Genomic DNA, 57,671 nt, shown 5'->3' with positions numbered 1-57,671 from the left:
TTATGGTGTTATACTTCATCGCCCTGCTGGTGATGGACGGAAAGAAATCGTGGAAGGATTACATGGTAAATATCAGCTCCTTTGCGGTATTTTCCCTTCTGGCAGGCGGTCTGGCCGCGGTGGTGCTTCTTCCTGAGATTTATGCGCTTCAGATGACCGCGTCCGGGGATTTTAACTTTCCGAAGACGGTGACTTCGTATTTCCCCATCTTCGACATGGTGGCGAGGCATCTGCCGGATGTGGAGACGGAGATCGGTTTGGATCACTGGCCGAATATCTACTGCGGCGTGGCGGTTCTGATGCTGTTTCTGCTGTACCTTGTAAACCGGAACATCAGACGGCGGGAAAAAGTGGTGTACTGCGGACTGCTGCTGTTCTTTTTTGCCAGCTTTTCATTTAATGTGCTTAATTTTATTTGGCATGGATTCCATTATCCCAACAGCCTTCCGTGCCGCCAGTCCTTCATCTATATTTTCCTGATGCTTCTGATGTGTTATCAGGCGTACAGCCATTTGAAGGAAACGCCCTGGAAGCATGTGGTGCTGGCCTTTTTCGCGGCGATCGCATTTGTGCTGATGGCCCAGAAGCTGATTACGGATGAGGCGTACCATTTTTCCGTGTTCTATGTGGCGATTCTCTTCCTTTCGGCCTATGCGGGGCTGATCTGCCTGTATCAGAAGGGGGCGAGCCGGAATGTCGTGATTCTTCTGGCCCTGGGCGTCGTTTCAGTGGAAGCGGCGGTCAATACGACGGTAACCAGCGTCACCACGACCAGCAGAACCAGCTACGTAAAGGATAATGACGCCAGCGTAAGTCTGACGGAGGGGATTACCGATCCCACATTTTACCGGGTGGAAAAGGTCAGCAGGAAGACGAAAAATGACGGCGCATGGATGAATTTCCCGTCCGTATCCCTGTTCTCGTCAACGGCCAATGCCGACTTATCGAAGTTCTTTAAAAAGCTGGGATGTGAGAGCTCCACCAATGCATACAGTATCACCGGCAGTACTCCGCTGGTAGATTCGCTGTTTTCCGTGAAATACGCACTGTATTCCGAGACACCGGCGGATACCGGCCTTCTGACACCTCTGGAGGTGGAGGACCATACGTATCTCTACCGCAATGAATATACACTGCCGTTAGGCGTTATGGTGCCTTACGATCTGGAGGACAACTGGCAGCTGGACATCACCAATCCCGCGGACGTGCAGAACGATCTGGCTGTGGTGCTGGGAGCAGACCCTGTGCTGGAGGAAGTGCCGAGCGAGATTCTCGGAACCAGCTTTACCTTTACACCGGAAGTATCGGGCGACTATTACGTTTACGTGAGCAACAAAAAGGTAGAAAAGGTAAGCGCCCTGATGGGGGAAAATACGAAGAGCTTTGACAACGTGAACCGCGGATACATGCTGGAGCTGGGCTGGATTACTGCCGGCGAGGAAGTGACTCTCCGCAACGACGACAACGAGCAGGATCTGGTAGCCGTGGCGTACCGTTTTATCCCGGAAGGACTGGAATCGGTCTATCACGTGCTTAACAGAAATTCCATGGAACTGACAAAGAAAACCGATACAGAGATTACCGGAAGAATCGACACCGAAAAGGCAGGGCTTCTCTATTTAAGTATCCCCTATGACAAGGGATGGTCCATATACGTGGATGGTGAGGAGACAGAACCATATAAGCTGTTCGACACCTTTTTAAGCGTACGGCTCAATGCCGGAACGCATATTGTGGAATTGTGCTATATGCCGCAGGGCTTAAAGACAGGCGGTATGGTCACGGCGGGAAGCGCCGCAGTGCTGCTTCTCATCGCAGGAATCACCGCAGGCCGCAGAAAGAAACCGGTCATGCGCAGAAGAATAAAATGCTAAGGAGAAATGTGATATGAAATTATGGGGCGGACGCTTCACAAAAGAGACGAACCAACTGGTACACAATTTCAATGCCTCCCTTTCCTTTGACCAGAAGTTTTACCATCAGGACATCGAAGGAAGCATAGCCCATGTAAAAATGCTGGCGAAGCAGGGGATTCTGACAACAGAAGACAGAGATACGATCATAGAGGGACTGGAGGGAATCCGCAGGGATTTAGAGAGCGGGGCGCTGGTATTTACGGCGGAGCATGAGGATATCCATTCCTTTGTGGAAGCCGTCTTAACCGAGCGAATCGGTGATGCGGGAAAACGCCTTCACACAGGAAGAAGCCGCAACGACCAGGTGGCCCTGGACATGAAGCTGTACACGAGAGATGAGATCGATGAGTTAGATGGTCTGGTGAAAGCTCTTCTGGAAGAGCTGTTAAAGCTGATGGAGGAGAATCTGGACACCTATATGCCCGGGTTTACTCATTTACAGAAAGCCCAGCCTATCACGCTGGCCCACCATATGGGGGCTTACTTTGAGATGTTTTACCGCGACCGTACCCGCCTTTCAGATATCAGAAAACGGATGAACTACTGTCCGCTGGGATCCGGCGCGCTGGCAGGCACCACCTACCCGCTGGACCGGGAGTATACGGCTGAACTTCTGGGATTCGAGGGTCCTGCGTTAAACAGCATGGATTCCGTGGCGGATCGTGATTATGTCATCGAGCTTTTAAGCGCGCTGTCGACCATTTCCATGCATTTGAGCCGGTTCTGTGAGGAGATTATCATCTGGAACACGAACGAGTACCAGTTCGTGGAGATCGACGATTCCTACAGCACAGGAAGCAGCATCATGCCCCAGAAGAAGAATCCGGATATCGCGGAGCTGATCCGTGGTAAGACGGGCCGTGTCTATGGGGCTCTCGTGTCGATCCTGACGACGATGAAGGGGCTTCCGCTGGCCTATAACAAGGACATGCAGGAAGACAAGGAGATGACATTTGATGCCATCGATACGGTAAAAGGCTGTCTTGCACTCTTTACCGGAATGATCTCTACCATGACCTTTAAGAAGGACGCGATGGAAGCGAGTGCGAAGAATGGCTTTACCAATGCGACAGATGCCGCGGATTACCTGGTAAACCACGGCGTGGCCTTCCGCGACGCCCATGGAATCGTGGGACAGCTGGTACTGTACTGTATCGGGAAGGGGATCGCTCTGGATGAGATGTCCCTGGAAGAATTTCAGGCGATCAGCCCCGTGTTTGAGGAAGATATTTATGACGCCATCAGCATGGAGACCTGCGTGAAAAAGCGTATGACCATCGGCGCACCTGGCCAGGAGGCCATGAAGAGGGTTATAGAAGCGTGCAGAGAGAGGCTGTGAACGTCATAGTAACAACCATATTCTGGAAATATTCTCAGAAAAACTATTGCATTCCTCTAAAGGGGAAGGTTTATACTAAAGTATATTAGATGTTTATACGTGAGGGTAAATCAAAATCTGATCAGAGGAGGCTGTATGGTTTGCTATGGGGGTAAAGCAAAGCACAAAAAAATTATATTCGATCGGTGAAGTCAGCCGGATCTGCAACGTATCGAAAAAAGCACTTCGTTTTTATGACCAGATCGGAGTGATCTCTCCGGACATGGTAAGCGAGGAGAATAATTACCGTTATTACAGTGAGGAGACGCTGCTTCTGGTTCCGGTGGTCAAGTATTATAAGCAGATGGGGTTCAGTCTGGAGCAGATGCAGAATCTGGTGGAAGGCAGTACATATCAATGTCTGGAGCGAAGCTTTCTAAGCAAAAGTGAGGAGCTGCAGAACGAGCGGCAGGAGCTTTTATACCGGTATACCGCCGTGAAGGACTGGTATGAGCTCGTCCGTGAGGCAGAGCTTGTTTCTCAGCGCAAAGAACACGACGTGACGATCAAATATGTGAATTCCACCGTGTACTGCAGTAAAGAGCAGGACTTTTCGTACAATTACATGGAATCCATCATCAATATTCCGTGGGTAAATTATCTGGAAAGCATCCATAATGAGATTACCGGTCCGGTTATTTTAAATTTCCCGTCGTTCCGTGAAAAGCGGGCTGGGACTTGTAAACGGGCCAGAATTATGCAGATGCCGCTTCGCCCTCTGGTAAAGGAGGCGGAGCTTAAGACGCTGGGAGGCACCATGATGGCTTCGGTCTATCACGTCGGATCGCTGGACACAATCGGCCGGGAATATGAGAAGATCGAGGAGTGGGCGCTGAAGAAAGGATATCTCTGCGGTGAGGAGTCTTTTGAACGGTATGTGGTGGATTACTGGACCACGCGGGTAGCATCGGAGTTTGTGACGGAAGTGCTGGTACCGGTTACCAGGATGGAAGAGTGCAGATAATTTGAGAAGCTCGATGGGGAACGAAAAATATTTGTGAAAATTGAATAAGAGGATGCTGAAACCTTCCCCTTGAGGGGAAGGTTTCAGAGAGACAACCATAGCTTCACAGGAATATGGTTGTCTTTTTTTATGCAAATATTCAGCTCACGTCAGTTTACGGGTATTGTTATTGTTTTAACATTACCCTAAGGGGAAGGTGTATTATGCACTTTTACCTGTAATATGCAAAATAATATTTAGAAAAACAAATAAAAATGTTTATAATATAAAAATTATTTAGATTTATCCCGATAAAAAAGAGGCTTGACATTCCACATAGGGGGAGGGGATATACTAAATGCATATAAAAAAGATGGATTAAAGAGAAAAATTAGATATTGTATCTAATTTTGGAATCCAGAAGGAGGAACTTTCATGAAGTACGATGCATTGGGAATGATTGAAACAAAAGGGCTGGTAGGATCGATCGAAGCGGCAGACGCCATGGTAAAGGCTGCCAATGTCACTTTAATCGGCAAGGAGCACGTAGGAGGAGGTCTCGTTACCGTTATGGTGAGAGGTGATGTGGGAGCAGTAAAGGCTGCGACGGATGCGGGAGCGGCAGCGGCACAGCGCGTAGGCGAGCTGGTATCCGTCCACGTCATTCCCCGCCCCCATGCAGAGGTGGAGTGCATCCTTCCTGTCTGCAGAAAACCTGAATAGGAGGAGGTCGCGCAGGTGAGATATTACGGAGAAGAGGCACTGGGACTGGTGGAGACCATTGGTCTGACACCCGCGCTGGAAGCAGCGGATAAGATGTTAAAGGCAGCAGACGTGGAACTCATTTCCTACGAAAACGTAGGTTCCACCCTTGTCACCATCATGGTCAAGGGAGATGTGGCGGCGGTGCGGTCTTCGGTGGAAGCCGGGGCAGCGGCGGCAGCAGCCATCGGGAAGCTGACGGCTAAGAATGTAATGCCGAGACCGATTCAGGGAGTAGGCGATATTGTATCCGTACACGATGTTGATGCGTAAAAACAGAAAATCGGCAGGAAGGAAGAAAGTATATGGAAAGATATGAAGCCATTGGTTCCATTGAAACATTTGGCCTGGTATTTGTTCTGGAAGCCGCGGATGCGATGTGCAAGGCGGCCGATGTGGAACTGATCGGATATGAGAATGTAGCTTCCGGATACATATCCGTGCTGGTGCGCGGCGATGTGGGAGCATGTAAGACAGCGGTAGAGGCCGGAGTAAAGGCCGTGGAAGCCATGGGAGCCGAGGTTTACAGCTCCGTTGTAATCCCGCGGCCCCACCCGGATCTGGAGAAGATCATCACACGTTACTCCTTAAAGAATCTTCTGCCGGCGGAGTAAGGAAAGGAAGCGTAGACAATGCGTTTTGTTGATAAAGACCTGCTCTCTGTCCAGGAAGCCAGAATCCTGATGGAAAATGCAGGCGAAGCGAGAAAAGTCCTGGCTGGTTTTGAACAGGAAAGGCTGGACCGCATTGTAGTACATATGGCGCAGGCGGCGGAAAAACACGCCAGAGAGCTGGCGGTTATGTCCTGCGAGGAGACAGAATATGGAAACTGGCAGGACAAATACAGAAAGAACCGGTATATCTGTAAATACCTGCCAGCCGAACTGAAGAATGCGCGCTGTGTGGGAATCATATCGGAGGACCGGGAAAAGAAAGTGATGAAGGTTGGCGTTCCTCTGGGAATTATCGCGGCGCTGACCCCTGCTGAGAATCCGGTATCAACGGCCGTCTATCAGGCGCTGATCGCGGTAAAATCAGGCAATGCCATCGTCTTTGCACCTCATGAGCGGGCCGTTAAGACAACGGCAAGAGCGCTTGATATTCTGATGGAAGCGGCTGCTGAGGCAGGACTCCCGGACGGCGCGCTCTCGTATCTGGGCACGGTAACCAGGCAGGGAACGGAAGCGCTGATCGGCCATCCGGCCGTGTCGCTGGTGATCAGTACCGGTGTTCCGGAGATGACAGAGGCCGTGAAGGCCGCGGGAAAACCGTTTATCTATGGAGGCACCGTGGGATCTCCCGCGTTTATCGAGAGGACGGCCGATATTCCAAAGGCGGTGAAAGCCATTGTGGCCAGCCGGAGCTTCGACTGCGGAATCGTGCCGGCGGCGGAACAGTATATCGTTGCAGACAGCTGTATCGCCGGTGAGGCGAAACGGGAATTCCAGAGGAACGGCGCCTACTTTATGTCGGGAGAGGAAGAGAAACGGCTGATTGGGCTGCTTTGTCCTGATAACGGCAGCCAGGATCCTGAGCTGGTTGGAAAACCGGCCCGGGAGCTGGCCCGGAGAGCCGGATTTTCCGTCCCGGATGCCGTGAAGGTGCTGGTATCCGAACAGAAATATATATCAGACAGAAATCCTTATGCCAGAGCGCTGCTGTGTCCGGTTCTGGTGTATTACATAGAAAATGACTGGATTCACGCCTGTGAAAAATGCATCGAGCTGCTGGCGAATGAGAGCCACGGACACACACTGGTGATTCATTCGAAGGCTGAAGACGTCATCCGCCAGTTTGCCCTGAAGAAACCGGTTGCCAGGATGCTGGTGAACACCCCGGCTGTATTCGGGAGCATGGGGGTGACGACGAATCTGTTTCCGGCCATGACGCTGGGGAGCATAACGGCGGGAGTCGGAATCACCTCGGACAGCGTCTCCCCCATGAATCTGATCTACATCAGGAATGTGGGATACGGAGTGCGGGAGATCGAAGACCGGATGGCAGGCGGCGTCCTTAAGAATGAAGCAGAGAACGGCCTGGATGACGACCTGGAGCGGGCGATGAAGAAGCTTCTGGAGTGGATGGCCGAAGAAAACTAAGCAGGAAAGAGGGGTAACACAAATTGGATATTCGTGAGTTTACAGATAAATTTACAGATGCGACCAGAAATATGTCGCCGGAACAGCGGGCTGCGCTGGTGAAGATGCTGGAATCCGTTTCCGGTGATCTGCCGAAGAGCGCTCCGAAAAAAAGCGGAGTATACAGCGGGGAAGGCACAGCGGTTCCGGATGGGATCACAGAGCGCCTTCAGCTTTTGAAGGAAAATTACTTGAAACAGGTACCTTCCATTACGACTTACCGCGCGAGAGCCATCACAAAGATCGCGAAAGAGAATCCGGGCATGCCGAAGATTCTTCTCCGCGCTAAATGTTTCCGTTACTGCTGCGAGACGGCGCCGCTGGTCATCCAGGACCATGAGCTGATCGTCGGAGCACCGTGCGGAGCGCCGAGAGCAGGTGCATTTTCACCGGATATCGCCTGGAGATGGATGGAGGACGAGATCGATACCATCGGGACCCGTGCCCAGGACCCGTTCTACATTTCAGAGGAAGACAAGAAAATCATGAGAGAGGAGCTGTTCCCGTTCTGGAAGGGCAAATCTGTGGATGAGTACTGCGAGGACCAGTACAGGGAAGCCGGCGTATGGGAGCTTTCCGGCGAGTCCTTCGTTTCAGACTGTTCCTACCATGCGTTAAACGGCGGCGGGGATTCCAACCCCGGATACGACGTAATCCTGATGAAAAAGGGGATGCTGGATATCCAGAGAGAGGCAAAGGAGCATTTGGAGCAGCTGGATTATGAGAATCCCGATGACATCGAGAAGATCTATTTCTATAAATCCATCATCGATACCACCGAAGGCGTTATGATTTACGCAAAGCGTCTGTCTGAATACGCGGCGGAGCTGGCTGCAAAAGAGGCGGATCCAAAGAGGAAAGCAGAGCTCTTAAAGATATCCGAGGTCAACGCCCGGGTACCGGCTCATAAGCCGGAAACCTTCTGGGAGGCGATTCAGGCGGTATGGACCATCGAATCCCTTCTGGTAGTAGAGGAAAATCAGACCGGTATGTCCATCGGCCGCGTGGATCAGTATATGTACCCGTTCTACAAGGGCGATATCGAATCCGGCCGGTTAAATGATTTTCAGGCCTTCGAGCTTGCCGGCTGTATGCTGATTAAGATGTCCGAAATGATGTGGATCACCAGCGAGGGCGGTTCCAAGTTCTTCGCCGGATACCAGCCGTTCGTCAATATGTGTGTAGGCGGCGTGACGAGAGACGGACGCGACGCGACCAATGACCTGACGTATCTGCTGATGGACGCTGTCCGCCACGTGAAGATTTACCAGCCTTCCCTGGCCTGCCGGATCCACAACAAGTCCCCTAAGAAATATATGAAAAAGATTGTGGACGTGATCCGCTCCGGCATGGGCTTCCCGGCCTGCCACTTCGACGACGCCCACATCAAGATGATGCTGGCAAAGGGCGTGAGCATCGAGGATGCCAGAGACTACTGTCTGATGGGCTGTGTGGAGCCGCAGAAATCGGGCCGTCTCTATCAGTGGACCTCCACCGCATATACCCAGTGGCCGGTCTGCATCGAACTGGTGTTAAACCATGGCGTTCCGCTCTGGTACGGCAAACAGGTCTGCCCGGACATGGGAGATTTGAGCCGGTTTAAGACCTTTGAGGAATTTGACGCAGCCGTAAAGGAAGAGATTAAATACGTGACAAAATGGACCGACGTGGCTACGGTGATTTCCCAGAGAGTCCATAAGGAACTGGCTCCGAAGCCGCTGATGTCGATCATGTACGAGGGCTGTATGGAGAAAGGAAAAGACGTTTCCTCCGGCGGTGCGATGTACAATTACGGCCCGGGTGTCGTATGGTCGGGTCTCGCCACCTACACCGACTCCATGGCTGCCATCAAAAAGCTGGTATTTGACGATAAGAAGTACACACTGGAGCAGCTAAACGAAGCGTTAAAAGCGGATTTCGTTGGATACGACCAGATCAAAGCAGACTGCTTAAACGCTCCGAAGTACGGCAATGATGATGATTACGCAGATCTCATCGCAGCGGATTTAGTTGATTTTACGGAGGCAGAGCACAGAAAATACAAGACGCTGTATTCCCATTTAAGCCACGGCACGCTGTCCATCTCCAATAACACACCGTTTGGGCAGATGACAGGGGCTTCGGCCAACGGCCGGGGCGCATGGCTCCCGTTATCCGACGGCATCAGCCCAACCCAGGGCGCGGACTACAAGGGGCCGACGGCTATCATTAAGTCGGTGTCCAAGATGGCAAACGACAGCATGAACATCGGTCTGGTACATAACTTTAAGATCATGGCAGGCCTCTTAGACACTCCGGAAGGGGAAGAGAGCCTGATCACCCTGCTCCGTACCGCCAGCATTTTCGGAAACGGCGAGATGCAGTTTAACTATCTGGATAACAATACGCTCCTGGAAGCTCAGAAGCATCCGGAGAAATACCGTGACTTAATCGTCCGGGTAGCCGGATACAGCGCCTTTTTCGTGGAACTCTGCAAGGATGTTCAGGATGAGATTATCAGCAGAACCATGCTGACCCATTTATAAAAGAACCGGAAATTGGAGATGAATGACGATGAATCAGACACATGCAGGTTCGATTGAACGCAAGGCTCTGATATTTAATATTCAGAAGTATAACATGTACGACGGACCGGGCATCCGCACCATCGTGTTTTTTAAGGGCTGTCCGCTGCGCTGCAAATGGTGTTCCAATCCGGAGGGAATGGACCGGAGTTTTCAGGTCATGTTTAAGAAACGATCCTGTGTGGACTGCGGGGCGTGTGCGGCTGCCTGCCCCGCGGGGATTCACGTGATCTCCCCGGAGACCGGCAAACACGAAATCTTAAGAGACCGGGACTGTACCGGATGCAGAAAATGCATGGAGGCATGTCCCCGGGAGGCGCTGACGATCTCCGGTGAGGTCAGGACCATCTCGGAGCTGTTAAAGATTATTTCCGAGGATGAGGCCTTCTACGAGCAGTCGGGGGGCGGCGTGACGCTGGGCGGCGGAGAGGTGACTTCCCAGCCGGAGGCGGCTTTAAATCTGCTGATGGCCTGTAAGCAGGAGGGAATCAACACCGCCATCGAGACCTGCGGCTTTGCGAAGACGGAGACCATCCTAAAGATTGCGGAGTATGTGGACTTATTTCTGTTCGATATCAAGCATATGGACCCGGAGCGCCACAATGAGCTGGCTGGTGTAAACAATGAACTGATCCTGGAAAACTTAAAGGAGCTTCTGCACCGGCGTTACAACGTCAAGGTAAGAATGCCCATGTTAAAGGGGATTAACGACAGCAGGGAAGAGATCGACCAGGTAATCCGGTTTTTGATGCCGTTTCGGGATTATAAGAACTTTAAGGGAATTGACCTGCTCCCATACCACAAGATGGGGGTAAACAAATACAATCAGCTGGACCGGCCCTATCCCATCGACGGAGATCCCAGCTTAAGCGACGGGGATTTATCGCGGATCGAGGGCTGGCTGAAAGAGTATCAGTTCCCTGTCACTGTGGTAAGACACTGAAAGGAGAGCCATGGAGGGAAAGGAACTTACCGGCGTTAGCCGGGTGATCGAGGAATCCGTACCCGGCAAACAGGTCACGATCGCCCATGTGATTGCATCACCGGTGCCGGAGGTGTATGAATGCCTTGGAATTGACGCAGCGGGAGCCATCGGTATCCTGACGCTCTCCCCATTTGAGACGGCTGTTATCGCTGCGGATATCGCGGCCAAGGCGGCCGACGTGGAGGTTGGATTTTTAGACCGCTTCACGGGATCGGTAGTCATAGCCGGAGATGTCCAGAGCGTGGAGACGGCTCTTGCCTCCGTCTGCCGGACGCTTAAGACCGTGCTTGGCTTTGCCGTGACACCGGTGACGAGAACATGAGAACGAAGAGAATTATGGTAATAGGGGCTGGCGGGAGCGGAAAAACGACTCTGGCCCATGCACTGAACGGCGATCACTCTCCGGTAAAGCGGACGCCCTGTCTGGTCTACGGGGCACGGACGATCGATGCTCCCGCCGCCTACTTGGAATCTCCCTGGATGGTACAGCACCTGATTGCGGAGGCCCAGAATGCATCTCATGTTCTGATGCTGGTGGATCAGACAAAGACGAGGGAGGTATATTCCCCCGGTTTTGCCCTGGCCTTCCGTGCTCCGGTCATCGGAGTCATAACAAAGGCGGGAAAGAGCCGGGAGCAGCTGGAACGGTGTGAAAAGGAACTGTTAAAGGCCGGGGTTCAGCCTCCGTTTTACCGGGTGGTATTTCCCTCCGGGGAGGGGCTTGATGAACTGGAGAGACGGCTGAACAGCTATTAAAATTCAGGAGAAAGGAGGCGGGAATAAAATGAAACAGTTTATTATGAAAACAAAAGTGTATCTCGGGGAAGCTTCTCTGGAAACGCTCCGGGATATGGGAATAAAAAAGGCGTTTGTGATCTGCGATCCGTTTATGAAAAGTTCTCATAAAGTGGATATGGTGACGGAGCTATTGGAGGAAGCGGGAGCAGAATTCACGGTTTTCGCCGAGGTTGTGCCGGATCCCACCATTGCGGTGGTGTCTAAAGCCATCGAACAGATGCTGGTATGCAGACCGGACGCTGTGATTGCGCTGGGCGGCGGCTCAGCCATCGATACGGCAAAGGCGGCAGGCCTGCTTTACTCCGGCATGAGCCAGACGGAGCGGCCGGAACTGATTGCGATTCCGACGACGAGCGGAACGGGAAGCGAGGTTACCTCCTTTGCTGTGATCTCGGACCCGGAAAAACAGGCGAAATATCCGCTGGTGGACGATTCCATGGTGCCGGATACGGCGCTGTTGGATCCGCGGTTTACCGTTTCGGTTCCACCCCATATTACGGCGGATACCGGCATGGATGTGCTGACTCATGCGCTGGAAGCATACGTTTCCACAGACGCCGGCGACTTCACGGATGCCTGTGCGGAGAAAGCGGTCCGGCTGGTATGGCGTTACTTAAAAACCGCAGTGGAAGACGGAAGCTGCATGGAAGCCAGGGAGAAGATGCATAATGCGTCGTGCCTGGCCGGCGTGGCATTTAACGGGGCATCCCTGGGAATCTGTCACAGCCTGGCCCACGCGCTGGGCGGAAGATTTCATATTCCGCACGGAAGAAGCAATGCGATGCTACTCTGCCATGTGATCGCTTACAATGCGGGGCTGGATACTCCGGGAGAGACGGCGGCCTTAAAACGGTACGTGGAAGTGGCCAATATGCTGGGAATCTCGGCGGGAACCGACAAGGCGACTGTACACGGACTGATCCGTCAGATCAGGAATCTGATGAATCAGATCCATATTCCTCAGTATATAACGGAATGCGGCGTGGACATGGAGGAATTCCTGGAGGCCGCAGGCGATATGGCACAGCTTGCTTTGGATGACAACTGCACGGTGACGAATCCCAGAAAGCCGTCGAAAGAAGAGTTAGAGAATTTATACCGGTGTCTGTGTAAAGGGGGATATTGATGAAATACATAACCGAAGCGGATTTGAGAGATTTATACCGCACCACCCCTTTTACAACGTATGAAACAGAACCGGGGACACGGCTGACGCCGGGAGCCAGGCAGTTTCTGGGGGACCGTGGAATCCGGGTTCCGGATGAATATATTTCTCCAAAGAAGTTTAGAGACAACGGGACTTCTGAAACGGCGTCTGGCGGAAAGGCTGCTGATGAAAAGACTTCTGATGAAATGGCTCTTAATGAAAAGGCAGACGGTAAAAAGAAGCTTCAAAGCCGTCTTAAGTCGGCACAGGCTTTATTTTTGGAAACAGGGCTTCAGTTTAAGGAGCACGATGTGCTTCTGGCCCAGCGGACCTTTGTTATGGAGCGATGCCTGGCAGGGCTGTCTGAAGAGGCGGAAACGTGTCTGCTGCCGTGCCAGGCCTGCTCCGGAATCTGCCCGGATAATTTTTCTGAGGAGATGGAGGACTGTTTCGAGATTACCGCCTTCCACGTCCAGTCAGACCGGGGGCTGGATTTAATCCGGCTTCACCGGCTGCGCTGCCTCCTGCGGGAACTGGGCCCTTACGTGGAACAGGAGCTGGGAGACGGCAAAAAGCGGGAGCTTCATCAGGTGATTAATGGTTTATCCCAGTTAATATGCCAGTTATTTGGAGGAAATACATGTCAAAAGAAGGAATAACATTTGAGGAATGCGACAGCCTGGTAAAGGAGTTCGAGCGAGTCGTAAAAAGCCCGGTAACAAACGGTTCTTCCGTCTATTACACCGGAGTGGATTTAGGGACGGCCTGTGTCGTCGTGGCGGTTCTGGATGAAAACTTTAAGCCTGCTGCCGGCGCTTACCGGTATGCCGATGTGGTGCGGGACGGTATGGTCGTGGATTATATCGGCGCCATCCGGATCGTCCGGGAGATGAAGGAGGAACTGGAGGAAAAGCTGGGCTGTGAACTCTTATATGCGGCGGCCGCCATACCTCCCGGAACCGACGAACTGGATTCCGGGGCCATCAAAAATGTGGTTCAGGGCGCGGGCTTTGAAATCACAGCCCTTCTCGATGAGCCAACCGCAGCCAACGCCGTGTTAAAGATTAAGAACGGCGCGGTCGTGGATATCGGAGGCGGAACTACGGGAATCTCCATCTTAAAAGATGGAAAGGTGGTTTATGTGGCGGATGAGGCTACCGGCGGAACGCATTTTTCACTCGTTATATCCGGGGCCTACGGGCTTCCCTTCGGGGAGGCCGAACGCTACAAGCGGGACCCCTCTCACCATAAGGAACTGCTGCCGGTCTTAAAGCCGGTGGTGGAAAAGGTATCTTCCATCATCAACCGCCATTTAGAAGGCCATCAGGTGGAAGGCATCTACTTAGTGGGAGGAACCTGCTGCCTGGCGGGGATCGAGGACATTATTGAAAAGAGAACGGGAATACCGACGTATAAACCGGATAATCCCATGTTTGTAACCCCGCTGGGGATTGCAAGAAGCTGTACCCGGGAGGCCTGTGAGTGAAATGAGGTAATGTGACATGGAAATCAGAATCATAAAATCACCGGCGCAAGGCACCCTCGATATCCTGTTAAGAAGAAAGGGATCGGGAGCATCGATCCCCATCGAGTCGGTGGATGCGGTCGGTCTGGTCCAGGGCCGGATGATTGAGATGGTGTGCGCCGCCGATGTGGCGGAAAAGGCGGTCGGCGTTACCGTGGAAGACATTCGCGGAAACTGCCCTCAGAATATGGTGCTGCTGGCTATTTTCGGGGATACCGCCTCTGTGGAGGCGGCCCTCGGGGAAATTAAGCGGAAAGAGAAAGAGGGGACACCGGAATGGTAACTGCAAAGCTGATCGGCAATGTCTGGGCAACCAGAAAAGCGGAATCCCTAAGCGGATTTAAGTTTATGATGGCGGAGATCATCAGCGGGACGAGAACGGGAGAGCGAATGATCGTGGTGGACACCATCAGCGCCGGAATCGGAGACCGGGTGATCATAACGACCGGTTCTTCCGCGCGCCGTATGCTGGGCGACGACGGGATTCCGGTGGACGCCGTGGTAGTGGGAATTATTGATGAAGATTGTGAATTTATATAGAAGAAACAGGCGTTTCCAACAGATAGATTCGCAGACAAGAAGGGATGTGGTACCATGAAAAAGTTAGTTTGCGCCAGAGATATCGAGGAGTGCGGCAAACAGGGAAAGACCGAGTACTGCGTGGACAGTGACACAATCATTACACCTTCCGCAAAGGACGCAGCTGAGGCGTATGGGATACGGTTTACGGATTCTATAAGCCAGCCGGAACCGGCCTGTGCCGGTGTGTTTGCGGGACTGGATAAGATGGACGCCGCGGGACTCTGCCAGCTGCTGAAAACAATACTGGAGCAGGGCGGTTTACAGACGCCCTCTAAGCCATACGAAGAGGAACACCATGGGAACGGTTTAAAGGTGGTTCGCGGAAGAACCGTGAAAATGGATGTGTTTGACACGGGGAATCCGGATGCGACAGCGTATTTTCAGGAACTGGTCAGCAAGGATGAATCCCATATCAGCGCCGGTTTCCTGATTATTGAAAACTCGAAATTTGACTGGGAACTGACGTATGAAGAGATCGACTATGTGATCGAAGGCACACTGACGATTACCATCGATGGAAAGACGTATACTGCCCATGCCGGAGATGTGCTGTTTGTACCGGCAAATTCCAAAGTCGTATGGGGATCTCCGGACCGGGCGAGAGTGTTCTATGCCACATATCCGGCCAACTGGGCGGATTTGCTGTAAGGAGGTAGCCATGATGGCACTTGGACTGATAGAGACAAGAGGCACTCTGGCGGCTGTGGAAGCTGCAGATGCCATGGTGAAAGCTGCGGATGTCACGTTGATTGAAAAAACGCGCGTAGGCGGCGGGCTGGTTGCCATAGCGGTGACCGGTGACGTGGCAGCGGTTCAGGCAGCGGTGGATGCCGGTGCGGCGGCGGTGGAACGGATCACGGCTTCCAGCCTGGCAGCAAGACTGGTCATTCCACGGCCTCATGAGGAGCTTGATATCCTGTTTACACCGGGGAAACCCGGCGGGAAGCCGGGCGCGGATGTGGAAGTGAGAGAGCCGGAACCTGCTGAAATACCGGAAAACGCTGTGGAATTGGAAGTGTCTGCCCTTCCGGAGAAACTGGACCGCCAGACCCTGGATTCCATCGTTGAACAGTACGGCGCTGCCGAAGGCCTGGCAATGGCGGACAGACTGAAAGTAACAGCGTTACGGACGCTGGCCCGTGAATACGGAGAACTGAAGATCTCCGGCAGGGAAGTGTCCAGAGCGAATAAGCAACTGCTGCTGGAGGAATTAAAGAACTATTACGAAAATCGAAATGACTGACGGGGACGGAGCGCGGCTGAACGTTCATTCCGGCCGTCGGAATCCATTTCCGTGAAGAGTCAATGATCCGCGGATCATCGCGGAAACAATATAGAAGAAAAGGAGATCCTGACAATGGAAAACTTTGATTTTGATTTGCGTTCCATCCAGGAAGCCAGAGATTTAGCCAGAAAAGGAGAAATCGCGGCGAAAAAGATGGCTACCTACTCCCAGGAGCAGATAGAGATAATTTTACAGAATATGGTAAGGGCTGCCGAGGAACACGCGGTCTGCCTTGGAAAAATGGCAGCGGAGGAGACCGGCTTCGGAAAGGCGGAGGATAAGGCCTATAAAAATCATGCAGCTTCCACCTTGCTGTATGAAGAGATAAAAGATATGAAGACCGTGGGGATCATCGACGAAGATCCGGTAAAACATACGATGGATGTGGCGGCGCCGGTGGGGCTGGTGATGGGAATCGTTCCGTCAACCAATCCGACGTCCACTACGATTTTCAAATCGATTATTGCAGTGAAATCAGGCAATGCCATCGTATTTTCCCCTCATCCGTCTGCGGCAAAATGTACCCTGAAAGCGGCAGAACTGATGCGGGACGCGGCGGTGGAAGCGGGGGCTCCGGAGGACATCATCGGCTGTATCACCATGCCGACTATGGGAGCCACCAATGAACTGATGAAATGCAAAGAGGTGAATTTAATCATCGCTACCGGCGGCCCGGGTATGGTAAAAGCGGCGTACAGCGCGGGAAAACCGGCTCTGGGAGTGGGGGCTGGCAACTCCCCGGCATACATCGAGCGCACAGCCGACATCAAACAGGCTGTCAGCAATATCATGGCAAGCAAGACCTTCGACTACGGTACGATCTGTGCCTCCGAACAGTCCATCGTCGTGGAGGAGTGCAATAAAGATGCGGTTGTTGCGGAACTGAAGAGCCAGGGCGCCTATTTTATGACGCCGGAGGAGACAGAGAAGGTTTGTGCGCTGCTTTTCAAGAGCGGAAGCCACAATATGAATGCAAAATTTGTGGGAAGAAGCCCACAGGTCATAGCGGAGGCGGCGAAGATTACCATTCCGGCCGGAACGCGGGTCCTGATCGGAGAACAGGGCGGCGTTGGCGAAGGATATCCGTTATCTTACGAAAAGCTGACTACCGTGCTTGCGTTCTATACCGTAAAGGACTGGCAGGAAGCCTGCGAACTCAGCATCCGTCTGCTTCAGAACGGAATCGGCCACACCATGAGCATCCACACAGAAGACAGGGAGATGGTGAGACGGTTTGCTGCAAAACCGGCTTCCCGTATTCTGGTCAACACCGGAGGAAGCATGGGAGGCACCGGAATCAGCACGGGACTGGCAACCTCCTTTACCTTAGGATGCGGAACCTGCGGCGGCAGTTCTGTTTCTGAAAATGTAAGCCCGAAGCACCTAATTAATATCAAAAAAGTTGCGTTTGGGGTGAAAAATTGTGCTACACTGGTGCAGGAAGATAAAACCTTCCGCCATCCGGAGCTGTCCCCACAGTCCAGCTGCGGCGGAACCTGCAGTACGGCCGCCAGCCCGGCGGATTTCGTGGCTTCCTTCGACAGGAAACAGTCTTCCTGCGGGACTGCGTGTGAGACACATGCAGGAACCAGTGACTGTGACAGCGATAAGCTGGCGGCGCTTGTAAGAGAACTGGTTATCGCCATGAAGAACCAGTAAAGCGTCAGAAGGAGGAAACCGATGGATCAGTATGAGGCAATGATCAAGCTTCTTTTGGAAGCGGTAAAGAATGAAGGCGGAACAGCTTCTGGAGACGCGTCCGCGAAACCGCGTGCGAACACGGTGCCGATCGGCATATCCAACCGTCATGTGCATTTATCCCGGGCCGATTTGGATACCCTGTTTGGCTGCGGGTATGAGCTGACAAAGGCGAAGGATTTATCTCAGCCCGGCCAGTTTGCCTGTAAGGAAACCGTTACGGTCTGCGGACCGAAGGGCGCCATTGAAAAGGTAAGAATACTGGGACCGGTCAGAAGCAGGACACAGGTGGAGATTCTGGCCGGAGACTGTTTTAAACTGGGCACGAAAGCGGAACCGCGGCTGTCCGGTGATTTAGACGGAACGCCGGGAATCACTCTGGTGGGACCGAAGGGATCCGTGCAGACGAAGGAGGGCCTGATGGTGGCACAGCGCCATATCCACATGCATCCGGATGATGCGGCAGAGTTTGGCGTTCACGACGGCCAGTCTGTTTCGATTGAAATCGATGGAATCCGCGGAGGAATCTATCGCAACGTGGTAATCCGTGTAACGCCGGATTCCGCACTGGAGTGCCATGTGGATACAGAGGAAGCCAATGGGATGGGACTCGGAGGCGCTGCGACAGCTGCGCTTATAATGGAAAGCAGTAAGACTGATATATAAAATAATAAAAAATTCAGGAGGATTTTACAATGAAATACGATGCATTAGGAATGATTGAGACAAAAGGTCTGGTTGGATCTATCGAGGCGGCAGACGCCATGGTGAAAGCAGCAAATGTTACATTAATCGGCAAGGAATTCGTTGGAGGCGGCCTCGTGACCGTTATGGTAAGAGGCGATGTGGGAGCAGTAAAGGCAGCGACCGACGCAGGCGCTGCGGCAGCCCAGAGAGTAGGCGAACTTGTATCCGTTCATGTAATTCCCCGTCCTCACGCAGAGGTAGAGACCATTCTTCCGGCGGCAGCAAGGGAAGAATAGAAGGAATTCAACCAATAAGGAGGGGTTACAGGCATGAATGAAGGTGCAGGTGCAGCGGCCATTGCTGCGAAGAAAAAATTATCTGCTCAGTTTTTTAAGAAGGGTGTATTTGTTGCGATCTTGTCCGGTATCTGTTACGGATTATACTCCGCGTTTATGACACTGGGAATGACAAAGGGCGTATGGGCGGACTGGTATGGTCCCAACACGGCGGCATTGTCCGCTTTTGTCATTACATATCTGCTCGGCTCGCTGGGAAGTGCAATCAACGATACGTGCAGCGCGGTGTGGGCGCTTCTGATCGCCGGAATCAAGGGAAAACTGGGTGACTTTTTCCGCTGTTTAAAGACGAAACCAGGTTGGATCATGATTGCCGCAGCACTGGTGGGCGGTCCCATCTCCAGTGCGGCCTATGTGGTTGGACTTCAGATGGCAGGATCCATTGTTATTCCGATTTCGGCGCTATGCCCTGCAATCGGTGCGATTTTAGGAAGAATCCTCTATAAACAGGAACTGAATAAACGTATGGTAGCAGGTATTGTGATCTGTGTTCTCTCCAGCTTTATGATTGGAAGCACCAGCCTTGGCGGTGACGCGCCGGAAGGCAGACTGCTGGGAATCTGTATTGCATTTATCGCGGCTCTGGGCTGGGGAATCGAGGGCTGTGTGGCCGGATACGGTACGACTCTGATCGACTATGAGATCGGTATTACGATTCGTCAGTGTACTTCCGGACTTTCCAACCTGTGTATTCTGGTTCCCATTTTTGGCATCATTGCCGGCAACATCGGCATTGCTCCCCACTTAACGGCTCAGGCCTTTACCAGCGGCCCGGCCATGATCTTCTTCGTGATCAGCGGTTTCTTTGCCCTGTTTGCATACAGTCTGTGGTATAAGGGCAACAGCATGTGCGGTGCGGCGCTCGGCATGGCGTGCAACGGGGCATTCTCCTTCTGGGGACCGTTTTTCTGCTGGATTATCCTTGGCGTTGTCTGCGGAATCGACGGCTGGTCACTTCCGCCCATCGTCTGGGCGGCAGCAATTCTGATGATTTTCGGTATTCTCATGATTGCCATGAATCCGCTGGATCTGTTTCGGAAAAAGGAGGACTAGGGAGATGAAACCACTGAGCTATGCGATTATCAAACATTTTACAAAAGTTCCCGAGGCCTGTGCGGAAGATGTGATCGACGCATTAAAGGGGGAATACGGTAAGTTTAAGGGGCTGACATTAAAGGCTGTTATCGAGACCCTGATGACGGATGAAGCCAACGGACTCTTGGAGGAATCCAGATTTGAACTGGACGAAGCCGGGAATTTAAGGATTTACTACCGGGCGAATGAGGAGCAGAGGGCGACGATCAACCGGTATATTAAAGACTGACGGCGAAACATAACTCGATTTGCCTGGGGCAGTAAAGCCTGGAAGGCTGATAACTGGAAAAAGACGGTGTGCATCCCGCCGATGGGCTGCATCCCGTCTTTTTTGACTGTCCTGGTGCACTTGCTTCTGCCTTTCCGCTTAAAGCGGAAGATAAACCGGTTTCCTCTTGCGGAACACGGTATAATACGAGAATCCGCATTCTTTCAGCAGTTCCCTTGTCTGTTCGAAATCGGCCCCTAAATCTTCCGGGATATGGGCGTCCGAGCCGATGGTCAGGATTTCTCCGCCTAACTCCCGGTAGCGTTTCAGCACATCTGACGCCGGGTTGGGCTGGCTGATTCCCTTCCGCAGTCCGGCCGTGTTGCATTCAATCCCTTTGCCGTGTTCAATGACAGCCTTAAGAATCCTGTCGAGGATGTCCCTGTACGCTTCATAGCTGTAGAAGGCGGCCTTGTTGGGACCGTAACGGACGATGTAGTCGATGTGCCCCGCCACGTCGTAATCATCTAAATGGCTGACATTCTCCAGCGTAGTCTCAAAATACTGAAGGTAGGCGTTGGCCTCCCCTCTCTCCTTAAAAAACTCCGGGTAGGCGGGATCCTTTCTGTCTATGAAATGAGTGGAACCGATAACGAAATCAAAGGGATATCTGCGGGTCAGTTCCTTAAAATAGTCCTTTAAATGGACCTGCAGTCCCAGTTCTATCCCGATTCTCACATCGATCCGGTCTCTGTATTCTTCCTGAAGACTGGCAAGAGAACTCATGTAGGGGTCCAAATCCAGTGTAAAGTCAATGATGGAATCCACATCGTAATCGTGGTGGTCTGTGATGCACAGTGAATCCATTCCCAGCTGTATGGCGCGCTCGATCTGCGCTCTCGGGGGTGTCGTGGAGTCACCGGAAAAATCCGTGTGCAGATGGTAATCTGGCAGCATGACTGTCTCCTCTCTCTGAATGAAAACTAAACCCATTATAATCAATATCGTAGGGAAAAGCAACGCAGGATTCGTCAGCTTTACACACTTTTTACCAAAAGTTTACAGAATTCATAAAAAGCGTTGAAAAGATATTCCCGTCTATGATATCATTAGAAATGTGCGCGGCGGAGGGAGTTCTTTTGGCATGACGCCGGCGCCTGATAAAAAGAGATAAGAATGCAACTGAAAAAGGGGTTACAAGGAGGTAACAATGTCTGTCAATGACATATCAAGTCTGTTCAGCTTTATCGGTGGACTGGGGATGTTCCTGTATGGTATGAACATCATGGCCGACGGTATGCAGAAGACCGCCGGAAGCAAGATGAGCCAGTTCCTGGGAATGCTGACAAACAACCGTCTGATGGCGGTTCTTCTGGGTGCGCTGATCACGGCTATCATTCAGAGCAGCGGTGCCACGACGGTTATGGTGGTGGGGTTTGTAAGTGCCGGGGTTCTGAATCTGACACAGGCGGTCGGCGTAATCATGGGTGCCAATATCGGTACGACGATTACGGCCTGGATCGTATCCATGAACCAGCTGGGGGATGCGTTCGCCGTATTCCAGCCGGCGTTTTTTGCTCCGCTGTTAATCGGGATCGGAGCAATTTTCATGTTATTTGGTAAAAAGCAGAAGATGAAAACGGCGGGAGAGATCCTGGTCGGCCTTGGTCTTTTGTTTATTGGTCTGGATTTTATGTCGAGTTCCATATCACCATACACCGACGCGCCTGTATTCTCGGAGGCGTTCCGTCTGCTGGGAAGCAATCCGATTCTTGGAATGCTCATCGGTGCTCTGGTTACGGCTCTTCTTCAGAGCTCCTCCGCTTCGGTCGGTATCTTGCAGACTCTGGCGATGAACGGTGTGGTTACGACAAATGCGGCGATTTTCATTACGCTGGGACAGAATATCGGTTCCTGTGTAACGGCCATGATATCGAGTATCGGCGGTTCCAGAACCGCCAAGAGAGCGGCAGTGATCCATCTGACCTTCAATATGATGGGAGCGGTGATCTTCGGAGTGATTTCGTTTGTCCTGTTTTCCCTGTATCCGCTGCTGGCGGCTCACAACATCACCTCGGTGCAGATATCGATTTTCCATACGATCTTCAACCTGACGAACACGGCGCTTCTCTTCCCGTTTGCCAATCAGCTGGTGAAGCTCTCCGGTATTTTCGTTCCGGAGGATAAGAAGGAACCGATTGCCACGGACGAAGAGTCTGAGACGATGAAGCATCTGGATGAGAGAATCTTTGAATCGCCTGCCTTTGCCCTGGAGACGGCGGCCATGGAAGTGGTCCATATGGGGCAGATCACCATGGAAAATGTCAGAAGAGCCATGGACGCGGTTTTGACAAAGAATGCGGATGAAGTCGAAGACGTGTATAAAACGGAGCAGACCATCAATAATATGGAGAAGATGCTGACGGAATATCTGGTTAAGGTCAACAATCTGTCTTTGACGGAGCGGCAGAAGCTGATCGTCAATGACTTATTCTACAGCATCAATGACATTGAACGCGTGGGAGACCATGCGGAAAATCTGGCTGAGCAGGCGGAATACATGGTACAGCATAATATCAGCTTTTCGGAAACCGGTGAGTCGGATCTTCATATTATCTGTGAGACCGCTTTTAAGTCCTTTCAGCATTCCATTGAGGCCCGCCGGAAGGGAGATATGGACGATGTCAGAAAGGTAAGCCAGTACGAGGATGAGGTGGACACGCTGGAGGAGGAGCTGAGAGAAAAGCATATTGAGCGGCTGTCTGCCGGCAAATGTGATCCTTCGGCAGGCGTGGTGTTCTTAGATCTCATCAGCAATCTGGAGCGTATTTCTGACCACGCATACAATCTTGCCGGATACGTGAAAGACGAGATGTAGAACATGTTAAAAAAGTAACAAAATCTAAAAAATGAAAAAAAGGACTTGCTATTTAATGGATTATTAGGTAGAATAAAGGGTAGTTGATTTTATTTTAACAAAATCACAGGAAATTCATTATCCTTTACAGATAATGGGTTTGTGGTTGAAAAAGAACAATCAAATTAATTTTATTCTTAGGAGGAATTGAATTATGGCAGTAAAAGTAGCGATTAACGGTTTTGGTCGTATCGGTCGTCTTGCATTCAGACAGATGTTTGGTGCAGAAGGTTATGATGTAGTAGCTATCAACGATTTAACAGATCCGAAGATGTTAGCTCATTTATTAAAATATGACACCGCTCAGGGTGGATACACAGGACGTATCGGCGAAGGCCTTCACACAGTAGAAGCAGGAGAGGACTCCATTACTGTAGACGGCAAGACCATCAAGATTTACGCAGAAAAAGATGCTGCTAATCTTCCTTGGGGAGAAATCGGCGTAGATGTAGTATTAGAGTGTACTGGCTTCTACTGCTCCAAAGATAAATCTCAGGCACACATCAATGCCGGCGCTAAGAAGGTTGTTATCTCCGCACCAGCAGGCAGCGATCTGCCAACGATCGTTTACAGCGTAAACGAGAAGACATTAACTGCAGATGATACCATCATCTCCGCAGCTTCCTGTACAACAAACTGCCTGGCTCCTATGGCTAAGGCTCTTAACGATTACGCTCCGATCCAGTCCGGTATCATGAGCACAATCCATGCTTACACAGGCGATCAGATGATCCTTGACGGACCGCACAGAAAAGGCGATTTAAGAAGAGCAAGAGCTGGCGCTGCCAACATCGTTCCGAACTCCACAGGCGCTGCAAAAGCAATCGGCCTTGTTATTCCGGAATTAAACGGCAAGTTAATCGGTTCCGCTCAGCGTGTTCCGGTTCCGACAGGTTCCACAACAATCTTAGTAGCTGTTGTTAAGGGCAAAGACGTTACAAAAGAAGGCATCAACGCAGCTATGAAGGCAGCAGCTTCCGAATCCTTCGGCTACGAAGAAGATCCGATCGTTTCTTCTGACGTTATCGGTATGAGATACGGTTCTCTGTTCGATGCTACTCAGACCATGGTTTCCAGCCTTGGTGATGACTTATATCAGGTACAGGTTGTTTCCTGGTATGACAATGAGAATTCCTATACAAGCCAGATGGTTCGTACAATTAAGTACTTCGCTGAATTAGGCTAATGATTTAAAGATCCATGGAGGGTCCGGTCGTTTGGACCGGACCCTTTTATCGTTAAAAAGAAGGTGCGCTCCGGCGCGGTCTTTTACGTATAGAAACAGGTTTGTATGGTGTATTCATAACCATTCTGTTATGAATACAGCGTAAAGTCAAAATATGGAAAGGAGCATGAACATATGCTTAACAAGAAAACAGTTGACGATTTAACCGGATTACAGGGAAAGAAAGTACTCGTAAGATGCGACTTTAACGTACCGTTAAAGGATGGCGTGATTCAGAACTACAACCGTATCGACGGAGCGATTCCGACCATTAAGAAATTACTTGATCAGGGCGCGAAAGTAATCCTTTGCTCCCATTTAGGAAAGCCGAAGGGTGAGCCGCTTCCGGAGATGTCCCTGGCACCGGTAGCTCCTGCTCTGAGCGAGAGACTTGGCGTAGAAGTGAAATTCGTGGATGACCCGAAGGTAACAGGACCAGAGACACAGAAGGTTGCTGCCGAATTAAAGGATGGCGAAGTATTATTACTTCAGAATACCCGTTACAGAATCGAAGAGACAAAGTACGGAAAAGATGAGAACGCAGAAGGCTATGCGAAAGAACTGGCTGATCTCTGCGACGGCATTTTCGTTAACGATGCATTCGGTACCGCTCACAGAGCCCACTGCTCCAACGTAGGCGTTACCAAATACACCACAACCAACGTAGTTGGATACTTAATGGAAAAAGAAATCAAGTTCTTAGGACAGGCTGTAGAAAATCCGGTTCGTCCGTTCGTTGCCATCTTAGGCGGAGCGAAGGTTTCCGACAAGATCAATGTAATCAACAACCTGCTTGACAAGGTAGATACCCTGATCATCGGCGGCGGCATGGCTTATACCTTCGAGAAGGCGCAGGGCGAGGAGATCGGCAATTCCTTATGTGAGGAAGATAAGCTGGATTACGCTCTGGAGATGATTAAGAAGGCTGAAGAAAAAGGCGTGAAGTTATTACTTCCGGTTGACCATGTAGAAGGCAGGGAGTTCTCCAACGATACAGAGCGCAAAGTCGTGGATGTGATCGATGCCGGCTGGTCAGGCTTTGATATCGGACCGAAGACCATCGCTCTTTACAAGGCGGCTTTAGAAGGCGCTAAGACTGTTGTATGGAACGGACCGATGGGTGTATTCGAATTCTCCAACTTTGCGGAAGGTACTCTGGAAGTATGCCGCGCCGTTGCTGACTTACAGGACGCTACCACCGTTATCGGCGGCGGGGATTCCGTGAATGCCGTGAAGAGACTTGGCTTTGCTGACAAGATGACTCATATCTCCACAGGCGGCGGCGCATCCTTAGAATTCCTGGAAGGCAAAGAACTGCCGGGCGTAGCTGCTGCAGATAACAGGCTGTAAGCACGGAACGAGGTTTTTCGAGCCTTAGTCGAACGGAACATACAATGATTTAAAGGAGAATAAAATAAAATGGCAAGGAAAAAAATTATTGCTGGCAACTGGAAGATGAATATGACACCAACAGAGGCAGTAGAACTGGTTAACACTTTAAAGCCGCTGGTTGCGGGTGGAGATGCAGATGTAGTATTCTGTGTACCGGCTATCGATATCATTCCGGTTGTGGAAGCGGCAAAGGGAACCAACATTTTAGTTGGCGCCGAGAATATGTACTATGAGGACAAGGGCGCCTATACCGGCGAGATCTCCCCTGCCATGTTAGTAGACGCAGGCGTAAAATACGTGGTTATCGGCCATTCTGAGAGAAGAGAATACTTTGCTGAGAGTGACGAGACCGTAAACAAGAAGGTATTAAAGGCCTTTGAATACGGAATCACACCGATTATATGCTGTGGAGAGTCCTTAACTCAGAGAGAGCAGGGAATCACCATCGACTGGATCCGTCAGCAGATCAAGATTGCTTTCTTAAACGTACCGGCAGATAAGGCGGCGGCAGCAGTTATCGCTTATGAGCCGATCTGGGCCATCGGTACCGGCAAGGTCGCTACGACCGAGCAGGCGCAGGAAGTATGCGGCGCGATCCGTGCATGCATCGCTGAAATCTATGATGAAGCTACGGCAGAAGCGATCCGTATCCAGTACGGCGGTTCTGTATCCGCCGGAAGCGCTCCGGAACTGTTTGCACAGCCGGACATCGACGGAGGCTTAGTAGGCGGAGCTTCTCTGAAGCCAGACTTCGGAAAGATTGTTTGCTATAACAAATAAGTAATGAATAATACAGGATCGTGAAGAATCCTGTAATGAAAAGGGTGGGGACAGTCACTGGAGGTGGCTTCTCTGCCTTTTTCTTTCCTGAAATGTGGCGGGGGTTATGCGCAATCAGTTGACAATTCATAAGAAAACGTGAATAATGGTAATGAATATACCGATACCCGGGGGGAGAGAATGGGTAAAGAAGGAGGAAGTATGGATACAAAAGAGCCGGAACTGATGCAGAAGAGTATTGAGATCGATATGGAACGGATCCGGAAGGAACTGTGTGAACAGGAACTGCTTCCGGGAGCGTATTGTCAGGAGTATGAGATATTTAAAGTGATTTACCGGTTTATGGCGCGAAGACTGAGACGAACGAAGGAGGATGCCTATATCATCCTTCTGACTCTGACGGACAGGAAGGGAGAACTGCCCTGTCTTAAGAACCGGAGCGGCCAGATGGAGCTTTTAAGAGAAATGATCCAGTATTCGATCCGCTGTGGAGATGTATATACGAAATACAGCAGCTGCCAGTTCCTGATTATGGTGACGGATTTATCTGAACCGGAGGCTGATATGGTTGCGAACAGAATTACGGATGCTTTCTACCAGAAGCTTGGGGGAGATGCGGACCAGGTGCTGCTGCACCATTGCTATCCCTTAAAAGCCGCAGAAACAACGGCAGCCGGAAGTGAAGGCTGAACTGTTACGATATGACAAATATTTGTCATTCAGCAGTTGCAAGATATCCGTAAATCATGTAGAATATAGAGTTGTGAGAAGATAATTACCATTATATAGAAAAAACAAGATAAGGAGATTAAGATATGAGCAAGAAACCAGTAGTACTTATGATACTTGATGGATACGGCCTGAATGATAACTGTGACCACAATGCAGTCTGCGAAGGCAGAACTCCGGTTATGGACCAGCTGATGAGTCAGTGCCCGTTTGTAAAGGGTAATGCCAGCGGTCTTGCCGTTGGACTTCCCGACGGACAGATGGGAAATTCCGAGGTTGGCCATTTAAACATGGGAGCCGGCCGCATCGTTTATCAGGAACTGACAAGAATTACAAAATCTATCCAGGACGGCGATTTCTTTGACGTTCCTGAGTTTTTACAGGCTGTGGAGAACTGTAAGAAGAATCATTCTGCCCTTCATTTATGGGGACTCGTCTCCGACGGAGGTGTACACAGCCACAATACCCATATCTACGGACTTTTAGAACTTGCCAAACGAAACGGACTTGACAAGGTATATGTACACTGCTTCCTGGATGGCCGTGACACACCGCCTGCATCAGGCAAGGGCTTTGTGGAAGAGCTGGAAGCAAAGATGAAGGAAATCGGAGTGGGAAAAGTAGCCTCCGTCATGGGCCGTTATTACGCGATGGACCGTGATAACCGCTGGGACCGCGTGGAACGCGCGTACAATGCCCTGACAAAGGGAGAGGGAAAGACTGCTGTCAGCGCTGCCGACGGGATTCAGGCTTCCTATGACGCGGAAGTAAACGACGAGTTCGTGGAGCCGTTTGTCGTAGTGGAGGCTGGAAAGCCGGTTGCCGTTGTAAACGATCATGATTCTGTTATTTTCTTCAATTTCCGCCCGGACCGTGCAAGAGAGATCACGAGAGCATTCTGTGACGATGAGTTTAAAGGCTTTGCAAGAGAGAAACGCTTAGACTTAACGTATGTATGCTTTACCGATTACGATGATACGATCGCGAATAAGCTGGTTGCATTTAAGAAGGAAGCCATTGTGAATACCTTTGGCCAGTACCTTGCGGACCATAATATGACACAGGCGAGAATCGCCGAGACAGAGAAGTATGCCCATGTTACCTTCTTCTTCAACGGCGGAGTGGAGGAGCCGAACAAGGGAGAGGACAGAATCCTAGTTCCGTCTCCGAAGGTGGCTACCTACGATCTTCAGCCTGAGATGAGCGCACCGGCTGTCTGCGACAAGCTGGTGGAGGCGATCAAATCCGGAAAGTATGACGTTATCATCATCAATTTTGCCAACCCGGATATGGTTGGCCATACGGGAATTGAAGATGCGGCAATCAAAGCGATCGAGACGGTGGATGCCTGTGTCGGAAGAACGGTGGACGCTGTCAAGGAGACAGACGGCATCTTGTTCATCTGCGCGGACCACGGAAACGCCGAGCAGCTGGTAGATTATGAGACCGGCACACCGTTTACCGCCCATACCACAAACCCGGTTCCGTTCATTTTAGTGAACGCAGATCCGTCCTTCAAGCTGCGTGAAGGCGGCTGTCTGGCGGATATTGCACCTACGTTAATTGAGTTAATGGGCATGGAACAGCCGAAAGAGATGACTGGAAAGTCATTATTAGTGAAGTAAAATTCGGGAAATATCAGGTAAAAACGACATAAACATAAAAGAAAAGTCATGATATGATATCAAATATAAAAAAATAGTTATGAAAAGTCGAAAAAGGCCGCATATCTGAACCTTATGAACCGGAGGGATTACCGACGGGGAGGAGGGAACCGGGGAGCGGTCTTTTGAGAACAAGGGAAAGGGGAATTGCCATGTTGGACAAAAAAGTTGCAGAACTCATTAACGTACAGGTGAATAAGGAATTTTACTCGGCGTATCTGTATCTCGATTTTGCAAATTACTACCGCGAGGCAGAGCTGAACGGATTTGCGAACTGGTATCAGGTGCAGGCACAGGAGGAGAGAGACCATGCGATGCTGTTCATGCAGTATCTGCAGAATAACAGCGGGAAGGTGACTCTTGAGGCGATCGATAAACCGGATAAGCAGTTTGAGGATTTTGGCGGTCCGCTGAAGGCCGGGCTGGAGCATGAGATCTATGTGACCGGGCTGATCCATGCGATCTATGATGCGGCGTACTCTGTAAAGGATTTCCGCACCATGCAGTTTCTCGACTGGTTTGTGAAGGAGCAGGGGGAAGAAGAGAAGAACGCCGATAATCTGGTGAAGCGGTTCGAGCTTTTTGGACACGATCCGAAGGGGCTGTATATGCTGGATTCTGAGATGGCGGCCCGCGTATACAACGCTCCGTCTCTGGTGCTGTAATGGGAAACAGCCTGCTTGACAAGTGCGCAAAAGAAATCTATACTGAATATGCAAGGGTTTCTAAACAACTCCCTTAGCACTAAAGGAAAGATGAATATGAGAAAACCACTTATTATTCAAACAGATTTTGGCACTGCGGACGGAGCTGTCTGCGCAATGTATGGAGTATCCTATGGGGTAGACCCGGAACTTCGTATTACGGATTTGACACATGAGATTCCCCAGTATGATATCTGGGAAGCATCCTACCGGCTGATACAGACGGTGAACTACTGGCCGGAAGGCTCTGTATTCGTCAGCGTCGTTGATCCGGGAGTGGGATCCACGAGGCGGAGCATCGTGGCGAAGACCACCACGGGGCAGTACATAGTGACTCCTGACAATGGGACTCTGACCCATGTGAAGCGGATGTGCGGAATCACGGAAGCGAGAGTGATCGATGAGAATGTGAACCGTCTGCCGGGATCGGGAGAGAGCTACACCTTCCATGGCCGTGATATTTACGCGTATACCGGGGCAAGACTGGCTGCCGGCGTCATCACCTTCGAGGGAGCAGGCCCTTCCGTGGATGTGGAGAGTGTGATCGAGCTTCCGGTGGTGGAAGCGGCTTATAACGGCGACAGAGTGAGCGGTACGATCGACGTGCTCGACGTCAGATTTGGAAGTCTGTGGACCAATATCTCCAGAGAACTGTTTTTAAAGCTTGGTGTGAAGCACGGCCAGCGTGTGGAAATCAGCATCGAGAATGAGACGAGAACCCTGTATAAGAACATTCTGGTTTATGCAAAGAGCTTTGCCGACGTTTATGTAGGCGAGCCTCTCATCTATGTGAACAGTCTGGACTGTATGGCGGTTGCCATCAATCAGGGAAGCTTTGCAAAGGCATATAACATCGGGACAGGGAATAAGTGGCAGATTACGATGCGTAAGGCGCCTAAGATCATATATGAAGATTAAAACTGGACTTGATTCAGTAACGGAATAAGGAAACGGCTGTCCGCCGCTCCGGAATAAGGAGCGTGCGTGCAGCCGTTTTTTCGCTTTACGATACCGGTTTAGACGGTGACTGCGTATTTGATGACGTGGTCAGCCTGCTTTTCAAACACCTCGTAAGCCTCCATAATATGTGCCAGATCCGTCCGGTGGGTGATAAGACAGCTGGTATCCAGCCTGCCTTCATCGATCAGCTTCATAATTTCACCGCAGGAATTGGCGTCGACGCCTCCGGTCTTAAAGATCAGATTTTTCCCGTACATGTCAGGCAGAGGGAGGATCTGCGGTTCCTCATAGAGGGCGACGACACAGACAACCGCGTTTGGACGGGCAATCTGCCAGGCGGTCCGGAAGGTATTCTCTCCTCCGGCGACCTCCAAAACGGAGTCAGCGCCCCGGCCGGAGGTGAGCTCCAGCACTCTTTCCAGTATGGGACCACTGCATGGATTTAAGGTGTAATCGGCGAGACCGCGGCTCCTGGCCAGATCCAGCCGCTCCTCAGAGGTATCGATGGCAATCAGCTTCCCCGGATGATAGAGGCGGGCGCACATCATGGTGCATAAGCCGGTAGGGCCGGCCCCGATAACGGCTACCGAATCTCCCTCCTTAATGTCCGCCAGTCCGGCGCCCCAGTAGCCTGTGGAGAGTATGTCTCCCGTAAAAAGTGCCGATTCATCGGTCACGGAATCGGGAATCGGCGTGAGGCCGTTGTCTGCAAACGGAATGCGGACGTATTCCGCCTGTCCCCCGTCGATGCGGCAGCCGAGAGCCCAGCCTCCGTGCTCATCGGTGCAGTTATTGACGTAACCGCGCCGGCAGTAAAAGCATTCTCCGCAAAAGGTCTCCACATTGACAGCCACTCTGTCTCTGGGTTTTACCCGTGTCACCTCACTTCCGGCTTCCTCCACGACTCCCACAAATTCATGACCGAGGATGGTGCCGGGAACAGCTCTTGGAACCGCCCCGTGAAGAATATGGATATCACTGGAACAGATGGTTGTGAGCGTAACCCTTACGATGGCGTCTTTGGGGCTGATGATGTGAGGAACCGGCCGTTCTTCGAACCGCAGGATTCCATTGCCTTCGTAGACGGCGGCTTTCATGGTTTTCTTTGAGTGGTGATTGTATGACATGACAGTTACCTTCCTTTTTTTATTGCTTTCATTATAGGCCATATGTTCCTTAAATACAAGAATCGAAGTACCGTCCGAAAGACTGAACAAAAAACAAAAGGATTCCTCCTTAAACTTTGTAGAAATATGTTGACAGAAGGGGTTCTCTGTACTAAACTTAACTTGTTGAACAAGTTGAACGGGAGGTGCTTATGGTTAAGAGATGTACCGGGGAAGATGAGAGCAGACTGCTGGATTTTTTGGAGAAAGATGCGGTCTATCACACGTTTCTGCTTGCGGATATCAGGAATTACGGGTTCGATCAGGAGTTTCAGACTGTGTATGCAGGACTGGAGGAAGAGAGAATTACTCATGTTTATCTGAAATTTTACGGAAACTTAATCGTGGCAGGAGATGCAAAAGGCATCGACGGGGAGTTTTTAAAAACACTCACCGAAGACTGGAAGCCGGATGTGGTCATGGGAAAGGCGGAGCTGACGAAGGCGGCCGGCCGGTGGCTTCCGGGATATGAGCTGGCGGAGAAGAATCTCTATCTTCTGGAGGAGGGAACGCACCTCATCGATGAGAACGGACTGCCGGAGGGCGTGACCATGAAAAAGGGCGTGCCGGGAGATGAGGATAAGATTCACGGTTTTCTCATGACGATCCCGGAGATCCGGGCGCTTTATACTTCCAAAGAGATGATCGCGGACCGGCTGAAGAGCGGAGACGGGACCCATCTCTATCTGGAACGGAACGGGGAGATCATTGCCCATGTAAACAGTGCGGCGCAGAGTCCGTTTACCGTGATGCTGGGCGGGGCGGCTGTGAAGGAAACGGAGCGGGGAAAGAATTATGAGGCGATGCTGGTCAGCCGGATCAGCCGTGACATTCTGGCAGAGGGGAAGAAACCGTGTCTTTTCTGCGACAGAGAGTCAGAGCATAATTTATTTGTACATATCGGTTTTATAAAGGCAGGAGCCTGGGGAACGCTGACTCCCCGGAAGGCGGAAGAGGGAAAGAGCAGGCTGCCGTCCTACATTCCCGTCTATAACCGGCTGTTTCAGGATCTGATGGATGGCGTATACGAGAAGGACAGCCTTCTTCCCAGTGAAAATGTGCTGGCAGCCGCCTATAAGGTGAGCCGCAATACGCTGAGACAGGCACTCACTATCCTGGCGCAGGATGGATTTATCTATAAACGGCAGGGGAAGGGAACCTTCGTATCCTACGACTGCCGCAGAAGGGAAAAGAAGAACCTGTATAACTTTTTGAGGGAGTGTGCCAAGGAACCGGTGAGCCGGGTAACCATGGACTACAATATCGGGCTTCCGACCAATATCGCAAAACAGAAATTACAGCTTAAAAACGGGGAAGAGGTTCTTGCGAGCAATAACGTATACTGGGGCGAGGAAGGGCCCATCGGCCAGTCCTTTCTGCAGATTCCCATGGAGCTGATCACGGGAAGCGGCATAGACGGAAAGGAACCGGACGAGGAACAGCTTCTTCATTTTATGGACAGTATGATTTATCAGAAGGCGGTGAAAGCCCACATGACGATTCAGGTGGTGGCCGCTGACGAACAGGTGATCTCCTATATGAATATCCCGGAGGGAACCGTGCTTCTTCATATGGAACAGATTTTATACGGGCCGGATTTTTCACCCGCCGCCCGGATTAAATATTATTTCATTCCTGACAAATATCAGGTTGACTGTCAGCTGCAGGCATAACCGGTAAACAAGGAGGCATACATGGATACGAATAAGAAACCAATGATTCAGTTCAATTCATTCCAGTTTCACTATTTCAGCCAGGCGGAACCGACCCTTCATGACATTAATTTGACGATCTATGAAGGGGAAAAGGTTCTCATTGTCGGCCCCAGCGGGAGCGGTAAGAGCACCCTGGGAAACTGTCTAAACGGTCTGATCCCTTTTGCCTATAAGGGAGAGATTGAAGGAAGCCTTAAAATTAACGGCAGGGAGACGAGGGAGATGAACATCTTCGAACTGTCGAAAATGGTGGGAACCGTGCTTCAGGACGCGGATGGCCAGTTCATCGGGCTGACGGTGGGCGAGGATATCGCGTTTGCCCTGGAAAACGACTGTGTGGACCAGGGAACGATGAAGGAAACCGTCCAGAGAGTGGCGGACATGGTGGACATGGGTAATCTTTTAAAATCTTCTCCCTTTGAGCTGTCCGGAGGACAGAAGCAGCGAGTATCCTTCGCAGGAGTTATGGTGGATGACGTGGATATCCTGCTGTTTGACGAGCCGCTGGCCAATTTGGACCCGGCCACGGGTAAGACGGCTATCGATCTGATTGACCATGTGTGGAAGGAACTGGGAAAGACGGTGGTGATTATCGAGCACCGTCTGGAGGATGTGCTTTACCGTGATGTAGACCGGATCGTGGTGGTCAATGATGGAAGGATTGCAGCAGATATGACGCCGGACGAGCTGATCGCGGCGGATATCCTTCCGGGAATGGGAATCCGTGAACCCCTCTATGCCACGGCGCTGAAATACGCGGGAGTCAGTGTGACGCCGGAGATGCGACCGGGCCGTATGGAAACGCTCCGGATAGAGATGGTAAAGGAGGCAGTACAGAAATGGGCCTTGAGCCGCGTACCGGACCGGGAGGTCAACGACAGGCCGGACATTCTGACGGCGGAGCATGTAAGCTTCCAGTATACGAAGAAGCGCAGAATCTTAAAGGATTTAAGCTTCCATATCCGGGAAGGGGAGATGGTCAGCATCGTAGGCACCAACGGCGCGGGAAAGAGCACCCTGGCCAAGGTCATCTGCGGATTTGTTACGGAGGATGAGGGGCGTCTTCTGTATGAAGGGGAGGATTTAAAGGGAAAAACGATCAAAGAGCGTTCCCGGATGATCGGTTTCGTCATGCAGAACCCCAACCAGATGATCTGTAAGCCCATGATCTACGATGAAGTGGCGCTAGGACTGAGGATTCGCGGTGTGGATGAGGCGGAGATCGAAAAACATGTGGAAAAGGCGTTAAAGATCTGCGGCCTGGCTCCGTTTAAGAAGTGGCCTATCTCCGCGCTGAGCTTTGGCCAGAAGAAGCGCGTTACCATCGCCTCCGCCCTGGTTCTGGATCCGAAGATTCTGATTCTGGATGAGCCTACGGCCGGGCAGGATTTCCACCACTATACGGAGATCATGGAGTTTTTAAAGAGCTTAAACAGCGAGGGAGTCACCATCATTATGATCACCCACGACATGCATCTGATGCTGGAGTATACGCCTCACGCCATAGTCATTGCCGACGGGGAGAAGATCGGGGACGCTACATCAGCGGAGATTCTGACCAACGAATCGATAACGGAGAGGGCGAATTTAAAGATTACCTCCCTCTATGAGCTGGCTGTGGAATGCGGAGTAGAGGATCCGGAGGGCTTTGTTCAGAACTTCATCGATTACGAAAGGGGGCTTCGCCACGTATGAAAAGCAAATTGTTCGACTACATAGACCGGGATAATTTTATCTTTAATTTATCGGGACTTACCAAGCTGGTATGTTTCATCGGTTTGACCTTTGCGGTCATGTTTTCCTACGATATCCGCTATATCCTGTTTGTCATGGTACTGTCCGTCATCTTTTTCGCCATGTCGGGTCTGCAGTTTAAGCAGATCAGGCTGATGACGATATACGTGGTCATCTTTCTTTCTGTCAACTTCGTGCTGACCTATATCTTCAGCCCGCAGTATGGCACGGAAATATACGGTACGTCTCACGAACTGTTTCGGATTAACAGCCGCTATATTGTAACGGAAGAGCAGCTGCTCTATCAGGTGACGAAGGTGACGAAATACGCTTCCGTGGTCCCTCTGGGAATGATCTTCCTGCTGACCACCAATCCCAGCGAGTTTGCGGCTTCCATTAACCGTGTGGGCTGTAATTACAAGGCGGCCTACGCGCTGTCCTTAACGCTCCGGTATTTCCCCGACACCATCCGGAATTACCAGGATATCGCGCTGGCACAGCAGAGCAGAGGGCTGGATTTATCGAAGAAGGAGAAGCTGGGGACGAGAGTGAAGAATGTGATGAACATCTGCGTGCCCCTGATATTTTCCACGCTGGACCGGATTGAACTGATCAGCAATGCCATGGACTTACGCGGCTTTGGCAAGAAGAAAAAGCGTACGTGGTATGTGGCAAAGCCGTTAAAGACCGGGGACTGGTGTGCGATGGCGGTGGCGCTTGTGATTTTCCTGGGCTCTCTGTGCATGACGTTTTTTGTCAACGGAGGCTCCAGGTTCTATAACCCGTTCATTTAAAATTTATTATAATAAAGGAGAAAAGCTATGAAACCAATTTTAGTATTTCAGACCGATTTTACTTACAAAGAAGGCGCAGTCAGTTCCATGTACGGGGTCGTAAAGTGTGTGGACCGGGAACTGGAGATCATGGATGGCACGCATGAGCTTCCGCAGTTTGACACCTGGAGCGCCAGCTACCGTTTGTATCAGAGCCTTCAGTTCTGGCCGGAAGGAACCGTATACGTGTCTGTTGTTGATCCGGGAGTGGGAACCAGGCGCCGCGCCTGTGTGGCAAAGACGGTTGACGGTTACTATATCGTAACCCCGGATAATGGTTCTTTGACGCATGTGAAGAAGATGATCGGGATCGAGGCGGTGCGTGAGATCGACGAGACGGTCAACCGTCTGAGAGGAAAAGGAACAGAAGGCGTCGCCATCTTCCACGGCCGCGACTTATTTGGATATACGGCTGCCCGTCTGGCCAGCGGAATCATCGATTTCGAGGGGGTAGGTCCGGAATACCCGGTGGAGGAGATCGTGGAGCACCCGATCCTGGAGCCGGAGATTACCGAAGGAAAGGCTTGCGGCGTATTCGAAATCAACGATCCCAACTTTGGGAACTTATGGACGAACATCCGGCTGGAAGACTTTAACCGCGCGGGATTTGCCTATGGTGACTACGTGAACGTGACAGTGAAGCATGAAGGAGAGGTTGCTTTCCAGCAGAAGGTATTATTCCACCAGAGCTTTGGTTTCGCCGAAAAGGGCGATCCGATGATTTATAATAATGAGCTCATGAAGGTGTCTCTGGCCGTCAGCCAGGGAAGCTTCTGTGAGAAGTACGGTCTGGGTTACGGACCGGAATGGACGGTTGAGTTTACAAAATAGCTTGACAAATTATGGGAATTTGAGTAGTCTTAACTCGTAATCTATCAACCAAAGGAGGGTAATCATGAAAAAGTTATTTGAGTTCAAAACAAAGACCATCGTTGCAACGGGACTTGGCGCGGCTTTATTCACTCTGCTGTTTATGTATGTGAAGATTCCGACCGGAATTCCGGAAACCGACATCCAGACCGCATACGGCATCGGCGCATTTTTCGCCGCTCTGTTCGGGCCGATCGCGGGCGGACTGATTGCATTCATCGGACATGCGCTGTCCGACTCCATTCAGTACGGTTCTGCATGGTGGAGCTGGGTGGTTGCCAGCGGCCTTTCCTGCTTTATAATCGGTCTTGTATATCCGAAGCTTCATGTGGAAGACGGTGAGTTTGGCAAGAAGGATATCATTCTTTTCAACGTTTACCAGATCATTGGCAATGCCATTGCATGGATTATTGTTGCTCCGATTCTGGACATCCTGATCTATGCGGAGCCGGCAAACCTGGTATTTACACAGGGCGTCGTAGCTGCCATCAGCAATGCGATTTCCTCAGGCGTCATCGGTACCATCCTGCTGGTGCTTTACAGCAGGACACGTTCCAAGAAGGGCAGCCTGACAAAGGAATAAATCAGTATAAAAGGGCCGCCGTCTGCAGGCAATGTCTGCAGGCGGCGGCCTCTTTTATAACCGAGTCCATTACTCATCAAACAGTTTGGAATAGATCTCTTCACACAGTGCATCCACATAAGCCTGGTCCGGAAGGTCTTTTGAGGTAACCAGGAGATCAGAAATCAGCTCGAACCGCTTTAGATTCCTCTCATCCTCGCTTAAGTCAGAAAAGTCGGCATCGAGCCGTCCGTCAATGTCCTCTCTCCGGTAGGCGGAAAGAAACCAGGAGATCAGTTCCTCCGTCTGCTTTTCCTCCGCCTCGATGTCGCCGGCCATGGCTTTTGCAGAGCGGAATGTCATGACGGCGATGATCAGACAGCCGATTCCCATAACAGTCAGCGTTCCCTGAATCAGGTATTTGGAAAAGCCTGTCATCGGCATGTCGAAAATGCCTGCCCAGCACAGAAGCGCAAAGATGGTGATAGCTCCTCCTACCAGTAAAAATGCGGAGGCGCTGGATTTGCGGTCTTCGTATTTCTGGGATTTTTTCACGTAGGCAGCGGGGGGACGCGCCGGTTTTTCCTGCCTGGGAAGCTCTCCGGATTCTTCTGCGGAGTCATCTTCTTTTGGGTACTCCGGCGGCAGAGCGTCCGGTTCACCGGGCTGCGATGCGTTCTGCACGGCGAGGGCCTCCTCCTTTGACTCGAACAGAGGGCCGCCGCAGTCGGAACAGACGGTAACTCCTTTGATAAATTCCATGTCACATTTGGGACAGTATGGCATGACGTTCTCCTTTGCATATGGTAATATAGTTAAATTATACCTCTTAATCCTCTGTTCGTCTATGAAGATTTGCAAATAGAAAAAAGTAAGGTCGTTTTATACTTCCCTTTCTGAGCAAAATACGATAGAATAGAGAAAGACATATTAGGAAGGGTTTCAGATGAGTATTAGGATCAGGTTTGCATTAAGGCCAAAGAACCGGCTGACCGGCAGCCGTGAATGGACGCCGGAGGCCGCGGAGACGATGATTAAGGAACTGGCCGGAGAGCAGGGATATACATGCGAGTCTCTATCCGGATGTCTGCTTTGCAGGTTTTGTCCAGAGGGCTATATATGGTTCCAATGGGATAAACGGATCCTGCGGGGGGAGTCCCAGACCAACATCGTGGGGCCCGGCTTTCATGTGGCTGTCATCGAATTCTTAGAGCAGCTGGCCGGGCGGGGAAAATTAAAATTAAAGGTTGACGATAAGACGGGCTATTACTGGAAACGGGATTTTCTGACCATGCGGAGAAAGTATTTCTATCAGTGGTTTATGGATCTGATGAAGCTGGTTTCCGATTGGGAGGATGGACCGGAATATACATTCTGCTGGCCATCCAGCTACTATATACCGGAAAAACAGGAGGGAAAGCTGATCACACATATCCGTCCTTTTTCGTTTACGGAAATTCGCGGGGTCGTGAACTCCGGACTGAGCATGGCATTTGCCAGGGATTTTTTTATTTGGAGTGAGATTGAAAAGGATGCTGTTTACTACAGAAACTGCGCACTGGTGCTTTTAAATCAGAGCTGTTTTTTTATGCCATCCAGCCGGAGCGAGGCGGACAGGAAGGTGAATGACGGGATTATATACTGTCTGGAGAAGGCGCTTTCCATGGATTCCGGCCTGCAGTTCCCCGTAAAAGAGTATCTGGAGATATGCCGTCTGGCGGAGCATGAACCGGTGGATGTGAGCCATGTGGACCCGCTCTCGGGCGAGCTGTTTGTGGGCTGCAGAAGACAGCTCATTTACCGGAAGCTGGGCAATATGAAATTCTGCCTGCCCGGGTCTTTCCTGTTCGATGAAAACTGCCGCAACGGTATGGACCACTACTACGACGGTGTGGGATACGGAGGTCATGACCTCTATATTTATGCGGTAGTCCTGGGAACAGGCGGCACTTCCAGATTTAAAAAAGCATGGTTCGAACAGGGGACGCCGGAGCAGGAGTTTCTGTTTGATGCAGATAAAGGCAAGGGTAAGGCTGTCTTCTACGCGCCGGAGGAGAAGGACGGAGAGGTGCTTTACAATATGTCCGCCCAGGTTCTCTACAAAGAACAGAGGACGAATATCAATATAACCTGCAGGAAGCCCGGTGAGACGGAGTGGGCTCTTGATCTGGTAAAAAGGATTACAATATCGGAATAGAGAATTACAGGATCAGAATAGAGGAGTTTATGGAACAGAAAGAGATGAAAACGGGAGCGCTCTTAAAACGGTTCGTTCCTTATTATAAGAAATACGTTCGGATTATGGTGTTTGATCTGCTGTGCGCCTCGCTGACCACGGTCTGCGAGCTGGTACTGCCCCTGATTCTGCGCTATATCACCAATCAGGGCCTGAAGGATCTGGCCTCACTGACCGTTCAGACGATCGTGGGAATCGGAGTGCTCTACTTCGCCCTCAGGATTGTCGACGGTCTGGCCAGCTTCTACATGGCGTACACCGGTCATGTGATGGGGGCGGCCATTGAGACGGATATGCGCCAGGATGCGTTTGAACATCTGCAGAAGCTGTCCGATAATTACTTCAATAATACGAAGGTGGGACAGATTATGTCCAGGATCACCAGCGATTTATTCGATGTGACGGAGTTTGCCCACCATTGCCCGGAAGAGTTTTTTATCGCCTTTTTGAAGACTGCAGTGTCCTTTGTCATTCTGGCGGGGATCAACCTTCCGCTGACAGTGATTATCTTTGTGTTCATCCCTGTGATGGCAGTCTCCTGCTCTTACTTTAACATTCAGGTAAAGAGGGCGTTCAAGAAGCAGCGCAACCATATCGGTGAACTGAACGCCAGGATCGAGGACAGCCTGCTCGGCAACAAGGTGGTACGCGCCTTTGCCAATGAGGGCGTCGAGATTGAGAAATTCAACAGGGATAATCAGGAATTTTTAAATATCAAGCGCCAGACCTATAAGTATATGGCGGCATTCCAGAATACGATCCGCATGTTTGACGGACTGATGTATGTGGTTGTTATCGTTGCGGGCGGTATTTTTATGATTAAAGGGCTTATCGATCCCGGAGATTTAGTGGCCTATACCATGTATGTGACTACGCTTCTGGCGACAATCCGCAGAATTATCGAATTTGCGGAGCAGTTCCAGAGAGGAATGACGGGAATCGAGCGCTTTACGGAGCTGATGGACGCGTCTGTGGATATTTTTGACGAGGAGGGGGCGGTTCCCCTGCGGGATGTACATGGAAGCATTACGTTCGAGCATGTATCCTTCGAATATCCGGATGACCATAATCCTGTCCTTTCCGGCATTGATTTAAAGATCAGACCGGGGGAGAAGGTTGCCCTGGTGGGGCCGTCTGGCGGCGGAAAGACAACCCTGTGTAATCTGATTCCGCGTTTTTACGATCCTACCGAGGGACGGATCCTTCTGGATGGGCAGGATATCAGGAATGTAACGCTGCAGAGTCTTCGCGGAAGCGTGGGTGTGGTGCAGCAGGATGTTTATTTGTTCTCGGGCACGGTTTATGAGAACATTGAATACGGTCATCCCGGCGCGACCAGGGAAGAGGTCCTTGAGGCGGCGAAGATGGCGGGGGCCCATGAATTTATTATGGGCCTGAAGGACGGTTACGACACGTATGTGGGCGAACACGGTGTGAAGCTCTCCGGCGGCCAGAAGCAGCGGATCAGCATAGCAAGGGTATTTTTAAAGAATCCGCCTGTCCTCATTCTGGATGAGGCGACTTCCTCCCTGGATAATGAGAGCGAGCATCTGGTATCGCAGTCTCTGGAACGTCTGGCGTCAGGCCGGACAACCCTTACGATTGCGCACAGGCTGACAACCATCCGGAATGCGGACAGAATTCTTGTCCTGTCCGGAAGTAATATTATAGAAGAAGGAAATCATGAGGAACTGATTGAGAAACAGGGAATCTATTACCAGCTGTACACCTCGGCAGGCGAGGCGGAGCAGGAAAGCAAGATGGAAATGAAGGAGAATAGCAGATGAGAGTAGCGATTGTTACGGACAGTAACAGCGGAATTACGCAGGAGCAGGGAAGAGAAGCGGGAATTTATGTGGTTCCGATGCCGTTTATGATGGCGGGAGAGACGTATTTTGAAGACATCAGTCTGACGCAGAAGTCATTTTACGAGAAGCTGGCGGAAGGAGCGGAGATCTCCACATCGCAGCCGTCTCCCGCGTCTCTGATTGAGTTGTGGAACGGGCTCTTAAAGGATCACGATGCGGTGATTCATATCCCCATGTCCAGCGGTTTAAGCAGTTCCTGTGAGACCGCCCACGCGCTGGCCGCTGATTTTGGCGGAAAGGTGCTGGTGGTCAATAATCAGAGGATTTCCGTTACACAGCGGCAGTCCGTTCTCGAGGCCAAGGCCATGGCAGATCAGGGCATGAGTGCGGAAGAGATCAAGCGGGTGCTGGAGGAGACAGCCCTCGATTCCACCATTTACATTACTGTGGACACCCTGGAATATTTGAAAAAGGGCGGCAGGATTACGCCGGCTGCGGCACTGTTAGGAACATTTTTGAAGATTAAGCCGGTTCTCACGATTCAGGGGGAAAAGCTGGATGCGTTTGCCAAGGCGAGAACCATGAAGCAGGCGAAAAGTATGATGATTACGGCGGTAAAGAAGGATCTGGAGGAGCGTTTTTCCGATCCGGAAGGAGCCGGTGTCCACATGGCTGTGGCTCACACGGATAATGAGACGGCAGCTTTAGAATTTAAGAAGGAGCTGATGGAGCTGTTTCCGAAGGCCGGCGATATCTATGTGGATCACTTATCCTTAAGCGTGTCCTGCCACATCGGGCCGGGGGCGCTGGCAGTTGCCTGTACGAAGAAGCTGTCTCTATGAGCAAAACGGACCGGGAGGTGTGGTTAAGATGTTCTTCCAGGTGAAACCGATTAAACTGAAACACACCGTAAGCTTAAGACTGGTGCTGATCCTGTTTTTCCTGATCATCGGTCTGGCTCCCATGATGATTCAGAACAAGATCATGCTGGGTACCTACCGGCAGAACCAGATCGATGCGCGGATTCAGGATATTCAGAACCAGTGCTCGATTCTGAGCAATAAGATGACGCGGGGCGGCTACCTGGTGAATGAGCCCAGGGATACGCTGCTGGACAATGAGATGTCCGTGAAAGCAGACATGTTCAACGGCAGGATCGTCATCGTCAATAAGAATTTCAGGATTGTCTCCGATACCTTTTCACTGTCGCTGGGCAAGCTGAACGTATCGGAGGAGGTAATCCGGTGCTTCAACGGAGAAAACAGCAGCAAGTATAATTCAGACAAAAATTACGCGGCGCTGACGATCCCGGTTTATTCCAACAGTGAAGACAAGGTCATCGACGGCGTCATGATTGTGACGGCGTCCACCGAAGATCTGCTGACCAGGCTGTCTTCTGTGTCGGAGAAGGGAAGCTTCCTGCACCTGATGATCTTTTCCATGCTGGCGATTATCGTCGTGCTTCTCGTCAAGTTTCTGATGAATCCGTTCAAGGAACTGCAGTGGAAGCTGAAACGGGTGGAGGAAGGCAATCTGGATGAGGAACTCTCTTCCAACGCCTATACGGAGACTCGGCAGATCACGGAATCGATCAGCAAGACGCTGAAAAAGCTGAAGGCGGTAGACCAGTCGAGGGAAGAATTCGTATCGAATGTGTCTCATGAGCTGAAAACGCCCATTACCTCGATCCGCGTTCTTGCGGATTCCCTGATGAGTATGGATGATGTGCCGGTGGAGCTGTACCGGGAATTTATGACGGATATCTCGGACGAGATTGACCGGGAGAGCAAGATCATCGATGACCTGCTGGCTCTGGTCCGCATGGACAAGACGGCAGGAACGGAGTTAAACATCGCCCAGGTGAATGTAAACGGCCTTCTGGAGCTGATTTTAAAGAGGCTCCGCCCCATTGCCGGGAAACGCAATGTGGAGCTGACCTTTGAAAGCATCCGGGAGGTGACGGCGGATGTCGATGAGGTAAAGCTGTCCCTGGCGCTCAACAATCTGGTGGAAAATGCGATTAAATATAACGTGGAAGGCGGCTGGGTGCGTGTCACGCTCGATGCGGATCATAAGTTTTTCTACGTCAAGGTGGCAGATTCCGGAATAGGCATATCGGAAGAATTTCAGGAGCACATATTTGAAAGATTTTACCGCGTGGACAAGGCGCGTTCCCGGGAAACGGGCGGTACCGGTCTGGGGCTTGCCATTACAAAGAATATTATTCTGATGCACCAGGGCGCGATCAGGCTTTCCAGCAAAGAGGGCGAGGGGACCACATTTACGGTGAGAATTCCGCTCACCTATATTCCATAGAAACAGGAGGACGAATTTATGAAACGATGGATATACAGTCTGCTCCTCCTGGTACTTCTGGCCGGTCTGGCGGGCTGTCAGAGAAGAAGCGGGGACGGCGGGGACACGGAGGGCGTGTACCAGATCTATTATATGAATTCCTCCATGACGCGGCTGGAGCCGCAGGACTATACGATGCCGCAGATGCCTGCGGATGGAACGGCCACGGAGACGGACTGGAAGATCACACAGCTTATGGAACAGCTTAGGAATGTGCCGAAGGATCTGGACCGCCAGTCGGCGGTACCGGATAAAGTGGGATTTGAACGGTACAAGCTGGAGGACACGGTACTCTATCTCTATTTTGACAACAACTATGCCATGATGAACCCGACGAGGGAGATTTTATGCAGAGCTGCGCTCGTGCGGACGCTGACCCAGGCGGAGGGCGTGGACTATGTGGCCATCTATACGGCGGAGCAGCCTTTGATGGACAGCACCGGCGTACCGGTAGGCGCGATGACCGGGGCCGATTTTATCGATAATATCAGCAATGTCAATGCATTTGAAAAGACGGAGCTGACCCTGTATTTTGCAGACAGTACCGGAGAAAAGCTGGTGAAGGAGCAGCGGGAGGTGGTGCATAACGTGACCACTTCACTGGAAAAGCTGGTAGTGGAACAGCTGATTGCCGGGCCGGACAGGCCGGGAATTAACGCGACGCTTCCGAAGGATACGAAGCTTCTGAATGTGTCGGTCAATGAAAACGTCTGCTACCTGAATTTTGATGCGTCATTTTTAAACAATTCGCTGGATGTCAAGGAGTACATACCGGTCTATTCCATTGTGAATTCACTGGCTGCCGTTTCCTCTGTCAATAAGGTGCAGATCGCGGTCAATGGTTCCCAGGATGTGATGTTCCGGGATTCCATCTCCTTAAACCAGCTGTTTGAACGAAATTTGGATTACAATGCGGAGAATGAAGAGAATCCGCAGTAAACAGCCGTAAGTGCTCATAACGAGGAGGAAACAATTTATCAAACGTCCATTATGTCTGACAGCAGGGGGATTCGTACTTGGAGAGACCGTCGTTCTGCTTTCTCTGACATCAGGGCTCATGGTCCCGGCGCTTCTGGCGGCGGGAGCAGGCAGTGCATGCCTGTTTGGGGTCTGGAATGGATTCCGCAACGGATCGGAGCATGGATTTTCATGTGAAAGGAGGAGCAGAGGCGCCGTGTGGCTGTCTGTGTTCCTCCTTTTTATGGTGATTGGGATGGCGAGAGCCGGATATACGAAACAGGAGTGGGAGGCGCGCGACCGGCTGTGCGGGGAGCTGGCCGGGACTTATGTGGAACTGACAGGGCACGTGGGTGCGGTGGAAGAGGCAGAGGGAACGGTACAGCTCACGCTGGAGGGAAATGATGTGCGGCCTGCGGCAGGAGAGAGGAAGGAAGCCGCTTTAGCCGGAGGGGACCGGTCTGTGAGCGGAGGGCGGCAGATTCCACGCGTTCTGGTATCGTGGAAGACGGATGGCGACGGAGAGATGCCGGAGGCCCGGGAGTTCAAGACTGGCAGCAAAGTTACGGTGAGAGGACAGCTGGCGCTGTTTGCCCGCGCCAGGAACCCGGGTGAATTCGATTCCAGGAACTATTACCGGGGGCAGGGGGTGGACTGCCGCCTGTACGGGGAAGAGGTGGAGCGTTCCGGCGGTGACGTCTCTCCGATTCCGGAATGTCTGCGGAGAATTCGGGAAAAGGCGAAGCAGAATATCAAAAGATCCGTGCCGGAAGAAGACGCGGGGATCTTTTTGGCCGCAGTTCTCGGGGATAAGAAGGCGCTGGACAGTGAGAAAAAGGATTTATACCAGAAGAACGGGATCGCCCATCTGCTGGCCATCAGCGGGCTTCATCTTTCACTGATCGGAATGGGCGTCTACAGGCTGCTTCGCAAAGCCGGACTGGGGTATAAAGGGGCCGGACTGGCCGGGGCTGGGTTTATCTTCTGCTACGGCGCGATGACGGGTGGATCGCCCTCCGTGACCCGGGCTGTCATCATGATGGGGACCGGATTCCTGGCCTCATATCTGGGACGGACTTACGATCTTCTGTCTGCGCTGTCCCTGGCGCTTCTGCTTCTGGCATGGGAGACGCCTGAACTTCTGACGCAGGGAGGCGTTCAGCTGTCGTTCGGCGCGGTCTTTGCCGTGGGCAGCGTCCTTCCGGTGATTCAAAATTATCTGGGAAAGAAACGGGGCGCTCTGGGGGCGCTGTCGGTGAGCGCTGCGATCCAGCTGGTGACTCTTCCGGTCATCCTGTGGGATTTCTTTCAGCTGCCTGTCTATGGGATTTTTCTGAATCTGCTGGTGATTCCTCTGATGGGAGGTGTCGTCTGCTCCGGGATCGGAGCGGCTCTGTTTGGAGGGATTTCCGGTGAAGCGGGAGCTGTGGCAGCGGGGGCAGGCCACTGCATCCTGCGGTTTTACGAGTGGCTCTGCCATGGTGCGGAACGCCTTCCGTATCATACGCTGGTGATGGGAAGACCGGAGGCAGCGGCTGTGATTGTCTATTATACGGTGCTGGCGGCCATACTGGCTGCGATGAGGAGAGCAGGAGGGAAAAGCGCATCCGGAGAGACGGGGAGGAAGAAACGCAGAGCAGACGGAAGCAGATGGATTAGAACCGCTGTATTTTTTTTGATCTGCATCCTGCTCCCCTGTATACTGATGCCGCGCCCCGTGGACGGAATGGAGGTTCTGTTTCTGGATGTGGGACAGGGGGACGGGATCCTGCTTCGTTCCGGCCGCAGCGCAGTTCTGATCGACGGAGGCAGCACCTCAGAGAAGAAGCTGGGAGAGTATCGTCTGGAGCCGTGTCTGAAGAGCTGCGGTGTATCGGTGATTGAGTATGCCTTTGTCAGTCATGGCGATCTGGATCATATAAGCGGCATCCGCTACTTACTGGAGTCCTGCGAAGAAATAGAAGTGCGCAATCTGCTTCTTCCCTGTCAGGGACAGGAGGATGAGGCGCTGTCTGGTCTCGCTGAGCTGGCAAGGGCGCGGGGGACCCGGGTGGCCTTCCTGAAAGCGGGAGAACACTTTCTGGTGGAGGGGATTGGGATCACGTGCCTCTATCCGGGAATCCATGATATCCCCGCGGATAAGAATGAGGAATCGGAGGTGCTGAAGGTGGATTATGGAAACTGCCATATTCTGTTTACGGGAGATATGAGCGGGGACGGAGAGCTGCGGCTGCTGGACGCCCTGTCAGAATGCTCATGTACGGTAGAGAAGCACAAAGCAAAACAAGGATAGCCAGCCCTGCCACTATTCCGAAGTCAGGGGAACGCAATAGAAAAATTCATAGCTGTATGCTATACTTAATTAGCATTTGAACATATCAAGCTGACACAGCAATCTCTTTACTTGCCGTTAATGCGCGTCTACCAATAGTCCGCACAAAGCAAGAGTAGCGTAAAGGTATAAAAATTTCAAACTTCTTTGTAACGAAATTCCGATTTCTCCGTCTAACCTATGAAGCTGAAGGAGGTGATGACAAGTATGGACTATGAAAAGCTCTATAAAGCCTACTATTTACAGGTATACTCGTATACTATTTCTCTTGCCAAAAATCGTGAGATAGCAGAGGAAATCACGCAGAACACATTCTATAAGGCTGTTTCTACAACATCACAATTCAAAGGTAAGTCAGATGAATTGACATGGCTCTGCTCCATAGCAAAAAACCTTTACCATGATGAAATGCGAAGCCGTCAGCGAGTAGCTGATGTGAGTGAAATCAATGACTTGCCATCAAATGAAAATGTTGAGAACTCAGTTGCAGATTCTGACATGGCGTTCCGCATACACCTCGTTCTTCACCGTTTGGAAGAACCATACAAAGAAGTCTTTCAGCTTCGCGTATTCGGGGAACTATCTTTTTCACAAATCGCTGCAATTTTTGGAAAAACAGAATCATGGGCGAGAGTTACTTATCATCGTGCAAAGCTAAAAATTCAAGAAAGGATGGATGAAAAGCATGAGTAAACAATGCGATATTGTTCGAGATATTCTTCCGCTGTATGTTGACGGTGCTTGCAGCGAAGCAAGCGCAGAGATGGTAAAAGAGCATTTGAACGCCTGTGCTGACTGTAACGCAATTTATCAGAAATTGCTTTCTCACACGAGCGAAGATGTTCTTCACGAAGAAAGCGAAAGCGTTATTATGCGCCATGAGGCAAAAGAAAAGCAGAGAGGCAGAAAAAAGATAACGATTGCTGTTCTCGTTTCCATCGCTCTTTGTATCATTGCAATTTTTACAGCTCTCTTTCTGTTACCTATAAACATTGCTTATGAGCCTGTCAAAATCAACTTCCCATTTGAGGTTGAAGATGTCGAAAACGTTGAAATGTACCACTATGACGGAGTGCCTGCATCAGCAGAAAAGAAAGTAGTTGTTGCTGAAAATGATATAAAGACCCTGTATGATAAGTTCAAGGGCTTATCCCTAAAAGACAAAACGACTGAGGAAACTGCCGGAGCAGATGTGACCAGCTTTAGATTTAACCTCTCAGATGGAACAAGCTACGATTTGATTTACGCCTGCTATGGGGTTAAAAACGGCGAATTGAAGTCAGCAGCAGGCGGTTTTAAGTATTTCACAAGTGCGGATATCGGCTCTTATTGGAACAATTTGAATACGGAACTTGAGGCAATTCCTATCAATGAGAGTGAATTGCCGTGAGCAGATAGCAAACCCAGCCGAGCCTGTCAACGGTCAAGATGAACGGCGCAAATGCGCCGCCGTTGACAGCCCCGCCCGTCTTTGCTGTTCGGTAATCAAGAGGGCGACAGCACAAGATGCTGCCGCCCTCTGCCATTATTCAGAAAGGGGGATTTTCCATGACCGAACACGAAAAGTATCAAGAACATATCCGGCATACACACGATGCCTTTTGCAAGACTGTTATTCGCCACGCTGCCATAGACGCAGCCCGGAGCATACGGAGCCGCCGCAAGCGGGAAATCTCGCTTGAATATCTGATAGAAGAAAAACACTATCCATTCAGTACCACAGATAAATACTTTGCGGAGCAATCCGGCATGACCAGCTATCCGCTTTTCGTCTGTGGTCAGATGGTGCTTTTGGAAAGTCCAGAGCTTGCCGCAGCCCTGTCCGCACTATCACAGATGGAACAGGAAATCATTTTCTTGTACTACTTCCAACGATTGACGCATAGGGAGATTGGACGGAGATATGGACGGGCTGGCAACACAACCGGGCGGCGTATTCAGATGATTTTACGGCGGCTACGGGCAGAGTTGGAGGGTTTGTCCTATGAGCCAGCTACTTCCCTATGAGACAATCGTTAAGGCAAGCGAGGGCGACCCGGAAGCTGTTGCCGCCGTCCTATCCCATTATGCGGGATATATCCGCTCTTGTGCGAAAATGGACGGACAGATTAACACGGATATGCAGGAGCATATCGTCAGGCAACTGATAGAAAGCCTGTTGAAGTTCCGCTTTGACCGCTAAACAGAAAAGTTGTATAATTAGAGCCTGACAAATTAAACTTCAATGAGGGTAGAGCAAATGGAACAGATTATCAATTATAGAGACATACCCACAGATAAAAGGATTGACATATTAAATGCTCTTGAGCGAATAGGTTTTTTTCCGGCATACGGCGGCGTGAGAACAATGCAGCAAATTATGGAAAAGTCAGTTCCAGGTTCAGGCCCACAATTCTATTTCGTTTTCCGTGAAAATGAGTTGATAGGGTACAATTTTCTCATTGGGGACACTAAGAAATATAAAGCGTTCCCATGGCTTGCTATTAGCAATATGGATGAGCAGAAGTTGACTGTTTGTGAAGAACTGATGAAAATACAAATTGCCTTTTTTGAAGAACTCGGAATGCAAAAGATAGCAGATCATTGCGTTAGGATTATGGAAGATTACAGAAAAGGAATTGGAAAGCAGAAAGAAAGCGATTGCAGATAAATTCCATTTGAAAAACGGCTGACAATTTAATACCGCCACCCATCACAGCGGCAGATAAGCAGTAAATCTTGAAAAGGTTTACTGCTTTTTTTGCGCCCATTTTCAAAAATCTTTGGCAAACCACACCGCCGGATTGTTGTAGGGAGCAGACAGGGAAAACAAAAAAATTTCCGCTGCGTTTGCCAAAACGCCCCCTTTTCACCGTTGTAGTGGTGAACAGCGGGCAGAACACGCCACCGCAATCGCTATATTGGTGGAGCAAGCCAGTATATCCGCAAACCAGAGCCGCCGAGGAAAGCGGTAGTTTTTTAGAGCAAGATTCTACCACGGTGCCAAAATCCGCATATCTGCGGTTTTGCCCCCTTTGGTAAATCTTGTTGGGGAGTGCCTTCCCCAAACCCTGCTCATGCGCCCTGTCGGGCGAGAAAGGAGGTCAACGCTTGAAGAAAAAATATAACACACCCCACCGCTGCCATGTGGTCAAAACCCGCATGACCGAGGAAGAATACGCCGACTTTACCGAGCGGCTGAAACACTATGACATGAGCCAATCCGAATTTATCCGGCAAGCCATTACACGGGCGACCATTCGTCCCATCGTTACCGTTTCCCCGGTCAATGATGAACTGTTGTCCGCCGTTGGCAGGCTGACCGCCGAATACGGAAAAATCGGTGGCAACCTCAATCAGATTGCCCGCGCCCTCAACGAGTACGGCACACCATACAACGCCCTGTCCGTTGAAGTCCGCGCCGCCATTTCTGACCTTGCTGCCTTGAAGTTTGAAGTCCTGCGAAAGGTAGGTGACGCTGTTGGCAACATTCAAACATATCAGCTCTAAAAATGCGGATTATGGCGCAGCCGAGCAGTACCTCACCTTTGAACATGACGAGTTTACCATGAAGCCCACCCTTGATGAAAACGGGCGGCTCATGCTCAGAGAGGACTATCGAATAGCCACGCTGAACTGCGGCGACGAGGATTTTGCCGTTGCCTGTATGCGCTCCAATCTCCGCTATGGGAAGAACCAGAAGCGGGAAGATGTAAAAAGCCACCACTACATTATCAGCTTTGACCCACGGGACGCGGTGGACAACGGTTTGACCGTAGACCGGGCGCAGGCGTTGGGCGAGGAATTTTGCCGGAAGCAGTTTCCCGGACACCAAGCCATTGTCTGCACCCACCCGGACGGACACAACCACAGCGGCAATATCCATGTGCATATCGTTATCAATTCTCTGCGGATAGAGGAAGTTCCGTTCCTGCCTTACATGGACAGACCGGCAGACACCCGCGCCGGGTGCAAACACCGCTGCACAGACGCGGCGATGGAATACTTCAAAGCCGAAGTCATGGAGCTGTGCCACCGGGAAAATCTCTATCAAATCGACCTTTTGCATGGCAGCAAAAACCGCATTACCGAGCGTGAGTATTGGGCGCAGCGGAAAGGGCAGGCAAAGCTGGACAAGGAAGTTGCCGCCTTGCCAGCCGAGGAGCAGCCAGCCAAGCCCACGAAGTTTGAAACAGACAAGGAAAAATTGCGGCAGGCCATACGCACCGCGCTGTCCTCTGCCACAAGCTATGGCGAGTTCGCCGCCGTTCTCTTGCAACAGGGCGTGACTGTCAAGGAGAGCCGAGGGCGGCTATCCTACCTCACGCCGGACAGGACAAAGCCCATTACCGCCCGCAAGCTGGGAGATGATTTTGACCGCGCTGCCGTTCTTGCCCTTTTGGAACAGAACGCCCACAGAGCCGCCGAGCAGACCGCAACCGTACCCGAATACCCCCGCAACATAAGGGAGCGTTTGCAGGGCAAAAAAGCTGTCCAAACCACCCCGGAAAAGGACGGTATTCAGCGCATGGTTGACCGGGCAGCGAAGCGAGCGGAGGGAAAGGGCGCGGGCTATGACCGCTGGGCGGCAGTCCACAATCTGAAACAAATGGCGGCTACCGTTGCCGCCTACGGGCAGTACGGCTATTCGCCGGAGGAGCTGGACGCAGCCCTGGTATCTGCCAATGCGGATTTACAGGACAGCACCGCCAAGCTGAAAGCCCTGGACGCTGCTATCCGGGAGAAAAAGGAGCTTCAGACACAGGTGCTTGCCTATGCCAAGACCAAGCCTGCCCGTGACGGTCTGAAAGCACAGAAAACGGAGAAAGCCCGCAGCACCTATCGGGAACGGCACGAAAGCGATTTTATCATAGCGGACGCAGCCACCCGTTATTTCCGGGCGCATGGCGTTTCCAAGCTGCCAAGCCATAAAGCCCTGCAAGCGGAAATCGAGCAGCTTACCGCCGAAAAGAACGCCCATTACAACGAATACCGGGAGAAAAAAGCCCGTGTCAAGGAGCTGCATACCGTGAAAAGCAATCTTTCTCAAATCCTGCAAGGCGAGAAAGACAGAGAGAAAAAGCACGAACATGAGCGTTAAAAACCGCCCCGAAACGATACCAAAACAGGGATATGCCCTGCACCCTATCCGCAATACTGCCCACCTTTGAAACGGGGCGCACAGCGCAGGAAATCCCCGAAAATGACACCGAGAAACTACATTTTTACCGACCTATCCGCTTATACCAGCGGAAACGGCAGAAAGGAGCGAGAAATGCCACGTATGAGCAAAAAGCGGCGGTTGGAATGGAGCTTTTTCCTCAACCACCGAAACCGTATTACCTACAATGACCTTTGCCGGGGCTGCACACACGGCTGCAAGCAGAGCTTCCGGGCGATTATCGTCCTCTGCCCCCGGTATTTCTCTAAGAGATGGAAACACAGGGAGGACACCGCCAATGGCAGATAACCGCAAATATTACTACCTCAAACTGAAAGAAAACTTCTTCGACAGCGATTCCATTGTGCTGTTGGAGGACATGAAAGACGGGATTTTGTATTCCAATATCCTCTTGAAGCTGTACTTAAAATCGCTGAAAAATGGCGGCAGATTGCAGCTTGACGAGCATATCCCCTATACCGCCCAGATGATAGCCACGCTGACCCGTCACCAAATCGGGACGGTGGAACGGGCATTAGCCATCTTCCAGCAATTAGGGCTTGTGGAGCAGCTTGACTGCGGGCTACTTTATATGACCGACATCGAGCTGATGATCGGTCAATCCTCTACCGAAGCGGAACGGAAACGCGCCGCAAGGCTTGAAAATAAGGCACTTTTGCCGCCGCGGACAAATGGCGGACATTTGTCCGACATTCGTCCACCAGAGATAGAGATAAAGAAAGAGATAGATATAGAGTTAGAAAAAGAGGAAGAGTTAAAGGGACAAGCCCTCGCCCGCAGCTATGGCAGATATGAGAATGTATTTCTGACTGATACGGAGCTTTCCGAACTGCAAGCGGAGCTGCCCGAAAAATGGGCGTACTATATTGAGCGGCTTTCCGGCTATATCGCGTCCACGGGCAAGAAATATAAAAACCACGCCGCCACTATTCGCAGATGGGCGGCAGACGATACCGCAAAGGCTGCCCCGAAACAGGGCATACCCGAATACACCTGCAAGGAGGGCGAGAGCTTATGAGTAATCTGTTTACAGAACGAGTTTTGAATATGACGGCTGTTACCCCACAGCCGGAGGACTACATGGGCGAGGACGGACTGCTTTACTGCGGCAAGTGTCACACTCCGAAAGAAGCCTACTTCCCGGAAAAGCAAGCCGCCTTGTTTGGGCGTGACCGCCACCCGGCAGAATGTGACTGCCAGAAAGCCCAGCGTTTGGAGCGTGAAGCCGCCGAACAGCGCAGAAAGCACCTTGACACCGTGGAGGACTTGAAACGCCGGGGATTTACCAATCCTACCATGCAGGAATGGACTTTCGCCAACGACAACGGGAAATGCCCGCAAATGGAGATTGCACACTTCTATGTGGAGCATTGGGAAATCATGCGCGAGGAAAATATCGGCTATCTGCTATGGGGCAAGGTCGGCACAGGAAAAAGCTATTTTGCCGGTTGTATCGCTAATGCCCTCATGGAGCAGGAAGTCGCTGTCCGCATGACGAACTTCTCTGCGATTTTGAATGACCTGACCGCCAGCTTTGAGGGGCGCAACGAGTATATCGAGCGTCTTTGCCGTTTTCCTCTGCTTATCATTGATGATTTTGGAATGGAGCGCGGCACAGAGTACGGTTTAGAACAGGTCTACAATGTGATTGACAGCCGCTACCGCAGCCGCAAGCCCTTAATCGTTACCACCAATCTGACATTGGACAGCCTGCAAAATCCGCTGGACACCGCCCATGCCCGGATTTATGACCGCCTTTTGGAAATGTGCGCCCCTATCCTCTTTACGGGAGAGAACTTCCGCCGTGAAACGGCGCAAGCCAAGCTGAACAGACTAAAAGAATTGATGAAATGAAAGGAGTTGCCTATGGCAGAGAACAAGCAGAACACCACCCCGGAACGCCGCCCGGACTGCGTGACAGAGATCCGCATGGGCAACACCGTCCTTATCGTTTCCGGCTTTTTCAAAAAAGATACCACCGACACCGCAGCCGATAAGATGATGAAAGTGCTGGAGGCGGAAGCCGCCGCAGGACACAAAGCCCAGCTTTCGCCCTAACGCTACAAGCCGCACAGTAAAAAATCGTCATTTTGACAGGCGGTAAAGAAGCAGAAGCCGCTATACAGACAGCCGCCCCATGTGGTATAATCGAAATACGGAATAGTGGGGCTGGCTGTCGGAAACGGAGGATTTTATGTTAAGACAGACCACCCAGAAAATCACTGCCCTTTATCCAAGACTATCCCATGAGGACGAGCTGCAAGGCGAAAGCAATTCCATTTCCAACCAGAAGCGTATTCTTGAAACCTACGCAAAGCAGAACGGTTTTTCCAATCTGCGCTGGTACACGGACGATGGTTATTCTGGTGCGAACTTCCAAAGACCGGGCTTTCAATCCATGCTTGCGGATATTGAAGCCGGGAAAGTGGCTACTGTTATCGTAAAGGATATGTCACGGTTAGGGCGAAACTACCTGCAGGTGGGAATGTATACCGAGATGATTTTCCCACAAAAAGGCGTCCGCTTTATCGCCATAAACGATGGAGTGGACAGCGCACAGGGCGACAATGATTTTGCCCCTTTGCGGAACATTTTCAACGAATGGCTGGTGAGAGATACGAGCAAGAAAATCAAAGCCGTAAAACGGTCAAAAGGCATGAGCGGCAAGCCTGTTACGAGCAAACCCGTGTACGGCTACCTCATGGACGAGGACGAAAATTTCATCATTGACGAGGAAGCCGCACCCGTAGTCAAGCAGATATACCGTCTGTGCCTTGCCGGGAACGGTCCGACCAAGATAGCCCGTATGCTGACCGAGCAGGAAATCCCAACGCCGGGAACGCTGGAATACCGCAGGACGGGCAGCACACGCCGCTATCACCCCGGCTATGAGTGCAAATGGGCGACAAATACCGTGGTGCATATCCTTGAAAACCGGGAGTACATGGGCTGTTTGGTGAACTTCAAGACGGAGAAACCGTCCTACAAGACCAAGCACAGCATAGAAAATCCCATTGAGAAACAGGCAATTTTCGAGAACCACCATGAGCCTATCATCGACACCCAGACATGGGAGCGTGTGCAGGAATTACGCAAACAGCGCAAGCGTCCGAACCGCTATGATGAAGTGGGCTTGTTCTCTGGTATGCTCTTTTGCGCGGACTGCGGCAGCGTCATGTATCAGCAGCGTTACCAGACCGATAAGCGGAAACAGGACTGCTATATCTGCGGGAACTACAAGAAGCGCACCCATGACTGCACCGCACATTTTATCCGCACCGACCTTTTGACTGCGGGCGTTCTCTCCAATCTACGGAAAGTGACGAGCTATGCGGCAAAGCATGAAGCCCGGTTTATGAAGCTGCTGATCGAGCAGAACGAGGACGGCGGCAAACGCCGGAACGCCGCCAAGAAAAAGGAACTGGAAGCTGCCGAAAAGCGTATCGGTGAACTTTCCGCTATTTTCAAGCGGCTGTATGAGGACAGCGTAAGCGGTCGCATTTCTGACGAGCGTTTCACGGAGCTTTCGGCAGACTATGAAGCCGAACAGCAGGAATTGAAAGAGCGTGTTGCCAGAATACAGGCGGAGCTTTCCAAAGCACAGGAAGCTACCGTAAACGCAGAAAAGTTTATGAACATTGTCCGCAAGCACATGAACTTTGAAGAACTGACCCACACCCTCTTGCGTGAGTTTGTAGAGAAAATCGTTGTGCATGAGTGCAGCTACGATGAAAACGGCACACGCAGACAGGATATTGAGATTTACTATTCTTTCGTCGGCAAGGTGGACTTGCCCGAATGACCGCCCGCCCTATCCGATACCAAAGACAAGTATCGGATAGGAAAGGCAAAATTTTTTACACTTCTATTACTTCTTTATCACACATAAGCAAAAGGACAGGAGTGCTTTCTGAGATTCAGATTCTGAAAACCGCCCATCACGGTTCCCGTTTTTCTTCCGGAGCGGAATTTTTAGACGCGCTGGGCGTCAGGTGGGCAGTGATTTCCTACGGGGAGGGGAATTCCTATGGACATCCGCATCAGGAGGTACTGGACCGTTTCCATGAGCGGGGAGTGAAGATCTATGAAACGGCAAAAGGGGGAGCAGTTACGCTGAAAACAGACGGGAAAATGGTGCGCTGGAAGGCGTTTTTGCTCGTTGACGCATTTAAAATCCATTAGTATAATAGTATCAGTGACGAAAAGCAGGCAGAAAGGGAAGACATCATGCAGAATCTCACTCAGGATATTAAAAATCACAGCTTCAAACCGGTGTATTTGCTGTACGGAGATGAAGCATTTTTAAAAAACAGCTATAAAAATCAGCTGAAAAACGCGATATCAGGCGATGATACCATGAATTATAATTATTTCGAGGGGAAGGGGCTGGATTTGAACGAGCTCATCAGCCTCGCAGACACGATGCCGTTTTTCTCCGAAAAACGTCTGATCATGGTGGAAGACAGTGGATTCTTCAAGGGAGCGTCAGACGAACTTGTCGCCTATTTACCCCAGATGCCGGATACGACCTGCATGATTTTTGTGGAATCTGAAGTGGACAAGCGCAGCCGCATGTTTAAGAAGGTGAAGGAAATCGGCTATGCGGCGGAGATGGCCAGACAGGATTTTGCACAGCTTTCCAGATGGGCAGGAGGGATTCTGGCCAGAGAGGGGAAGAAGATTACCGGGCGAACCATGGAACTCTTCTTAAATATGACCGGAGATGACATGGAAAATATCCGGATGGAACTGGAGAAGCTGGTAAGCTTTACTCTGGGCCGTGAGATCATCACGGATGAGGATGTGGAGGCAGTCTGTACGGTTCGGGTGACCAACAAGATTTTCGATATGGTGACGGCTATCGTGAACCGCCAGACGAAAAAAGCCATGGATTTATATGAGGACCTCCTGACACTCAAGGAACCACCCATGAGAATTCTGTTTCTGATAGCCAGACAGTTTAATCAGATTCTGCAGGTAAAGGAACTGATGGCAAAGGGAATGGACAAAGGGTCAATCGCCTCCAGGATCAAGGTGCCGCCGTTTGTGGCTGGCAAGATGATGCCTCAGGCGAAGACATTTACCAGGGAGCAGATCCTTTCCTGCGTGACGCAGTGCGTGGAAGCGGAAGAAGCGGTGAAGACCGGCCGGCTGAATGACCGGATGGCGGTTGAACTGCTGATTACAAGGCAGTTTTGAAAAAGACTGTGTAAACGGATCACAGGAAGGGCTGTGCGGAATGAAAAGGAAGGAAGATACCGTTGGTGACGGTGATCTTCCTTCCTTTGGTGCGCCCGGCGGCGCACGTTTCTAACCGGTGCAAGTCCGGAATCCGCCCGGTGGTGGGAAGGATATAGCCGAAGGCAAGGGTGTCCACCGTGAGGTGGAATCTGAAGGAAGCTGGATATGGGGAACATACTAACCCATGGGCAAATCTCTGGTCTGACGAACAGAAATCACATCAGGCCATGCGTGAGGGTAAGGCTGCCAAACAAGTCGAAGCC

Annotated in this window: 59 protein-coding genes (1 of these 59 running past the window's edge); 56 read left to right on the top strand and 3 right to left on the bottom strand. The window is 51.2% G+C overall.

The features are described from left to right. The 23 genes from NE473_RS18825 to NE473_RS18715 form a co-directional block, all read left to right on the top strand. Positions 1-1,874, top strand: the 3' portion of a protein-coding gene (locus NE473_RS18825) for a YfhO family protein (protein ID WP_341465630.1). Its footprint begins 1,072 nt before the window's first position; 1,874 of the gene's 2,946 nt are visible here — the last part of the coding sequence; its start codon lies off the left edge, out of view; its stop codon occupies positions 1,872-1,874. 13 nt (positions 1,875-1,887) lie between these two features. Next, the gene (argH, locus tag NE473_RS18820; RefSeq protein ID WP_055651803.1) at positions 1,888-3,255 is read left to right on the top strand and encodes an argininosuccinate lyase; all 1,368 of its coding nucleotides are present in this window, start codon (positions 1,888-1,890) and stop codon (positions 3,253-3,255) included. Between the two features lie 145 nt (positions 3,256-3,400). Next, entirely contained in the window at positions 3,401-4,258 is an 858-nt protein-coding gene (locus NE473_RS18815; protein ID WP_055651802.1) for a MerR family transcriptional regulator, read from the top strand. 414 nt (positions 4,259-4,672) lie between these two features. Further along, entirely contained in the window at positions 4,673-4,960 is a 288-nt protein-coding gene (eutM, locus tag NE473_RS18810; RefSeq protein WP_002602420.1) for an ethanolamine utilization microcompartment protein EutM, read from the top strand. Between the two features lie 15 nt (positions 4,961-4,975). After that, entirely contained in the window at positions 4,976-5,272 is a 297-nt protein-coding gene (locus tag NE473_RS18805; RefSeq protein ID WP_006773243.1) for a BMC domain-containing protein, read from the top strand. A gap of 32 nt (positions 5,273-5,304) precedes the next feature. After that, positions 5,305-5,613, top strand: coding sequence for a BMC domain-containing protein (locus NE473_RS18800; protein ID WP_006773242.1), 309 nt, complete (start codon positions 5,305-5,307; stop codon positions 5,611-5,613). Positions 5,614-5,631: 18 nt separating this feature from the next. Next, positions 5,632-7,098, top strand: a complete 1,467-nt coding sequence (locus tag NE473_RS18795; RefSeq protein WP_055651801.1) for an aldehyde dehydrogenase family protein — start codon at positions 5,632-5,634, stop codon at positions 7,096-7,098. A 23-nt stretch (positions 7,099-7,121) separates the two neighbouring features. Beyond that, complete coding sequence (gene cutC / locus NE473_RS18790) at positions 7,122-9,662, top strand: choline trimethylamine-lyase (RefSeq protein WP_055651800.1); 2,541 nt, start codon at positions 7,122-7,124, stop codon at positions 9,660-9,662. A 28-nt stretch (positions 9,663-9,690) separates the two neighbouring features. After that, positions 9,691-10,644: a choline TMA-lyase-activating enzyme gene (cutD, locus tag NE473_RS18785; RefSeq protein WP_022030889.1), complete on the top strand. Its 954-nt coding sequence runs from the start codon at positions 9,691-9,693 to the stop codon at positions 10,642-10,644. 10 nt (positions 10,645-10,654) lie between these two features. Next, positions 10,655-11,008, top strand: coding sequence for a BMC domain-containing protein (locus tag NE473_RS18780; protein ID WP_055651799.1), 354 nt, complete (start codon positions 10,655-10,657; stop codon positions 11,006-11,008). After that, complete coding sequence (locus NE473_RS18775; protein ID WP_055651798.1) at positions 11,005-11,442, top strand: EutP/PduV family microcompartment system protein; 438 nt, start codon at positions 11,005-11,007, stop codon at positions 11,440-11,442. The genes NE473_RS18780 and NE473_RS18775 overlap by 4 nt, the downstream gene beginning before the upstream one ends. A 28-nt stretch (positions 11,443-11,470) precedes the next feature. Beyond that, positions 11,471-12,610 (top strand): 1-propanol dehydrogenase PduQ, encoded by a 1,140-nt coding sequence (locus NE473_RS18770; protein ID WP_055651797.1) that lies wholly within the window; start codon positions 11,471-11,473, stop codon positions 12,608-12,610. Further along, complete coding sequence (locus tag NE473_RS18765; protein ID WP_256265358.1) at positions 12,610-13,290, top strand: hypothetical protein; 681 nt, start codon at positions 12,610-12,612, stop codon at positions 13,288-13,290. Before NE473_RS18770 ends, NE473_RS18765 begins: the two co-directional genes overlap by 1 nt. Next, a complete protein-coding gene (gene eutJ, locus NE473_RS18760; RefSeq protein WP_022030894.1) occupies positions 13,272-14,117 on the top strand; it encodes an ethanolamine utilization protein EutJ in 846 nt (281 codons plus the stop codon). The genes NE473_RS18765 and eutJ overlap by 19 nt, the downstream gene beginning before the upstream one ends. A 16-nt stretch (positions 14,118-14,133) precedes the next feature. Further along, on the top strand, positions 14,134-14,439 hold the full coding sequence (locus NE473_RS18755) for a BMC domain-containing protein (protein ID WP_006773232.1): 306 nt from the start codon (positions 14,134-14,136) through the stop codon (positions 14,437-14,439). Then, entirely contained in the window at positions 14,433-14,696 is a 264-nt protein-coding gene (locus NE473_RS18750) for a EutN/CcmL family microcompartment protein (RefSeq protein WP_006773231.1), read from the top strand. Before NE473_RS18755 ends, NE473_RS18750 begins: the two co-directional genes overlap by 7 nt. A 54-nt stretch (positions 14,697-14,750) precedes the next feature. Further along, the gene (locus NE473_RS18745) at positions 14,751-15,386 is read left to right on the top strand and encodes a EutQ-related cupin domain-containing protein (RefSeq protein ID WP_006773230.1); all 636 of its coding nucleotides are present in this window, start codon (positions 14,751-14,753) and stop codon (positions 15,384-15,386) included. 10 nt (positions 15,387-15,396) lie between these two features. Beyond that, positions 15,397-15,981, top strand: a complete 585-nt coding sequence (locus tag NE473_RS32590) for a BMC domain-containing protein (RefSeq protein ID WP_006773229.1) — start codon at positions 15,397-15,399, stop codon at positions 15,979-15,981. A 114-nt stretch (positions 15,982-16,095) separates the two neighbouring features. Continuing rightward, a complete protein-coding gene (locus tag NE473_RS18735) occupies positions 16,096-17,682 on the top strand; it encodes an acetaldehyde dehydrogenase (acetylating) (RefSeq protein WP_055651795.1) in 1,587 nt (528 codons plus the stop codon). Between the two features lie 21 nt (positions 17,683-17,703). Next, entirely contained in the window at positions 17,704-18,387 is a 684-nt protein-coding gene (locus tag NE473_RS18730; protein ID WP_055651794.1) for a phosphate propanoyltransferase, read from the top strand. A gap of 29 nt (positions 18,388-18,416) precedes the next feature. Beyond that, positions 18,417-18,704 carry an ethanolamine utilization microcompartment protein EutM gene (eutM, locus tag NE473_RS18725; RefSeq protein WP_002602437.1) on the top strand — a complete coding sequence of 96 codons (288 nt, stop codon included), beginning with the start codon at positions 18,417-18,419 and terminating at the stop codon, positions 18,702-18,704. A 33-nt stretch (positions 18,705-18,737) separates the two neighbouring features. After that, positions 18,738-19,817 carry a DMT family transporter gene (locus NE473_RS18720; protein WP_022030898.1) on the top strand — a complete coding sequence of 360 codons (1,080 nt, stop codon included), beginning with the start codon at positions 18,738-18,740 and terminating at the stop codon, positions 19,815-19,817. Between the two features lie 4 nt (positions 19,818-19,821). Further along, positions 19,822-20,088, top strand: coding sequence for a hypothetical protein (locus NE473_RS18715; protein WP_006773224.1), 267 nt, complete (start codon positions 19,822-19,824; stop codon positions 20,086-20,088). 138 nt (positions 20,089-20,226) lie between these two features. Here NE473_RS18715 and NE473_RS18710 read toward each other — a convergent pair whose 3' ends face one another. Continuing rightward, positions 20,227-21,024, bottom strand: coding sequence for a histidinol-phosphatase HisJ family protein (locus NE473_RS18710; protein ID WP_055651793.1), 798 nt, complete (start codon positions 21,022-21,024; stop codon positions 20,227-20,229). A 253-nt stretch (positions 21,025-21,277) separates the two neighbouring features. Between NE473_RS18710 and NE473_RS18705 the strand changes: the two genes are divergently transcribed. The 8 genes from NE473_RS18705 to NE473_RS18670 all read left to right on the top strand — a co-directional run bounded on the left by NE473_RS18705 (position 21,278) and on the right by NE473_RS18670 (position 30,396). Further along, a complete protein-coding gene (locus NE473_RS18705; protein WP_055651792.1) occupies positions 21,278-22,945 on the top strand; it encodes a Na/Pi cotransporter family protein in 1,668 nt (555 codons plus the stop codon). Positions 22,946-23,138: 193 nt separating this feature from the next. Continuing rightward, entirely contained in the window at positions 23,139-24,170 is a 1,032-nt protein-coding gene (gene gap, locus NE473_RS18700) for a type I glyceraldehyde-3-phosphate dehydrogenase (protein WP_006773221.1), read from the top strand. 174 nt (positions 24,171-24,344) lie between these two features. Beyond that, the gene (locus NE473_RS18695; RefSeq protein WP_006773220.1) at positions 24,345-25,559 is read left to right on the top strand and encodes a phosphoglycerate kinase; all 1,215 of its coding nucleotides are present in this window, start codon (positions 24,345-24,347) and stop codon (positions 25,557-25,559) included. A gap of 69 nt (positions 25,560-25,628) precedes the next feature. Continuing rightward, positions 25,629-26,381 (top strand): triose-phosphate isomerase, encoded by a 753-nt coding sequence (tpiA, locus tag NE473_RS18690; protein ID WP_006773219.1) that lies wholly within the window; start codon positions 25,629-25,631, stop codon positions 26,379-26,381. Between the two features lie 201 nt (positions 26,382-26,582). Next, positions 26,583-27,071: a hypothetical protein gene (locus tag NE473_RS18685; RefSeq protein WP_242866239.1), complete on the top strand. Its 489-nt coding sequence runs from the start codon at positions 26,583-26,585 to the stop codon at positions 27,069-27,071. Positions 27,072-27,196: 125 nt separating this feature from the next. Further along, entirely contained in the window at positions 27,197-28,735 is a 1,539-nt protein-coding gene (gene gpmI / locus NE473_RS18680; RefSeq protein WP_055651790.1) for a 2,3-bisphosphoglycerate-independent phosphoglycerate mutase, read from the top strand. Positions 28,736-28,926: 191 nt separating this feature from the next. Beyond that, positions 28,927-29,439: a ferritin gene (locus NE473_RS18675; RefSeq protein WP_039891491.1), complete on the top strand. Its 513-nt coding sequence runs from the start codon at positions 28,927-28,929 to the stop codon at positions 29,437-29,439. Between the two features lie 96 nt (positions 29,440-29,535). Then, positions 29,536-30,396, top strand: a complete 861-nt coding sequence (locus tag NE473_RS18670; RefSeq protein ID WP_022030903.1) for an SAM hydrolase/SAM-dependent halogenase family protein — start codon at positions 29,536-29,538, stop codon at positions 30,394-30,396. A 98-nt stretch (positions 30,397-30,494) separates the two neighbouring features. On the opposite strand, the gene NE473_RS18665 is transcribed toward NE473_RS18670, so the two are convergent. Then, positions 30,495-31,535 carry an alcohol dehydrogenase gene (locus tag NE473_RS18665; RefSeq protein ID WP_432762484.1) on the bottom strand — a complete coding sequence of 347 codons (1,041 nt, stop codon included), beginning with the start codon at positions 31,533-31,535 and terminating at the stop codon, positions 30,495-30,497. A 221-nt stretch (positions 31,536-31,756) separates the two neighbouring features. Between NE473_RS18665 and NE473_RS18660 the strand changes: the two genes are divergently transcribed. The 5 genes from NE473_RS18660 to NE473_RS18640 all read left to right on the top strand — a co-directional run bounded on the left by NE473_RS18660 (position 31,757) and on the right by NE473_RS18640 (position 37,339). Then, a complete protein-coding gene (locus NE473_RS18660; protein ID WP_006773212.1) occupies positions 31,757-33,277 on the top strand; it encodes a GntR family transcriptional regulator in 1,521 nt (506 codons plus the stop codon). A gap of 21 nt (positions 33,278-33,298) precedes the next feature. After that, entirely contained in the window at positions 33,299-35,014 is a 1,716-nt protein-coding gene (locus NE473_RS18655; protein WP_055651789.1) for an ABC transporter ATP-binding protein, read from the top strand. After that, on the top strand, positions 35,011-35,847 hold the full coding sequence (locus NE473_RS18650) for an energy-coupling factor transporter transmembrane component T family protein (RefSeq protein ID WP_006773210.1): 837 nt from the start codon (positions 35,011-35,013) through the stop codon (positions 35,845-35,847). Before NE473_RS18655 ends, NE473_RS18650 begins: the two co-directional genes overlap by 4 nt. A gap of 27 nt (positions 35,848-35,874) precedes the next feature. Then, positions 35,875-36,717, top strand: coding sequence for an SAM hydrolase/SAM-dependent halogenase family protein (locus NE473_RS18645; RefSeq protein ID WP_055651788.1), 843 nt, complete (start codon positions 35,875-35,877; stop codon positions 36,715-36,717). Positions 36,718-36,781: 64 nt separating this feature from the next. Then, positions 36,782-37,339, top strand: coding sequence for an ECF-type riboflavin transporter substrate-binding protein (locus tag NE473_RS18640; RefSeq protein WP_006773208.1), 558 nt, complete (start codon positions 36,782-36,784; stop codon positions 37,337-37,339). Positions 37,340-37,408: 69 nt separating this feature from the next. On the opposite strand, the gene NE473_RS18635 is transcribed toward NE473_RS18640, so the two are convergent. Then, complete coding sequence (locus tag NE473_RS18635) at positions 37,409-38,104, bottom strand: hypothetical protein (protein WP_055651787.1); 696 nt, start codon at positions 38,102-38,104, stop codon at positions 37,409-37,411. Positions 38,105-38,264: 160 nt separating this feature from the next. Here NE473_RS18635 and NE473_RS18630 point away from each other — a divergent pair, with 160 nt between their 5' ends. The 20 genes from NE473_RS18630 (at position 38,265) to holA (ending at position 57,366) form a co-directional block, all read left to right on the top strand. Next, positions 38,265-39,515, top strand: coding sequence for a hypothetical protein (locus NE473_RS18630; RefSeq protein WP_256265357.1), 1,251 nt, complete (start codon positions 38,265-38,267; stop codon positions 39,513-39,515). Positions 39,516-39,544: 29 nt separating this feature from the next. Next, positions 39,545-41,341, top strand: a complete 1,797-nt coding sequence (locus NE473_RS18625) for an ABC transporter ATP-binding protein (protein ID WP_256265356.1) — start codon at positions 39,545-39,547, stop codon at positions 41,339-41,341. Next, the gene (locus NE473_RS18620) at positions 41,338-42,204 is read left to right on the top strand and encodes a DegV family protein (protein ID WP_055651784.1); all 867 of its coding nucleotides are present in this window, start codon (positions 41,338-41,340) and stop codon (positions 42,202-42,204) included. The genes NE473_RS18625 and NE473_RS18620 overlap by 4 nt, the downstream gene beginning before the upstream one ends. 28 nt (positions 42,205-42,232) lie before the next feature. After that, the gene (locus NE473_RS18615; RefSeq protein WP_055651783.1) at positions 42,233-43,678 is read left to right on the top strand and encodes a sensor histidine kinase; all 1,446 of its coding nucleotides are present in this window, start codon (positions 42,233-42,235) and stop codon (positions 43,676-43,678) included. 18 nt (positions 43,679-43,696) lie between these two features. Further along, complete coding sequence (locus NE473_RS18610) at positions 43,697-44,656, top strand: GerMN domain-containing protein (RefSeq protein ID WP_022030911.1); 960 nt, start codon at positions 43,697-43,699, stop codon at positions 44,654-44,656. A gap of 10 nt (positions 44,657-44,666) precedes the next feature. Beyond that, entirely contained in the window at positions 44,667-46,967 is a 2,301-nt protein-coding gene (locus tag NE473_RS18605) for a ComEC/Rec2 family competence protein (protein WP_256265355.1), read from the top strand. Between the two features lie 246 nt (positions 46,968-47,213). Beyond that, on the top strand, positions 47,214-47,699 hold the full coding sequence (locus tag NE473_RS18600; RefSeq protein ID WP_008818014.1) for an RNA polymerase sigma factor: 486 nt from the start codon (positions 47,214-47,216) through the stop codon (positions 47,697-47,699). Continuing rightward, positions 47,692-48,396, top strand: a complete 705-nt coding sequence (locus tag NE473_RS18595; RefSeq protein ID WP_054324686.1) for a zf-HC2 domain-containing protein — start codon at positions 47,692-47,694, stop codon at positions 48,394-48,396. Before NE473_RS18600 ends, NE473_RS18595 begins: the two co-directional genes overlap by 8 nt. Before the next feature lie 158 nt (positions 48,397-48,554). After that, on the top strand, positions 48,555-49,013 hold the full coding sequence (locus tag NE473_RS18590) for an RNA polymerase sigma factor (RefSeq protein ID WP_023921375.1): 459 nt from the start codon (positions 48,555-48,557) through the stop codon (positions 49,011-49,013). Next, positions 48,991-49,188 (top strand): helix-turn-helix domain-containing protein, encoded by a 198-nt coding sequence (locus NE473_RS18585; protein WP_005946132.1) that lies wholly within the window; start codon positions 48,991-48,993, stop codon positions 49,186-49,188. Before NE473_RS18590 ends, NE473_RS18585 begins: the two co-directional genes overlap by 23 nt. Positions 49,189-49,245: 57 nt before the next feature. Then, positions 49,246-49,656: a hypothetical protein gene (locus NE473_RS18580; protein ID WP_287711283.1), complete on the top strand. Its 411-nt coding sequence runs from the start codon at positions 49,246-49,248 to the stop codon at positions 49,654-49,656. Positions 49,657-50,096: 440 nt separating this feature from the next. Continuing rightward, positions 50,097-50,495 (top strand): plasmid mobilization protein, encoded by a 399-nt coding sequence (locus NE473_RS18575; protein ID WP_008818019.1) that lies wholly within the window; start codon positions 50,097-50,099, stop codon positions 50,493-50,495. Beyond that, the gene (locus NE473_RS18570; RefSeq protein WP_055155943.1) at positions 50,467-52,086 is read left to right on the top strand and encodes a relaxase/mobilization nuclease domain-containing protein; all 1,620 of its coding nucleotides are present in this window, start codon (positions 50,467-50,469) and stop codon (positions 52,084-52,086) included. The genes NE473_RS18575 and NE473_RS18570 overlap by 29 nt, the downstream gene beginning before the upstream one ends. Positions 52,087-52,260: 174 nt before the next feature. Then, on the top strand, positions 52,261-52,455 hold the full coding sequence (locus tag NE473_RS18565; RefSeq protein ID WP_006573562.1) for a hypothetical protein: 195 nt from the start codon (positions 52,261-52,263) through the stop codon (positions 52,453-52,455). Beyond that, the gene (locus NE473_RS18560) at positions 52,445-53,185 is read left to right on the top strand and encodes a phage replisome organizer N-terminal domain-containing protein (protein WP_005933730.1); all 741 of its coding nucleotides are present in this window, start codon (positions 52,445-52,447) and stop codon (positions 53,183-53,185) included. The genes NE473_RS18565 and NE473_RS18560 overlap by 11 nt, the downstream gene beginning before the upstream one ends. Then, positions 53,182-54,021, top strand: a complete 840-nt coding sequence (locus NE473_RS18555) for an ATP-binding protein (RefSeq protein ID WP_054324685.1) — start codon at positions 53,182-53,184, stop codon at positions 54,019-54,021. Before NE473_RS18560 ends, NE473_RS18555 begins: the two co-directional genes overlap by 4 nt. 12 nt (positions 54,022-54,033) lie before the next feature. Continuing rightward, complete coding sequence (locus NE473_RS18550; RefSeq protein WP_005932101.1) at positions 54,034-54,225, top strand: transposon-encoded TnpW family protein; 192 nt, start codon at positions 54,034-54,036, stop codon at positions 54,223-54,225. Between the two features lie 136 nt (positions 54,226-54,361). Further along, entirely contained in the window at positions 54,362-55,969 is a 1,608-nt protein-coding gene (locus NE473_RS18545) for a recombinase family protein (protein ID WP_005933734.1), read from the top strand. Between the two features lie 101 nt (positions 55,970-56,070). Further along, a complete protein-coding gene (locus tag NE473_RS18540) occupies positions 56,071-56,349 on the top strand; it encodes a ComEC/Rec2 family competence protein (RefSeq protein ID WP_256265354.1) in 279 nt (92 codons plus the stop codon). A gap of 45 nt (positions 56,350-56,394) precedes the next feature. Next, positions 56,395-57,366: a DNA polymerase III subunit delta gene (gene holA, locus NE473_RS18535; protein ID WP_022030913.1), complete on the top strand. Its 972-nt coding sequence runs from the start codon at positions 56,395-56,397 to the stop codon at positions 57,364-57,366. The last annotated feature ends 305 nt before the right edge of the window (positions 57,367-57,671 follow it).

This window comes from Hungatella sp. SL.1.14, from assembly GCF_024460495.1.
GTDB classification, from domain to species: Bacteria; Bacillota; Clostridia; order Lachnospirales; family Lachnospiraceae; genus Hungatella; species Hungatella hathewayi.
This window is presented reverse-complemented; position numbering and strand designations above follow the sequence as displayed.

Coding starts and splice junctions, on each gene's coding strand:
- argH (WP_055651803.1), top strand. CDS start 1,888: ATGAAATTATGGGGCGGACGCTTCACAAAAGAGACGAACCAACTGGTA.
- NE473_RS18815 (WP_055651802.1), top strand. CDS start 3,401: ATGGGGGTAAAGCAAAGCACAAAAAAATTATATTCGATCGGTGAAGTC.
- eutM (WP_002602420.1), top strand. CDS start 4,673: ATGAAGTACGATGCATTGGGAATGATTGAAACAAAAGGGCTGGTAGGA.
- NE473_RS18800 (WP_006773242.1), top strand. CDS start 5,305: ATGGAAAGATATGAAGCCATTGGTTCCATTGAAACATTTGGCCTGGTA.
- NE473_RS18795 (WP_055651801.1), top strand. CDS start 5,632: ATGCGTTTTGTTGATAAAGACCTGCTCTCTGTCCAGGAAGCCAGAATC.
- cutD (WP_022030889.1), top strand. CDS start 9,691: ATGAATCAGACACATGCAGGTTCGATTGAACGCAAGGCTCTGATATTT.
- NE473_RS18780 (WP_055651799.1), top strand. CDS start 10,655: ATGGAGGGAAAGGAACTTACCGGCGTTAGCCGGGTGATCGAGGAATCC.
- NE473_RS18775 (WP_055651798.1), top strand. CDS start 11,005: ATGAGAACGAAGAGAATTATGGTAATAGGGGCTGGCGGGAGCGGAAAA.
- NE473_RS18770 (WP_055651797.1), top strand. CDS start 11,471: ATGAAACAGTTTATTATGAAAACAAAAGTGTATCTCGGGGAAGCTTCT.
- NE473_RS18765 (WP_256265358.1), top strand. CDS start 12,610: ATGAAATACATAACCGAAGCGGATTTGAGAGATTTATACCGCACCACC.
- eutJ (WP_022030894.1), top strand. CDS start 13,272: ATGTCAAAAGAAGGAATAACATTTGAGGAATGCGACAGCCTGGTAAAG.
- NE473_RS18755 (WP_006773232.1), top strand. CDS start 14,134: ATGGAAATCAGAATCATAAAATCACCGGCGCAAGGCACCCTCGATATC.
- NE473_RS18750 (WP_006773231.1), top strand. CDS start 14,433: ATGGTAACTGCAAAGCTGATCGGCAATGTCTGGGCAACCAGAAAAGCG.
- NE473_RS18745 (WP_006773230.1), top strand. CDS start 14,751: ATGAAAAAGTTAGTTTGCGCCAGAGATATCGAGGAGTGCGGCAAACAG.
- NE473_RS32590 (WP_006773229.1), top strand. CDS start 15,397: ATGATGGCACTTGGACTGATAGAGACAAGAGGCACTCTGGCGGCTGTG.
- NE473_RS18735 (WP_055651795.1), top strand. CDS start 16,096: ATGGAAAACTTTGATTTTGATTTGCGTTCCATCCAGGAAGCCAGAGAT.
- NE473_RS18730 (WP_055651794.1), top strand. CDS start 17,704: ATGGATCAGTATGAGGCAATGATCAAGCTTCTTTTGGAAGCGGTAAAG.
- eutM (WP_002602437.1), top strand. CDS start 18,417: ATGAAATACGATGCATTAGGAATGATTGAGACAAAAGGTCTGGTTGGA.
- NE473_RS18720 (WP_022030898.1), top strand. CDS start 18,738: ATGAATGAAGGTGCAGGTGCAGCGGCCATTGCTGCGAAGAAAAAATTA.
- NE473_RS18715 (WP_006773224.1), top strand. CDS start 19,822: ATGAAACCACTGAGCTATGCGATTATCAAACATTTTACAAAAGTTCCC.
- NE473_RS18710 (WP_055651793.1), bottom strand. CDS start 21,024: ATGCTGCCAGATTACCATCTGCACACGGATTTTTCCGGTGACTCCACG.
- NE473_RS18705 (WP_055651792.1), top strand. CDS start 21,278: ATGTCTGTCAATGACATATCAAGTCTGTTCAGCTTTATCGGTGGACTG.
- gap (WP_006773221.1), top strand. CDS start 23,139: ATGGCAGTAAAAGTAGCGATTAACGGTTTTGGTCGTATCGGTCGTCTT.
- NE473_RS18695 (WP_006773220.1), top strand. CDS start 24,345: ATGCTTAACAAGAAAACAGTTGACGATTTAACCGGATTACAGGGAAAG.
- tpiA (WP_006773219.1), top strand. CDS start 25,629: ATGGCAAGGAAAAAAATTATTGCTGGCAACTGGAAGATGAATATGACA.
- NE473_RS18685 (WP_242866239.1), top strand. CDS start 26,583: ATGGATACAAAAGAGCCGGAACTGATGCAGAAGAGTATTGAGATCGAT.
- gpmI (WP_055651790.1), top strand. CDS start 27,197: ATGAGCAAGAAACCAGTAGTACTTATGATACTTGATGGATACGGCCTG.
- NE473_RS18675 (WP_039891491.1), top strand. CDS start 28,927: ATGTTGGACAAAAAAGTTGCAGAACTCATTAACGTACAGGTGAATAAG.
- NE473_RS18670 (WP_022030903.1), top strand. CDS start 29,536: ATGAGAAAACCACTTATTATTCAAACAGATTTTGGCACTGCGGACGGA.
- NE473_RS18665 (WP_432762484.1), bottom strand. CDS start 31,535: ATGAAAGCCGCCGTCTACGAAGGCAATGGAATCCTGCGGTTCGAAGAA.
- NE473_RS18660 (WP_006773212.1), top strand. CDS start 31,757: ATGGTTAAGAGATGTACCGGGGAAGATGAGAGCAGACTGCTGGATTTT.
- NE473_RS18655 (WP_055651789.1), top strand. CDS start 33,299: ATGGATACGAATAAGAAACCAATGATTCAGTTCAATTCATTCCAGTTT.
- NE473_RS18650 (WP_006773210.1), top strand. CDS start 35,011: ATGAAAAGCAAATTGTTCGACTACATAGACCGGGATAATTTTATCTTT.
- NE473_RS18645 (WP_055651788.1), top strand. CDS start 35,875: ATGAAACCAATTTTAGTATTTCAGACCGATTTTACTTACAAAGAAGGC.
- NE473_RS18640 (WP_006773208.1), top strand. CDS start 36,782: ATGAAAAAGTTATTTGAGTTCAAAACAAAGACCATCGTTGCAACGGGA.
- NE473_RS18635 (WP_055651787.1), bottom strand. CDS start 38,104: ATGCCATACTGTCCCAAATGTGACATGGAATTTATCAAAGGAGTTACC.
- NE473_RS18630 (WP_256265357.1), top strand. CDS start 38,265: ATGAGTATTAGGATCAGGTTTGCATTAAGGCCAAAGAACCGGCTGACC.
- NE473_RS18625 (WP_256265356.1), top strand. CDS start 39,545: ATGGAACAGAAAGAGATGAAAACGGGAGCGCTCTTAAAACGGTTCGTT.
- NE473_RS18620 (WP_055651784.1), top strand. CDS start 41,338: ATGAGAGTAGCGATTGTTACGGACAGTAACAGCGGAATTACGCAGGAG.
- NE473_RS18615 (WP_055651783.1), top strand. CDS start 42,233: ATGTTCTTCCAGGTGAAACCGATTAAACTGAAACACACCGTAAGCTTA.
- NE473_RS18610 (WP_022030911.1), top strand. CDS start 43,697: ATGAAACGATGGATATACAGTCTGCTCCTCCTGGTACTTCTGGCCGGT.
- NE473_RS18600 (WP_008818014.1), top strand. CDS start 47,214: ATGGACTATGAAAAGCTCTATAAAGCCTACTATTTACAGGTATACTCG.
- NE473_RS18595 (WP_054324686.1), top strand. CDS start 47,692: ATGAGTAAACAATGCGATATTGTTCGAGATATTCTTCCGCTGTATGTT.
- NE473_RS18590 (WP_023921375.1), top strand. CDS start 48,555: ATGACCGAACACGAAAAGTATCAAGAACATATCCGGCATACACACGAT.
- NE473_RS18585 (WP_005946132.1), top strand. CDS start 48,991: ATGAGCCAGCTACTTCCCTATGAGACAATCGTTAAGGCAAGCGAGGGC.
- NE473_RS18580 (WP_287711283.1), top strand. CDS start 49,246: ATGGAACAGATTATCAATTATAGAGACATACCCACAGATAAAAGGATT.
- NE473_RS18565 (WP_006573562.1), top strand. CDS start 52,261: ATGCCACGTATGAGCAAAAAGCGGCGGTTGGAATGGAGCTTTTTCCTC.
- NE473_RS18560 (WP_005933730.1), top strand. CDS start 52,445: ATGGCAGATAACCGCAAATATTACTACCTCAAACTGAAAGAAAACTTC.
- NE473_RS18555 (WP_054324685.1), top strand. CDS start 53,182: ATGAGTAATCTGTTTACAGAACGAGTTTTGAATATGACGGCTGTTACC.
- NE473_RS18550 (WP_005932101.1), top strand. CDS start 54,034: ATGGCAGAGAACAAGCAGAACACCACCCCGGAACGCCGCCCGGACTGC.
- NE473_RS18545 (WP_005933734.1), top strand. CDS start 54,362: ATGTTAAGACAGACCACCCAGAAAATCACTGCCCTTTATCCAAGACTA.
- holA (WP_022030913.1), top strand. CDS start 56,395: ATGCAGAATCTCACTCAGGATATTAAAAATCACAGCTTCAAACCGGTG.